Source organism: Burkholderia sp. AU45251, from assembly GCF_030482905.1.
Lineage (GTDB): Bacteria > Pseudomonadota > Gammaproteobacteria > Burkholderiales > Burkholderiaceae > Burkholderia > Burkholderia aenigmatica.
On record NZ_JAUJQH010000008.1, the window covers coordinates 1 to 55793 of the forward strand.

General features: G+C 68.3%; 53 protein-coding genes and 2 pseudogenes (1 of these 55 running past the window's edge). 36 read left to right on the forward strand and 19 right to left on the reverse strand.

Features of this window, described 5'->3' with window-relative positions; all coding sequences use genetic code 11:
• The 4 genes and pseudogenes from QZM67_RS17720 to QZM67_RS17735 form a co-directional block, all read left to right on the forward strand.
• Window positions 1-155 (forward strand): annotated as a pseudogene (locus QZM67_RS17720) (acetyl-CoA C-acetyltransferase); the annotation flags it as partial.
• A gap of 79 nt (window positions 156-234) precedes the next feature.
• Window positions 235-369, forward strand: a complete 135-nt coding sequence (locus QZM67_RS17725; protein ID WP_301805380.1) for a hypothetical protein — start codon at window positions 235-237, stop codon at window positions 367-369.
• Between the two features lies 1 nt (window position 370).
• Window positions 371-1114, forward strand: a complete 744-nt coding sequence (phbB, locus tag QZM67_RS17730) for an acetoacetyl-CoA reductase (RefSeq protein ID WP_301805383.1) — start codon at window positions 371-373, stop codon at window positions 1112-1114.
• Window positions 1115-1238: 124 nt separating this feature from the next.
• Window positions 1239-1445 (forward strand): hypothetical protein, encoded by a 207-nt coding sequence (locus QZM67_RS17735; RefSeq protein ID WP_175025461.1) that lies wholly within the window; start codon window positions 1239-1241, stop codon window positions 1443-1445.
• Between the two features lie 87 nt (window positions 1446-1532).
• Here QZM67_RS17735 and QZM67_RS17740 read toward each other — a convergent pair whose 3' ends face one another.
• The 10 genes from QZM67_RS17740 to QZM67_RS17785 all read right to left on the reverse strand — a co-directional run bounded on the left by QZM67_RS17740 (window position 1533) and on the right by QZM67_RS17785 (window position 11925).
• Window positions 1533-1880, reverse strand: a complete 348-nt coding sequence (locus tag QZM67_RS17740) for a hypothetical protein (RefSeq protein ID WP_301805386.1) — start codon at window positions 1878-1880, stop codon at window positions 1533-1535.
• Window positions 1864-2367, reverse strand: a complete 504-nt coding sequence (locus tag QZM67_RS17745; RefSeq protein ID WP_301805388.1) for a hotdog family protein — start codon at window positions 2365-2367, stop codon at window positions 1864-1866. The genes QZM67_RS17740 and QZM67_RS17745 overlap by 17 nt, the downstream gene beginning before the upstream one ends.
• Window positions 2367-3182, reverse strand: coding sequence for a beta-ketoacyl synthase chain length factor (locus QZM67_RS17750; RefSeq protein WP_301805390.1), 816 nt, complete (start codon window positions 3180-3182; stop codon window positions 2367-2369). Before QZM67_RS17750 ends, QZM67_RS17745 begins: the two co-directional genes overlap by 1 nt.
• A gap of 8 nt (window positions 3183-3190) precedes the next feature.
• A complete protein-coding gene (locus QZM67_RS17755; protein WP_301805393.1) occupies window positions 3191-4402 on the reverse strand; it encodes a beta-ketoacyl-[acyl-carrier-protein] synthase family protein in 1212 nt (403 codons plus the stop codon).
• A gap of 63 nt (window positions 4403-4465) precedes the next feature.
• Window positions 4466-5359 carry a polysaccharide deacetylase family protein gene (locus QZM67_RS17760; RefSeq protein WP_175025466.1) on the reverse strand — a complete coding sequence of 298 codons (894 nt, stop codon included), beginning with the start codon at window positions 5357-5359 and terminating at the stop codon, window positions 4466-4468.
• Window positions 5356-7833: an MMPL family transporter gene (locus QZM67_RS17765; protein ID WP_301805397.1), complete on the reverse strand. Its 2478-nt coding sequence runs from the start codon at window positions 7831-7833 to the stop codon at window positions 5356-5358. The genes QZM67_RS17760 and QZM67_RS17765 overlap by 4 nt, the downstream gene beginning before the upstream one ends.
• Entirely contained in the window at window positions 7833-8489 is a 657-nt protein-coding gene (locus QZM67_RS17770) for an outer membrane lipoprotein carrier protein LolA (protein WP_175025468.1), read from the reverse strand. Before QZM67_RS17770 ends, QZM67_RS17765 begins: the two co-directional genes overlap by 1 nt.
• A complete protein-coding gene (locus QZM67_RS17775; RefSeq protein WP_175025469.1) occupies window positions 8486-9463 on the reverse strand; it encodes an acyl-CoA synthetase in 978 nt (325 codons plus the stop codon). Before QZM67_RS17775 ends, QZM67_RS17770 begins: the two co-directional genes overlap by 4 nt.
• The gene (locus QZM67_RS17780) at window positions 9460-11208 is read right to left on the reverse strand and encodes an AMP-binding protein (RefSeq protein ID WP_301805402.1); all 1749 of its coding nucleotides are present in this window, start codon (window positions 11206-11208) and stop codon (window positions 9460-9462) included. The genes QZM67_RS17775 and QZM67_RS17780 overlap by 4 nt, the downstream gene beginning before the upstream one ends.
• Before the next feature lie 63 nt (window positions 11209-11271).
• Window positions 11272-11925 (reverse strand): hypothetical protein, encoded by a 654-nt coding sequence (locus tag QZM67_RS17785; protein ID WP_301805410.1) that lies wholly within the window; start codon window positions 11923-11925, stop codon window positions 11272-11274.
• Between the two features lie 572 nt (window positions 11926-12497).
• On the opposite strand from QZM67_RS17785, the gene QZM67_RS17790 reads away from it, so the two are divergent.
• The 5 genes from QZM67_RS17790 (at window position 12498) to QZM67_RS17810 (ending at window position 16865) form a co-directional block, all read left to right on the forward strand.
• Window positions 12498-12758 (forward strand): phosphopantetheine-binding protein, encoded by a 261-nt coding sequence (locus tag QZM67_RS17790; protein WP_175025258.1) that lies wholly within the window; start codon window positions 12498-12500, stop codon window positions 12756-12758.
• 110 nt (window positions 12759-12868) lie between these two features.
• Entirely contained in the window at window positions 12869-13585 is a 717-nt protein-coding gene (gene fabG / locus QZM67_RS17795; RefSeq protein WP_301805768.1) for a 3-oxoacyl-ACP reductase FabG, read from the forward strand.
• Between the two features lie 86 nt (window positions 13586-13671).
• Entirely contained in the window at window positions 13672-15000 is a 1329-nt protein-coding gene (locus QZM67_RS17800) for an endoribonuclease L-PSP (protein WP_301805418.1), read from the forward strand.
• Between the two features lie 125 nt (window positions 15001-15125).
• Window positions 15126-15908: a glycosyltransferase family 2 protein gene (locus QZM67_RS17805; RefSeq protein WP_175025255.1), complete on the forward strand. Its 783-nt coding sequence runs from the start codon at window positions 15126-15128 to the stop codon at window positions 15906-15908.
• 195 nt (window positions 15909-16103) lie between these two features.
• A complete protein-coding gene (locus QZM67_RS17810) occupies window positions 16104-16865 on the forward strand; it encodes a M48 family metallopeptidase (protein ID WP_175025254.1) in 762 nt (253 codons plus the stop codon).
• A gap of 99 nt (window positions 16866-16964) precedes the next feature.
• On the opposite strand, the gene QZM67_RS17815 is transcribed toward QZM67_RS17810, so the two are convergent.
• From QZM67_RS17815 to QZM67_RS17830, 4 genes are read right to left on the reverse strand one after another with little or no spacing between them, the layout of a single operon-like run.
• Window positions 16965-18683, reverse strand: a complete 1719-nt coding sequence (locus QZM67_RS17815) for a lactate permease LctP family transporter (RefSeq protein WP_301805427.1) — start codon at window positions 18681-18683, stop codon at window positions 16965-16967.
• 58 nt (window positions 18684-18741) lie between these two features.
• Window positions 18742-20187, reverse strand: a complete 1446-nt coding sequence (locus QZM67_RS17820) for a LutB/LldF family L-lactate oxidation iron-sulfur protein (protein WP_175025252.1) — start codon at window positions 20185-20187, stop codon at window positions 18742-18744.
• A complete protein-coding gene (locus QZM67_RS17825) occupies window positions 20184-20915 on the reverse strand; it encodes a lactate utilization protein C (RefSeq protein ID WP_175025251.1) in 732 nt (243 codons plus the stop codon). The genes QZM67_RS17820 and QZM67_RS17825 overlap by 4 nt, the downstream gene beginning before the upstream one ends.
• Window positions 20912-21712, reverse strand: a complete 801-nt coding sequence (locus QZM67_RS17830) for a (Fe-S)-binding protein (protein ID WP_301805431.1) — start codon at window positions 21710-21712, stop codon at window positions 20912-20914. Before QZM67_RS17830 ends, QZM67_RS17825 begins: the two co-directional genes overlap by 4 nt.
• Before the next feature lie 134 nt (window positions 21713-21846).
• On the opposite strand from QZM67_RS17830, the gene QZM67_RS17835 reads away from it, so the two are divergent.
• The 6 genes and pseudogenes from QZM67_RS17835 (at window position 21847) to QZM67_RS17860 (ending at window position 27545) form a co-directional block, all read left to right on the forward strand.
• Window positions 21847-22563 (forward strand): FadR/GntR family transcriptional regulator, encoded by a 717-nt coding sequence (locus QZM67_RS17835; protein WP_043190542.1) that lies wholly within the window; start codon window positions 21847-21849, stop codon window positions 22561-22563.
• Window positions 22564-22818: 255 nt separating this feature from the next.
• A complete protein-coding gene (locus QZM67_RS17840) occupies window positions 22819-24441 on the forward strand; it encodes a phospholipase D family protein (RefSeq protein WP_301768890.1) in 1623 nt (540 codons plus the stop codon).
• Between the two features lie 234 nt (window positions 24442-24675).
• Complete coding sequence (locus tag QZM67_RS17845; protein WP_089451259.1) at window positions 24676-25449, forward strand: class II aldolase/adducin family protein; 774 nt, start codon at window positions 24676-24678, stop codon at window positions 25447-25449.
• Between the two features lie 364 nt (window positions 25450-25813).
• The gene (locus QZM67_RS17850; protein WP_043190550.1) at window positions 25814-26248 is read left to right on the forward strand and encodes a CHRD domain-containing protein; all 435 of its coding nucleotides are present in this window, start codon (window positions 25814-25816) and stop codon (window positions 26246-26248) included.
• 17 nt (window positions 26249-26265) lie between these two features.
• Window positions 26266-26445 (forward strand): annotated as a pseudogene (locus QZM67_RS17855) (cytosine methyltransferase); the annotation flags it as partial.
• Window positions 26446-26582: 137 nt separating this feature from the next.
• The gene (locus QZM67_RS17860; protein WP_175025246.1) at window positions 26583-27545 is read left to right on the forward strand and encodes an alpha/beta hydrolase; all 963 of its coding nucleotides are present in this window, start codon (window positions 26583-26585) and stop codon (window positions 27543-27545) included.
• Here QZM67_RS17860 and QZM67_RS17865 read toward each other — a convergent pair.
• Window positions 27515-28357, reverse strand: a complete 843-nt coding sequence (locus QZM67_RS17865; protein WP_043190554.1) for an EcsC family protein — start codon at window positions 28355-28357, stop codon at window positions 27515-27517. The genes QZM67_RS17860 and QZM67_RS17865 overlap by 31 nt on opposite strands.
• Before the next feature lie 107 nt (window positions 28358-28464).
• On the opposite strand from QZM67_RS17865, the gene QZM67_RS17870 reads away from it, so the two are divergent.
• Together QZM67_RS17870 and QZM67_RS17875 are read left to right on the forward strand one after the other, a co-directional pair.
• Complete coding sequence (locus QZM67_RS17870) at window positions 28465-30060, forward strand: MDR family MFS transporter (RefSeq protein WP_175025245.1); 1596 nt, start codon at window positions 28465-28467, stop codon at window positions 30058-30060.
• A gap of 26 nt (window positions 30061-30086) precedes the next feature.
• Window positions 30087-30533 carry a MarR family winged helix-turn-helix transcriptional regulator gene (locus QZM67_RS17875; RefSeq protein WP_043190558.1) on the forward strand — a complete coding sequence of 149 codons (447 nt, stop codon included), beginning with the start codon at window positions 30087-30089 and terminating at the stop codon, window positions 30531-30533.
• A gap of 70 nt (window positions 30534-30603) precedes the next feature.
• Here QZM67_RS17875 and QZM67_RS17880 read toward each other — a convergent pair whose 3' ends face one another.
• The gene (locus QZM67_RS17880) at window positions 30604-31185 is read right to left on the reverse strand and encodes a DJ-1/PfpI family protein (protein WP_301805436.1); all 582 of its coding nucleotides are present in this window, start codon (window positions 31183-31185) and stop codon (window positions 30604-30606) included.
• Between the two features lie 156 nt (window positions 31186-31341).
• Window positions 31342-32622, reverse strand: coding sequence for an amino acid deaminase (locus QZM67_RS17885; RefSeq protein WP_043190560.1), 1281 nt, complete (start codon window positions 32620-32622; stop codon window positions 31342-31344).
• Between the two features lie 119 nt (window positions 32623-32741).
• Here QZM67_RS17885 and QZM67_RS17890 point away from each other — a divergent pair, with 119 nt between their 5' ends.
• From QZM67_RS17890 to QZM67_RS17905, 4 genes are all read left to right on the forward strand, one after another.
• Window positions 32742-33680: a MurR/RpiR family transcriptional regulator gene (locus tag QZM67_RS17890; protein ID WP_043190562.1), complete on the forward strand. Its 939-nt coding sequence runs from the start codon at window positions 32742-32744 to the stop codon at window positions 33678-33680.
• A 2-nt stretch (window positions 33681-33682) separates the two neighbouring features.
• On the forward strand, window positions 33683-35164 hold the full coding sequence (locus QZM67_RS17895; protein WP_301805439.1) for an amidohydrolase family protein: 1482 nt from the start codon (window positions 33683-33685) through the stop codon (window positions 35162-35164).
• Between the two features lie 124 nt (window positions 35165-35288).
• Window positions 35289-35675, forward strand: a complete 387-nt coding sequence (locus QZM67_RS17900) for a RidA family protein (protein WP_011353171.1) — start codon at window positions 35289-35291, stop codon at window positions 35673-35675.
• A gap of 174 nt (window positions 35676-35849) precedes the next feature.
• On the forward strand, window positions 35850-36269 hold the full coding sequence (locus tag QZM67_RS17905) for a VOC family protein (protein ID WP_301805440.1): 420 nt from the start codon (window positions 35850-35852) through the stop codon (window positions 36267-36269).
• A gap of 124 nt (window positions 36270-36393) precedes the next feature.
• Here QZM67_RS17905 and queF read toward each other — a convergent pair whose 3' ends face one another.
• Both queF and ilvA read right to left on the reverse strand, forming a co-directional pair.
• Window positions 36394-37218 (reverse strand): NADPH-dependent 7-cyano-7-deazaguanine reductase QueF, encoded by an 825-nt coding sequence (queF, locus tag QZM67_RS17910; protein ID WP_301805442.1) that lies wholly within the window; start codon window positions 37216-37218, stop codon window positions 36394-36396.
• A gap of 11 nt (window positions 37219-37229) precedes the next feature.
• Complete coding sequence (gene ilvA, locus QZM67_RS17915) at window positions 37230-38753, reverse strand: threonine ammonia-lyase, biosynthetic (RefSeq protein WP_301805445.1); 1524 nt, start codon at window positions 38751-38753, stop codon at window positions 37230-37232.
• A 573-nt stretch (window positions 38754-39326) separates the two neighbouring features.
• Here ilvA and QZM67_RS17920 point away from each other — a divergent pair.
• The 15 genes from QZM67_RS17920 to QZM67_RS17990 all read left to right on the forward strand — a co-directional run.
• A complete protein-coding gene (locus QZM67_RS17920; protein WP_301805447.1) occupies window positions 39327-43352 on the forward strand; it encodes a DUF3683 domain-containing protein in 4026 nt (1341 codons plus the stop codon).
• Between the two features lie 85 nt (window positions 43353-43437).
• Window positions 43438-43881: an HIT family protein gene (locus QZM67_RS17925; RefSeq protein WP_043190772.1), complete on the forward strand. Its 444-nt coding sequence runs from the start codon at window positions 43438-43440 to the stop codon at window positions 43879-43881.
• Entirely contained in the window at window positions 43878-44291 is a 414-nt protein-coding gene (locus tag QZM67_RS17930) for a gamma-butyrobetaine hydroxylase-like domain-containing protein (RefSeq protein WP_175025239.1), read from the forward strand. The genes QZM67_RS17925 and QZM67_RS17930 overlap by 4 nt, the downstream gene beginning before the upstream one ends.
• A gap of 53 nt (window positions 44292-44344) precedes the next feature.
• On the forward strand, window positions 44345-45076 hold the full coding sequence (gene ubiE / locus QZM67_RS17935) for a bifunctional demethylmenaquinone methyltransferase/2-methoxy-6-polyprenyl-1,4-benzoquinol methylase UbiE (protein ID WP_043190578.1): 732 nt from the start codon (window positions 44345-44347) through the stop codon (window positions 45074-45076).
• 41 nt (window positions 45077-45117) lie between these two features.
• Window positions 45118-46152 (forward strand): Tim44 domain-containing protein, encoded by a 1035-nt coding sequence (locus QZM67_RS17940; RefSeq protein ID WP_043190581.1) that lies wholly within the window; start codon window positions 45118-45120, stop codon window positions 46150-46152.
• Between the two features lie 164 nt (window positions 46153-46316).
• Window positions 46317-46943 (forward strand): SCP2 domain-containing protein, encoded by a 627-nt coding sequence (locus QZM67_RS17945; protein ID WP_006487883.1) that lies wholly within the window; start codon window positions 46317-46319, stop codon window positions 46941-46943.
• A 13-nt stretch (window positions 46944-46956) separates the two neighbouring features.
• Window positions 46957-48534 (forward strand): ubiquinone biosynthesis regulatory protein kinase UbiB, encoded by a 1578-nt coding sequence (gene ubiB / locus QZM67_RS17950; protein ID WP_043190583.1) that lies wholly within the window; start codon window positions 46957-46959, stop codon window positions 48532-48534.
• 17 nt (window positions 48535-48551) lie between these two features.
• Window positions 48552-49178, forward strand: a complete 627-nt coding sequence (locus QZM67_RS17955) for an SAM-dependent methyltransferase (RefSeq protein WP_301805454.1) — start codon at window positions 48552-48554, stop codon at window positions 49176-49178.
• A 95-nt stretch (window positions 49179-49273) separates the two neighbouring features.
• Complete coding sequence (locus tag QZM67_RS17960; protein ID WP_175025236.1) at window positions 49274-49621, forward strand: FmdB family zinc ribbon protein; 348 nt, start codon at window positions 49274-49276, stop codon at window positions 49619-49621.
• 61 nt (window positions 49622-49682) lie between these two features.
• Window positions 49683-50333, forward strand: a complete 651-nt coding sequence (locus tag QZM67_RS17965; RefSeq protein WP_011353157.1) for a DUF502 domain-containing protein — start codon at window positions 49683-49685, stop codon at window positions 50331-50333.
• Between the two features lie 67 nt (window positions 50334-50400).
• A complete protein-coding gene (gene aspS, locus QZM67_RS17970; RefSeq protein ID WP_175025235.1) occupies window positions 50401-52203 on the forward strand; it encodes an aspartate--tRNA ligase in 1803 nt (600 codons plus the stop codon).
• Window positions 52204-52362: 159 nt separating this feature from the next.
• A complete protein-coding gene (gene nudB, locus QZM67_RS17975; protein ID WP_089451252.1) occupies window positions 52363-52857 on the forward strand; it encodes a dihydroneopterin triphosphate diphosphatase in 495 nt (164 codons plus the stop codon).
• Window positions 52854-54128 (forward strand): cardiolipin synthase ClsB, encoded by a 1275-nt coding sequence (clsB, locus tag QZM67_RS17980; protein WP_175025233.1) that lies wholly within the window; start codon window positions 52854-52856, stop codon window positions 54126-54128. Before nudB ends, clsB begins: the two co-directional genes overlap by 4 nt.
• Window positions 54129-54328: 200 nt before the next feature.
• On the forward strand, window positions 54329-54928 hold the full coding sequence (locus tag QZM67_RS17985) for a TetR/AcrR family transcriptional regulator (protein ID WP_006751498.1): 600 nt from the start codon (window positions 54329-54331) through the stop codon (window positions 54926-54928).
• A gap of 58 nt (window positions 54929-54986) precedes the next feature.
• Window positions 54987-55793, forward strand: the 5' portion of a protein-coding gene (locus QZM67_RS17990; RefSeq protein ID WP_043190599.1) for an acyl-CoA dehydrogenase C-terminal domain-containing protein. Its footprint extends 981 nt past the window's final position; the window shows 807 of its 1788 coding nt (coding positions 1-807); its start codon is at window positions 54987-54989; its stop codon lies beyond the right edge, outside the window.

Consider the following 55793-nt stretch of genomic DNA (forward strand, 5'->3'; position numbering starts at 1 on the left):
GGGCGATCGCGATCGGGCACCCGATCGGCGCGTCGGGCTGCCGGATCCTGGTGACGCTGCTGCACGAGATGGCCAAGCGCGACGCGAAGCGCGGGCTGGCGTCGCTGTGCATCGGCGGCGGGATGGGCGTCGCGCTCGCGGTCGAGCGCGCGTGAGCAGGGCCTGACACACGTCCCGCGTGTGGCGCCTGCCGGCGCCGCATGCGGGCGAAGCGGTTTTCGCGCACGACAAGCCGTGAACAACAAGCGCGAGGTGCCGGTGCGTGCCGCGCCCGCGATGCGGGCGGCTCGCATCGAAGCGGCGGGGCGGCAGCAGGTGCGATGCCGTCGCCCCGCCTTCATCGATTACTTTTCTGTCGGTAATTTATAGGATGACTAAGCGAATTGCAGTTGTGACTGGTGGAATGGGCGGCCTCGGCGAAGCGGTCAGCATCAGGTTGAACGACGCGGGCCACCGGGTAGTCGTCACGTATTCGCCGAACAACACCGGCGCGGACCGCTGGCTGACCGAGATGCATGCGGCCGGCCGCGAGTTCCACGCGTACCCGGTGGACGTGGCCGATCACGATTCGTGCCAGCAATGCATCGAGAAGATCGTGCGGGACGTCGGCCCGGTCGACATTCTCGTGAACAACGCGGGCATCACGCGCGACATGACGCTGCGCAAGCTCGACAAGGTCAACTGGGATGCGGTGATCCGCACCAACCTCGATTCCGTGTTCAACATGACGAAGCCGGTCTGCGAAAGCATGGTCGAGCGCGGCTGGGGCCGCATCGTCAACGTCTCGTCGGTGAACGGCTCGAAAGGCTCGGTCGGCCAGACCAACTATGCGGCCGCGAAGGCGGGCATGCACGGCTTCACGAAATCGCTCGCACTCGAAATCGCGCGCAAGGGCGTGACGGTGAACACGGTGTCGCCGGGCTACCTCGCGACGAAGATGGTCACGGCGATCCCGCAGGACATCCTCGACTCGAAGATCCTCCCGCAGATTCCGGCGGGCCGGCTCGGCAAGCCCGAGGAAGTTGCGGCGCTGGTCGCTTACCTGTGCTCGGAGGAGGCCGGCTTCGTGACGGGCTCCAACATCGCGATCAACGGCGGGCAGCACATGCACTGACGCGCAGTGGCGCGGCGGTCCGGCGCTCCGGCGGCGTGCGCGCACGTGCCGGGCCGCGTTCCGCACTATCCAGTGCCAGGGCGGCGGCAGGTGCGCCGCTTCGGCTTTGCATTCCGGAGAAGGCATGGGCGACACCTGGATGGGACTCGCGATCGGCGGCACGGCACTGGCCGTCGCGCTGACGATGGCGATCTCGCTCTACTGGCTCGAGCGGCGCCGTGCGCGGCTGCTGCGGAACTTCGATCATCGCGATTGCTGGCTCGTCGCGTACGGCAGGTGCTTCGCGCGCGTGCGGGCCTGGCCGGCACGCCGCCTGCGCGGCGCGCGTTGACGACCGCATTGCGGTAGTGACGCGTCACGATTGACGAGCGGTCACGCATCGCGCGCATGCCACAGGCGAGGCGCGCGATGCCCTTGATCAATCGCTCTTTTCGCTCTTTCCACCCGACTCGCCCGAGTCGTTCTTGTGGAAGATCCGCTTCGTCGTGCGCTTGGTGGCATCCCAGCCTTCGCGCGACGCGTGTGCGACCCCGTGCCCGACCGCCTTCGCGGCGCTCGCGGTCGCGTGGCCGAAGCTGCGGGCCGCCTCGCCGGTCTTGTGCGCAGCTTCCTTCGAATCGCGCTTGATGTCCTGCTTCACTTCCGACATGTCCGCGTGCGCGATCGGGCTGATTAGCGCCAGAACGAGCGCGGTCCCAATGAACTGACGAATTTTCACGACCAGGTTTCCTTCTCTTGAGTAAGCGGCTTCATCGAGGATGCGCATTGCCGGCTGGGGCCGGGCGAAACGTGCCGGCTGCCGACGCGTCGAGCATCACTGCCGCGCGGCCGGACAGCAGCACGCGCTCGCCGCAGCGCAGCGCGAAGCCGTACAGCACCGAGCGGGCGTCGCCGCTCACGCGCTCCGCTTCGACGACGAGCGGCTGCGCGAACGTGTCGAGCCGGTCGACGAACGCATCGACGTTGCGCACGCTCGCGAGATAGCCGACACGCGGGCGCGCGTCGTGCGTAACGAGCAGCGCGCCGTGCACGGCCATCGCTTGCGCCGCGTATTCGATGCCGCAGACCGATGCGAGCCGGCCGTGCGTGCGCAGCGGGTTGTGCGGATCGCGGTGGCTCGTCGCGGTGCAGCGGATGCGGTCGGCATCCCACGCATCGACCGTCTCGAGCAGGCACATCGCGCCGTCGTGCGGAATGTGCGCGGCGATCCACGCGTGGTCGAGCGGCGGCGCGAGCGGGATCGTCGCGGTCATCACGCACGCTCCGTGAACGTATCCGGCATCGCGACATCGACCTGCACGCGTGTGTCGGCGAGGTAGTCGAGCACGACGCGTGTCGAACGCTGCGCGGCGAGTGCATCGAGCAGCGGCAGCACGCGCGCGGCCGGATTGCCGGCGCGCAGTGCGTCGAGTTCGGCATGCGCGAGCGTCGTGGCGGGCGCGTCGGTGAGTTGCACGTCGATGCGGGCGAGCGCGCGTTCGCTTGCGTCGGGCGCGAGCACGAGCGCCACGCCGAATGCGTCGCCGATCGGCCGCACCGCGCGCAGCGGTTCCGGATAGTCGGTGTCGTACGCGATCAGCAGCGTCGGCACGCGATCGACCGCGACCTGGCACAGGCTTTCGAGCAGGCCCGCGGCAAAGCTGCCGTCGTGCGCGCACAGCACGTTCGACGTCGCCATCGCGCGGGTCGCGATGCTCCAGTAGCCGGCCGGCGCGTTGTGCACGGAGTTGTGGAAGCGCGTCGGCGACAGCTGGCGATCGTCGCCGGCAAGGGTCTCGCAGATCGCGTGGCAATTCTGGCCGTCGCCGCCCGACGCGCTGAACACGGTCGCGAGCGTCGCGGCGTCGCGTCCGCTCGCGGCTACGGCTTCGTGGCCGGCCGCGAGCGCCACGCGCACGACGGGGCCCGTGCGGCGCCGTTCGGCCGACGGCAGGCCGGCCGGCGGCGGCAGTTCGGTGCGGGCCGGCGCATACGGCGTGCGGCCCGCGAGCACGTCGGCCGCGTGCGGCCAGTGGGGCAGTCCCGGCCCGACGAGGCCGATGCTTTCGATGAAGGCGGTGAGTGTCATGGCGGGCCTCAACGGCGGGCGTGGTCGGCGCGGCCGAGGATCAGGCTGCAATTCGTGCCGCCGAAGCCGAACGAATTGGAAAGGACGGCGCGTACGCGCGCATCGCGGCTCGCGAGCACGTAGTCGGCGGCGAGGGCCGGGTCGGGTTGCGTCGTGCTGACGCCGGCCGGCATGAACTGCGCGCGCAGCGCGAGCGCGGCGACGACCGCCTCGAGCGCACCCGCCGCGCCGAGCGTATGGCCGGTCGCCCCCTTCGTCGAACTGCACGGCGTGCTGGCGAACAGCGCGCCGATCGCGCGGCTTTCGGCCGCGTCGTTGCTCGGCGTCGCGGTGCCGTGCAGGTTCACGTAGTCGATGTCGGTCGCGCCGAGGCCGGCGGACGCGAGCGCCTGCTCGATCGCGACGCGCGCGCCGAGCCCATCCGGATGCGGCGACGACATGTGATGTGCGTCGCTCGATTCGCCGATGCCGAGCAGCAGGATCGCGTCGGCGTCGAGTGCGGCGGGCCGGTCGGGCACGCGTTCGACGAGCGCGAACGCGGCGGCCTCGCCGATCGAGATGCCGTCGCGCGCGACGTCGAACGGCCGGCACGGCTGGCGTGACAGCAGTTCGAGCGAATTGAAGCCGTACAGCGTCGTCAGGCACAGCGAATCGACGCCGCCGACGACGGCCGCGTCGATCAAGCCTGCCTCGATCATGCGGCGCGCGGAGCCGAACACCTTCGCGCCGGACGAGCACGCGGACGAGATCGCTATCGCCGGCCCGCGCAGCGCGAAAAACGCGCGCACGAATGCGGCCGGCGAATACGGGTTGTGCGTGTGTGCGTAGCGGAAGTCGGCGGGCAGCGCTCCGCTCGCCGGATCGCGGCGCTGGTACGCGTGCTCGGTCTCGAGGATGCCGGCCGTGCTCGTGCCGATGAACACGCCGACGCGCGCCGCGCCGTAGCGCGCGACGGCCGTCGCGACGCTTGCGTCGAAGCCGTCCTGCGTGAGGCCGAGCTGCGCGAGGCGGTTGTTGCGGCACTCGAAGTCGGCGAGGTCGGCACGCACGGGCTGCGCGTCGACGCCGTCCACTGCGCCGATCCACGTGTCGAGATCCGCACGCTCGAAGTCGCAGCGCGTGAGCCCGCCGCGCGCGTGGCGCAGCGCATCGAGGGTCGCATCGAGGCCGCGGCCGATGCAGCTGGTGGCGGTGAAGTGCGAGAGCAGGAGAGGTTTCACGAGGGTCGCATCCGGTGGCCGGAACGGGCGCCGCAGCAGGGCTGGCAGGCGCGCCGTTCGAGGTCAGATTTTATCAAACGGGGGTGCCGAACCGGCCGGCTCGCCCGGCCTGCCGGGCAGTTCCGGCGCGAGCGCCGCGCGCAGCGTGGTCCAGTGCAACTGCGCGTCGGCGGCCGCGCGCAGCACCGCTTGCAGCACGTCGAGCACGACCGGTTCGCCGCGTGCGTCGCGCGCCGCGTGGCCGTCGTGCACGAGCAGGATGTCGCGCGCTTCAAGACCGTGCAGCAGGCGGCGCGTGACGGTCGCGGCATCGCGCGCGCGCGTGTCGAAGCCGCGCCGCGTCCAGCTCGCGAGTTGCAGGCCGAGTTCGCACAGCACCGGCTCGAGAAATGGATTGCGCAGGCCGGCCGGCGCGCGGAAGAACAGCGGGCGCGTACCGGCGAGCTCGGTCAGCGTCTGCTGCGCGGCCGCGATTTCGCGCCGCAGCGCGGCGGGCCCCGACAGCGAGAACGTGTGCCGGTGTCGCTGGCTATGGTTCTCGATCACGTGACCGCGCGCGACGATCGCCTCGATCCAGCGCGGATGACGGCGCGCGAGATCGCCGATGCAGAAGAACGTCGCGCGCGCGTCGTAACGGTCGAGCAGGTCGAGCACGCGCGGCGTGACGTCCGGGTCCGGGCCGTCGTCGATCGTCAGTGCGATCCGGCGGCCGGCACCGGGCGGCAGGCGCGTCCAGTTCGGCCCGAGCAGCGTGCTGCGCGGCCACAGGCCGGCGGCGGTCAGCGCGAGATGCGACGCGACCACGCCGCCGACGGCCCACGGCCACGTGGCCGGTTGCGCAACGACGGCGGCGGCCGCGCCTGCATGCAGCGCGGCCGTGCCCGCGATCAGCGGCGTGGGTTTCCAGCGGCGCGTGTCGCCGGGCGGTCGCGATGGAACGGACGACGGCGCGTTCATGCGCGGCTTCCTCGATGATGGTTGACGGTCGCGACCTCAGCCGCGCGCGGCGCGAGAATCGCCGCGAACGCAAGCGCGAGCATCGCGCCTGGGCCGACGGTCAGCCCGAAGGTTTCGAGCAGCGGCACGCGCGACAGCGCGAGCAGCCCGAAGCCGGCGACCGTCGCGAGGTTCGCGATCAGCAGCGACACGAGCGTGTAGGGCGTGACGGGCTGCGCGTCGTCGCGCTTGCAGAAGAACAGCGCGTAGTTCGAGCCGACCGCGACGATCAGCAGCATCCCGACGAGATGCAGGATCGTCAGTTGCACGCCGGCGAGCGCGAATCCGGCCGTCACGACCAGCACGGCCGCGACGAGCGGCGCGAGCGCGCGCACGACGCGGCGCGGCGAGCGCAGTGCGATCAGCAACAGCACGGCGATCGCGGCAAAACCCGCGAGCGACAGCCGGATGTCCTCGTGCACGTAGCTCACGTACAGGCGATCGGCTTCGGCTTTCATGTCGACGAACAGCGCATCGGGCACGCCCGCCCGTGCGACGGCCGCGCGAATCGGCGTGGCATCGAGACTCGATGCCGGTTGCGCGGTGCGGGCGGCGTCCGGCGCGCGCAGCGGCAGCATCGCGCTCCAGCGGCCGTCACGTTCGGTCAGCAGCGCATCGACGGCGAGCGCCATCGACGTGCCGTGCAAATCCGCGCGCGCGAGCAGCGGTGCGTGGCGCGCGGCCTCGACATCGGCGATGAACGGCGCGAACAGGTCGGGCTTGACCGCGATCGGCTGGTTCGCGACGGCATCGCGCATCCGCCCGGTGAGCACGCCGGCATCCGGCAGGCTGGCCAGGCGCGCGCGCTGCGCGGCGTCGCTCGGCAGGTAGCGCGCGGGGCTTTCGAAGCCGGCGAGCGCGCCCCGGTCGACGAGCGGCTGCAATTGCGCGGCCACTTTTTCGGCGCCTTCGAGCGCGGCCTGTTCGGTCGCGGCGGAAATCACGACGAGGTAGCGCACGTCGGGTGCGCCGACATCGGCGCGCAACCGCGCGTCGAGTGCCTGCGCTGGCGCCGGCACGGGGCTCAGCGCGGCGAGTTCGCGGCTCCACAGGCCGTCGCGATGCAGCACGAGCGTCGCGCCCGCGGCGATCACCAGCACGGCGAGCGGCCAGCGCAGCCGCGGTGCGGCGTCGGCCGCGCGCGCGAGTACGGCGCCGACCCGCGACACGTCGCGGATCGCGACATGTTCGCCGCGCAGGTGCGGCAGCACGAAGCGCGTGACGAGCGCGGCGGCCGTCAGCCCGACGATCGAATACAGCCCGAGCTGCACGAGGCCCGGGAAGCCGGAGAACAGCATCGACGCGAACCCGCACACGGAGGTCAGCACGCCGAGCCGGATCGTCGGCCAGTACGCGGCGACCCATGCGCGCGTCGCGTCGGCCGGGCGCGCCGTGCCGCGCGTGCCGGCCTGCGCCGATTGCACGAACAGGTAGATCGAATAGTCGACGGCTTCGCCGATCAGCGTCGTGCCGAAGCCGAGCGTCAGCCCGTGGACCGTGCCGAACGCGAGGCTGACCGCCGCGATTCCCGCCGCGACGCCCGTCAGCACCGGCAGCAAGCCGAGCGCGAGCGTGCGCGGCGAACGGTACAGCGTCAGCAGCAGCGCGACGATCAGCACGACGCTCGCCGTCGACAGCCGTTCGACGTCGTGCCGGATCGTGTCGCGCGTGTCGACCGAGAACACGCCGGGGCCCGTCATCGCGAGCGTAGTCGCGGCGGCGTTCGGCACGGCCTGCGTCGCGGCGGCGAACGCGCGGCGCACCGTGTCGATCGCATGGGCCTGCGCGTCGGTATCGGAACCGGCGGCGGCCGTCTGCACGACGAGCACGGCACGCGTGCCGTCGCGCGACGCCCACACGCCGTCGCGGCTCGCCGGTTCGGCCGCGCTGTCGAGCTGGTCGACGAGCGTGGCGACTTCGCCGGTCGGGTCGCGCGGCAGCATCGCCTTGGCCACGAGGCCGGCCGACGAGCTCAGCAGGTCGAGGCTGTCGCCGAGCGCCTGATGCAGGCCGGCGGCGCTGAAGCGCTGCGGCGTGACGGCGGGGCTGAGCAAGTAGCGGTGATCGAAGATGAACTGGCGGTCGCGCGCGTCGTTCGCGGCTTCGCCGTTGTGAACGGCCGCGAACTGCGGATCGGTGCGCAGCGCGCCGGCGACGCGTCGCGACAGCGTGGCGCGCGTGGCGGCATCGCCGCCGTCGATCGCGACGAGGATCAGCCGCGACACGATGCCGTCGCGCAACTGATCGACGAGCACGCGCTGCCCGGCGCTCGGCGCGCTCGGCAGGAAGGCGGACAGGTCGGCCGTGAAGTGGGCGCGCCCGATCGCGACGCCGCACGCGAGAAGCGCGAGCAGCCACACGAGCACCGCGCGCTGCCGCAGCGTGTGCAGGCGGCGCGCGACCGGTGACGACGAGGGCCGGGTGCGTTCGTCCATCAGTTCGGGTTCGCGGGAACGGGTTGCAGGCGCATCACCGAACGGTCGCCGTCGGCCTGCCGGATCGCGACGCTGCGCAACACGTCGCGCGTGCCGTCGAGCGTGATCGTGCTGACGACCTTCAGCATCCGCGAGTCGAGCGGCGTGAGCGTCAGCGTCCAGTCGTCGCCGCGTCCGGCGAGCGCAACCTTGTACACCTGTTCGAGCGCGAAGCGGTTGCCGGCGAGCGTCGCGCGGATGCTGTCGATGAACGCGCCGAGTTCCGGGTAGCGCGCGAGCGCGAGCGTGTACTTGCGGTTGTTGCGTTCGACGGTGAGCATGTCGCCGTCGACGACGAGGTGTTCGGGCTTCGGGCTCAGCGTGTGCTTCTCGAGATGGTCGGGCGCGACGAACACGAGCTCGCCGGACGATTCGACCGGCTGCGTCGCGATCGACAGGTATTTGGTCTCGGTGAACGTCGCACGCCCCGACTTGTGCTGCGCGAGCGTCGACATCAGCCGGTCGAGGCTCCATGGCGCCCCCGCGTCGGCCGCCTGCGCGGGCGTGGCCGTCAGCGCGATCGCAGCGGCGGTTGCCGCGACGGCGACGGCCAGCGTGCGGACGGCACGATGCAGCACGGACGGGAGCGTGGGCAGGCGGCGGCGAACGGCGGTCATGCGTCGGAATCCCTCGTGGCGGACAGGCCGGCACCGGCGCGCGCCGCGTCGCTGCGCGCAGCCGCGGCATCGCCGCCTTGCCAGAAATCGAAATAGTTGAACCAGTTGTACGGTGCCGCGCGGCAGTATTGGTCGAGCAGCGCGACGTAGCGCGCGAGTGCCGCGTCGACGGCCGCCGCGCGCGCGTCGCGCCGCACGTCGGAGAAGTCGGCGAGCGTCTCGAAGTGCACATCGTAGCGGTTGCCGTCGCGATAGAGGCCCGTCATGAAGATCACCGGCCGCTTCAACATCGCGGCCATGTAGAGCGGCCCGAGCGGAAACGCGGCCGGCGCGCCGAGTAGCGGCAGCCGCCGCAGCGACGCGGCAGACTCGTCGAGCAGCGTGCGGTCGGCGAGCATGCCGACCATGCAGTTTGCGTCGAGGCGCTCGCGCACCTTCAGCATCGAGTCGACCTGCCCGAGCGGAATCACTTCCGGCTGCGCGGCGGGGTTCACCGCGGCGAGCGTCGCGTTGATCTTGCGCGCGTTCTTCTCGTACATCGTCACGACGACGCGCAGGTCCGGGTGCGTGCGGCCGATCGCGCGCACGACCTCGAAGCTGCCGAGATGCGCGCCCATCAGGAACGCGCCGCGTCCGCCCGCGAGCGCGTCATCGACAAGCGTCTCGCCGTGCAGCCGGATGTCGAACAGGTCGAAGCGCCCGTTCATCAGGTAGATGCGGTCGTGGATCGTCGCCGCGAACGTGAACACGTGCCGGTACACGTCGCGCCAGCGCGCGGGGCGGCCGAGCACGCGGCGCAGGTAGTCGCGCGACGCCGCGCACGCGACCGGCGAGAACAGCACGAAATACGTCGCGATCAGGTGCAGCACGACACGCGCGCGCTGCCGGCCGAAGCGCAGCGAGATCCACGTCATCGCGCGCAGCAAGCCCGCATTGCTGCGCTCCTGGCGTTCGGCCCACGCGGTGCGCTTCATGGCTGCGCGCCATCCTGCACGGCCGGCGGCGCGGACAGCACGCCGCTCGCGACCTCGCGGGCCCCGGTGCGCAGCGTGAAGCGGATCGCGCCGCTGGCGGCCGGGTCGAACGTGAGCTCGAGCGGTTCGCCGGGGGCGACCGGGCTCAGGAATTTAGCGGAACCGAGCCGCCACGTGTGCAGCGGGCGGTTAAGCGCTGTGCCGATCGCATGGATCGCGTGATCGAGCAGCACGACGCCCGGCACGACCGGGTGGCCGGGGAAGTGGCCGGGCAGTGCCGGGTGATCGGCGGGGATCGTGAACTCGAGCGCGGGCGCGGGCGTGCCGGCCGGGTCGCGCACGGGCGTCGGCGCGGCCGCGGCGCGCGCATGTTGCGCAACGAGCGCGGCGAGCACGTCGCGCGGCAGCTTGCCCGTTTCGTTGCGCGGCAGCGCGTCGACGAACACGAGCGGGCGCGGCATGAACGCGGGATCGATCCGCTCGCGCAGCGCGCGCTGCAGCTCGGCGGCCGCGAGCGTCGGCGCGACGACCAGCGCGACGAGGCGCGTGACCGGTTCGAGGCTCGCGTCGGCGTGCGCCGGTGCGACTTCGTCGGGCATGAAGAACACGCCGTCGATCACGTCCGGAATCGCATTGAGCTGATGGTTCAGGTACGCGAGCGACGTGCGCTTGCCGGCGATGTTGACGAGGTCGGCCTTGCGGCCGTGCAGCAGGAACCGGCCGTCGCCGAGCAGTTCGAGCGCATCGCCCATCGGCACGGGTGCTTCGACGTGCCCGCCCGACACCCAGATCGTCGGCTCGCCGTCGTCGCTCTCCGGTGCGTCGCGCGGGTCGAGCCGGATGCCCGGGAACAACGCCCACGTCGCGCCTTGCGACGTGCGGCGGGTGGCGATCTGGCCGGTTTCGGTGCTGCCGTAGATCTCGACGAGCGGCGCGTCGAGCGCGGCCTCGGCTTCGCATGCGAGCTTTTCCGACAGCGGCGCGGTGGCCGACAGCACGAGCGCCGCGGGCGGCAGCGCATGGCCGGCTGCCAGCAGCGCACGCAGGTGAATCGGCGACGTGACGAGCACACGCGGCTGCGGGATCGCGTCGAGTTCGTCGCGGATGTCGACCGGGTAGAACGGCTGGCGGTTGCTGAACGCGAGGCCGCCGATCAGCGCGAGCAGCACCGTCGACTCGAAGCCGTACATGTGCTGCGCGGGCACCGTGCCGATCAGCGTGGCCGCGCGGCCGTCGAGCAGCCCGAGGCGGTCGGCCGCCGCGCGCACGCAGCCGACCAGGAAGCCCCAGGTCTTGCGGTGCGGCACCGGCGCGCCGGTCGAGCCGGATGTGAACACGTAAGCCATGATCCGCGCCGCATCGATCTGCGGCACGGCGAACGGCGCATCGCTCGCGAGTTCGCCGGGGGCGGCGTCGGGGTACGCGAAGCGCGGCAGGTCGATCGCGCAGTCGGGCGCGTCGTGCAGGCAGAACGCGTCGGGCGCGAACGACGCCAACTGGCGGACCATTTCCGGCGTGTGCGTCGATGGCAGCAGGCTGATCTTGCCGGCAACGAGCGCGGCGCACAGGCTGACCGCGAAGCGGTAGCGGTCGCGGCACACGTTGAACACGTGGCCGCCGGCGGGCAGCGCGGCGGCCACGCGCGCGACGTCGGCGACGAACGCGCGCACGGTGACGGGCGCGCCGTCGCGCCAGGCGATCGTCTGGTCCGGCGATGAATGGAAAACCAGCGGGTGAGTCGGCATAAATCGGTCAAAACGGGAGCGAAAGCCGGCGCGCCGCGTGGCGGCACCGCACCGGCCGTGAATTCATCGTGACGCCTGCGATGTGTGCGTCGTCGCGCGATACGCGCGCACCGCATCGATCATGCGCGGCCGCGGTTCGTGCGGCAGTGCGAAGCGCCGGCACGCATGCTCGGCGGCGAACATCACGGCGACGAGCGGCAGCGACAGGTAGTTCGCGAACGTCGACCACGTGACGATCGGCGCGGTCGCGAACAGCAGCGTCGACACGGCGGCGATCGCGACGAAGAACAGCGTCCACGCGAGCGTGATCTGCCGCGTGTAGCGTGCGACGGCCGGCGTGATCGCGCCGTGGATCATCGTCGCGAAGCGCGTGCACAGCGGCACCTGGCCGGCCGCGAGCGTGCGGCCGAACAGCAGCGCCATCGCGAGGTTGAAGCTCGCGTGTTCCAGATACAGGCCCCATTCGAAATGCCGGGCGAGCGGCACGTGCGCGGCCCACAGCACGGTGGCGGCAAGCAGCCATGCCGGCACGAGCCACGCGCGATGCGAAGAGCGCAGTGCCGCGCCGAGCGCGAGCAGCAGCGGCGGCACGAGCGCCATCGCGAGGCCGAAGCCGTGCGCGCCGGGCGTCGCGGCCGCGTAGTGCGCGCCGGCCTGGTAGGCCGCGACGGCGCCGACTGCGGCGAGGCCGCGCGCGACGGGCAGCAGCCGGCTCATCGGCGGTCTCCGCGCACACGGCGCGGGTACCCGTCACCGGCGGCCAGGCGGCAGCGGACGGACGGGCGAACCGGAACGGAGCGGAAGGACGGGCGCGGCATGACTGGCGACATCGGGAAGATCGTGGCCGGACGTCGTGGTCGGGCCGTCAAACATCATATGAATGGCGGCCGGGACGCGGGTCCGGGCCGGTGGTCGGGCACGCTCATTTTAGGGCCGCGGCACCGCGTGTTCGGGGCGGGCGCGAACGGGTTTTGTAACCGATTGTATGGCGCAGGACGAACGGTTTCGCGGGGTCGGTCCATTTCCATCCAAAGCGGCTCAAGCGTCTGGTGCATTCGGGTCCCGAGACGGGCCGCGGCGCCGGCTCGCCAGTCTGTAACCATTGGCGGTATACGGCCCGATACCCGTTCGTCTAGAATCCGCGTAACTTTTACAAACGATCCCCAAATAAAGCAGGCGGGGAAGCCGGCAGACGCCGGAGGGACGGAGATTCGCACGCGCCGGGCGTGCATGGCGATTGCCGTTTCCGGGCACCTTCCGCTGCCACGGGCCGCCTGCCCGCACGCATGATGAACGCACTGGAACAAGAGCTCGCCACGCTGATCATCGGCGAACTGAATCTCGAAGACGTCCCGCTCGAAACAGTGACGGCCGAGACCCCGCTGTATGGCGAGGGTTTCGGGCTCGACTCCATCGACATCCTGGAAATCGCACTGCTGATCTCGAAGAAATACGGCTTCGAGCTGCGTTCGGACAATCCGGACAACCAGAAGATCTTTGCGGCGCTCGGTGCACTGGCTGCGTACGTCGCCGCGCACCGCACGAAGTGACGGCGTCGCGCACGGGCGCGACGCGCAGATGATGACGGCACGCGGCAGCAATCGGCAGACGATACGCGGCCGTGTCGATCGAGGTGGAACGCGATGAACGGAGCAATTCGATGCGGGCGCTCGTGACGGGCGGCAGCGGCGCGCTCGGGCAGGCAATCTGCACGGCGCTCGCGCAGGCCGGCCATGAAGTGTGGGTGCATGCGAACCGCCATCTCGCGCAGGCGGAGGCGGTCGCGCAGCAGATCGTCGCGGCCGGCGGCACCGCGCACGCAATTGCGTTCGACGTGACCGACGCCGATGCAACGCTCGCCGCGCTGAAGCCGTTCATCGACGATGCGCCGGTGCAGATCCTCGTCAACAACGCGGGCATTCACGACGATGCGCCGATGGCCGGCATGTCGCACCGGCAGTGGCACAGCGTGATCGACGTGACGCTCAACGGCTTCTTCAACGTCACGCAGCCGCTGCTGTTGCCGATGATCCGCACGCGGCGCGGCCGGATCGTCAACATCGCGTCGGTGGCCGGCGTGACCGGCAATCGCGGGCAGGTCAATTACGCGGCCGCGAAGGCGGGGCTGATCGGCGCGACGAAGTCGCTGTCGCTGGAGCTCGCGTCGCGCGGCATCACCGTGAACGCGGTGGCGCCCGGCATCATCGAATCGCCGATGGCCGAACAGGCGTTTCCCGCCGAACGCATCAAACAGCTCGTACCCGCGCAGCGCGCGGGGCGGCCCGACGAAGTCGCGGCGATGGTCGCGTACCTGGTGTCCGACGCCGCGGCCTATGTGACGGGGCAGGTGCTGTCCGTCAACGGCGGGCTGGCCTGACGAAGCGCGCAGCGTCGGCGTGACGTAACGCAACGCGGCGCAGCCGCGAGGTTGCGCGGCTTGCGCCGCCTAGTGAGGAAATCGAAGTGTCCGTGCATCCAGTCGACGCCGAACGGCGTCCGTGTTCCCTGTCGTCCGCCGCCGCGCCCGTTGCGCGCGGGCAGACGGCGGCCGGGCCGGCCGCATCGCGATCGGGCGCGCCGCTCGCGCACGACGGCGACCGCGCGCTGCGGCTCGTCCGGTTGAGCCATGCGCGGCTCGCCGTGTTGCTGCACGATGCGCGCAGCCATGGCGACGGATTCGAGCGCGCGTTTCCTGGCGCATTGGGTGCGGTGTGTATTGGTGCGGCCGGCCTGCAGGACGAATCGAACGCGGACGCGGCGGCACGGATGCTGGCCGATGCCGTGCCCGACCTGCCCGTCGCGCCGGTGCCGATGGCGCTGCTCGGCGCAGGCATCGCGCCGGACGACGCCGTTTGCGAAATCTGGCAATGCGATGCGCGCGACCTGCGCAGCGAACGGCGCGGCGCGCTGCACTATCGGTACAGCGAAACGGCGGGCCTCGTGTTCGGCAGCATCGTCGTGCACGAGACGAGCGGAACGCACGAAACGCACGAAACGCACGAAACGCACGAAACGCACGAAACGCACGAAGGCGGCACGCCGCTCGAACGCGCGACGCATGCTGCGTACCGTGCGCTGTTCGACGTGCTCGATTCGCTCGGCATGCCGCATCCGCTGCGCATCTGGAATACCGTGCCGGCGATCAACGCGGTGCAGTTCGGGATCGAGCGCTATCGTCAGTTCAATATCGGCCGCCAGCACGCGTTCGACGCGTGCCGCCGCGCGCTGACGGGCGGCGTGCCGGCCGCATGTGCGCTCGGTTCGGTCGTGCCGGTCGCGGGTGACGCATCGCCAGCCGCGCCGCTCGCGATCCATTTCCTCGCGAGCCGCACGCCGGCCGATCCGGTCGAGAACCCGCGCCAGGTCAGCGCATATCACTATCCGGCGCAGTACGGCCCGCGTGCGCCGACGTTCGCGCGCGCCGCCGCATGGACGGAAGGCGACGCCGCGCCGGTGCTGTTCGTGTCGGGCACCGCGAGCATCGTCGGGCACCGCACCGTGCATCACGGCGATGTCGTCGCGCAAACGCGCGAGACGGTCGCGAACCTCGCAGCCGTGCTCGAGCAGGCCGCGCGCCAGGGGCACGGCCCGTTCTCGCTCGCCGACCTGAGCTATCGCGTCTACGTGCGCGATGCCGGCGATGCCGCGGCGCTGGCCGCGATCGAGCGCGTGCTGCGCGAGGCGGCCGGCCCCGGTGTACGGCCGCTGATTGTCCATGCGGACGTGTGCCGCGACGACCTGCTGGTCGAGATCGAGGCCAGCGCGGGTCATGAGGAGGCGTGGCTGTCATGAAGCGAGAAAACCTCACGATCGAGCAACCGGCCCCGCACGCGGGCGACGTCGACGAAGCCTGCCGACGGTCGCCGGCAAGTCATAAACTTTTGTCAGGATCCCTGTCTTCGCAATCGGCCGTTTCCATGTCCAAGCTGCACGCCTCGTCCACTCATCTCGTCCTGATTCCGAGCTACAACCCGGGCGCCAAGGTCGACACGACCGTGCGCAATGCCCGCGCGCAGTGGAATCCGGTGTGGGTCGTCGTCGACGGCAGCACCGACGGCAGCGCCGAACGGCTGCAGGCCATGGCCGAGCGCGACCCGGGGCTGCGCGTGATCGTGCTGCCCGAGAACCGCGGCAAGGGCGCCGCGGTGCTGGCCGGGCTCGACGCGGCGGCCGCGAGCGGCTTCACGCATGTGTTGACGATGGATTCCGACGGCCAGCATCCGGCCGACCTGATTCCCGCGTTCATGACCGCGTCGCAGGCCGCGCCCGACGCGATGGTGCTGGGCGTGCCGAAGTTCGACGCGAGCGCGCCGCAGTTGCGTGTGCAGGGGCGCCGGCTGTCGAACGCATGGGCCGACCTCGAGACGCTGTGGGCCGGGATCGGCGATTCGCTGTACGGGTTTCGCGTGTATCCGGTCGCGCCGCTTGCCGCGATCATGCGCCGCCAGCCGTGGATGCGCGGCTTCGACTTCGATCCCGAGGCGGCCGTGCGGCTGTGCTGGGCCGGCGTGCGGCCGATTCGCATCGACGCGCCGGTGCGCTATTTCGGCCGGCACGAGGGCGGCGTCTCGCATTTCCATTACGGCCGCGACAACGCGCTGCTCGCATGGATGCACCTGCGCCTGTTCACCGGCTTCGTGGTGCGGCTGCCGATGCTGGTGGCGCGGCGGCTGATGCGTCGCCGCGACCAGACGGCCTGAAAAGCCCCGGTTTCCATGCCGATCGTCGCCCGGGCGCGGCGATTGCACCGTTTTTCGTTGTCAATTCCGCGCCGGAACGCTGCTTCGTTCCAGTCCGATGAGTAATGAACGTGTCATCGGATGTAAACATCTGGTAATTTTCTGCCGGATTATGCAAAATCGCCGCTCCCAAATACAACTATCGAGGGATCCGGGATGCAACTCAAGAAAGCGGTGGCAGCATGTGGCGTGGCGTTTCTGTTGAGCGCGTGTGGCGGGATTCAGAGCCTTGACGCGAACAGCCTGACGTCGGCGGGGACGAGCCTGTACAAGGCAGCGACGCTGTCGGATGCCGACATCGCCGCACTGTCGAACGACTCGTGCAAGGCGAGCGATGCCGAATCGAAGGTCGCGCCGGCGAACAGCGCGTACTCGAAGCGCCTGACGAATGTGATGAAGGGCTTCGGCAACATGACGCTGAACAACCAGAAGATCAACTACAAGGTCTACATGACCAAGGACATCAACGCGTGGGCGATGGGCAACGGCTGCGTGCGCGTGTACAGCGGCCTGATGGACTTGATGACCGACGACGAGCTGCGTGGCGTGATCGGCCATGAAATGGGCCACGTCGCCCTCGGCCACTCGAAGAAGGCGATGCAGACGGCCTACGCGGTCAGCGCGGCGCGCACCGCGGCCGGCGCGGCTTCGCCGGGCGTGGCGGCGCTGACGAGCTCGCAGCTCGGCGACATCACCGAGAAGTTCATCAACGCGCAGTTCTCGCAGTCGCAGGAAAGCGCGGCCGACGACTACTCGTTCGACCTGCTCAAGCAGAAGGGCATGAACCAGAAGGGCCTGGTCACGTCGTTCCAGAAGCTCGCGAAGCTGGACGGCGGCAAGAGCTCGATGATGGATTCGCACCCGTCGTCGGCGAGCCGCGCGCAGCACATCGAGGATCGCATCGCGAAGGGCAGCTGATCGCGCAACGGGTCGCCTGCCGAAGCGGGCGATCCAGCGGCGAAATGAAAAACCCCACGCTTTTCCCGGCGTGGGGTTTTGTTTTGGGGCGTGCGCCGCTTACGGCACCATGCCCGGCAGCAGGTACGCCTGCGTGAGCGTGATCAACCCGACGATCACCGCGAACAGCAGGCTGTGCCGCACTGTGAAGCGGAACAGCTCCGACTCCTTGCCGACGAGGCCCGTCGCCGCGCAGGCGACCGCGATCGACTGCGGCGAGATCATCTTCGCGGTCACGCCGCCCGTCGTGTTCGCGGCCACCGCGAGCGTCTCGGGTACGCCGAGCTGATGGGCCGTGGCCTGCTGCAGCGAGCAGAACAGCGCATTCGACGACGTGTCCGAGCCCGTCAGGAACACGCCGAGCCAGCCGAGGAACGGCGAGAAGAACGGGAACGCGGCGCCGGTCGCGGTCAGCATCAGCGCGAGCGTCGACGACATCCCCGAATAGTTCGCGACGAATGCGAATGCGAGCACGAGGCCGATCGACAGGATCGGGCGCGTCAGCTCCTTCAGCGTCTCGCCGAACGTGACGAGCGCGTCGCGCGGCTTCATCCGCAGCAGCGCCATCGAGATCAGCGCGGTCACGAGGATCGCGCTGCCCACCGCCGACACGAGATCGATCTTCAGCACCGCCTCGAGCGCCTTCGGCGTCGCCGCGATCGGCGCGGTCTTCACGACGAGCTGGTCGAGCCCTGCGACATGGAATTTCAGCACGGTCGACGCGAGCGCGCCGTGCGCGGCGAACAGCGCCTTGAACGGCGCGATGCTCCATACGGTGACGACGGCCGTCAGGATCAGGAACGGCGACCACGCGCGCACGGTCTGCGCGAGCGTGTACGGGGAGGTCTGCCGGCTCGTGCCGAAGCCGTTGCCATTGCCGTTGCGCGCGCCCGCGCCGCCGAAGCCCGCGAGCGCGGCGCCGCCACCCGACGCGACGAGGCCGCCGGCCGGCTGCTTCGCGGTGCGCGGCTGCCAGACCTTCAGGAACGCGGCGAGCGCGACGAGGCTGACGAGCGACGACGTGATGTCCGGCAGCTCGGGCCCGATGTGGTTCGACGTGAAGTATTGCGTCACCGCGAAGCTGCCGCCTGCGACGAGCGCGGCCGGCCACGTCTGCCGCACGCCGCGCAGCCCGTCCATCATGAACACGAGCCAGAACGGCACCGCAAGCGACAGCAGCGGCAGCTGGCGGCCGGCCATTGCGCCGATATGGAGCGGATCGATACCCGTCACCTGCCCGGCGACGATGATCGGGATGCCCATCGCGCCGAACGCGACCGGCGCAGTGTTTGCAATGAGACACAGTCCTGCCGCGTGCAGCGGCTTGAAGCCGAGGCCGACGAGCAGCGCGGCCGTGATCGCGACGGGCGCACCGAAACCGGCCGCGCCTTCGAGGAATGCGCCGAATGAGAAGCCGATCAGCAGCATCTGCAGGCGCTGGTCGTCGGTGATCGACAGCACGGATGCGCGAATGATGTCGAACTGGCCGGTCTTCACGACGATCTTGTACAGGAAGACGGCCGCGACGATGATCCACGCGATCGGCCACAGGCCGTACGCGAAGCCGAAGCCGGCCGCCGCGAGCGCCTGTGGCACGGGCATGCCGTACGCGAGGATCGCGACGCCGAGCGACAGCAGCAGCGTGATCGCCGCGGCGATGTGGCCCTTGAGCCGCAGCGCGGCCAGCGCGACGAAAAAGAAGATGATCGGGATTGCGGCGACGAACGCCGACAGCCCGAGGCTGCCGAGCGGCGTATAGATCTGGTGCCAAACCTGCATGGGTGTCTCCTCCATTTGTATCTGTATCTCTATGGGTACGGGCGGGTAAAGCGGGGCGCTATTCGGGCTGTCCGCGTGCGCGCAGCAGGTCGGACAGGCTGCGCGGTGCCGGTTCGAGCGGCGTGCGGTGCTGCGTCCAGCCCATCTGTTTCGCGGGCGTCAGCGCGCGCAGGCGCGTCGCGGTCCAGCGGAACGCGCGGTACGCGCGCGGATGCGCGAACGCGCCCGACCAGAAGCGCCACACGAGGTCTTCCGCGCGGTTGTAGTTCGCGCCCTGGCCGCGCAGCGGATGCGCGACGGGTTCGTCGGGCTTGCGGTTTGCCTCGGTACGCAGCCGCACGAGCAGTTGCGGGATCGGGATCCGCACCGGGCACACTTCGCCGCATGCGCCGCACAGCGTCGACGCGGTCGGCAGGTCGGCCGTTGCGTCGAGGCCGAGCAGGTGCGGCGAGATGATCTTGCCGATCGGGCCGGGATAGGTCGTCCCGTAGGCGTGGCCGCCGATGCGCGTGTAGACGGGGCAGTGGTTCATGCACGCGCCGCAGCGGATGCACTGCAGCGTCGCGCGCAGCTGCTCGTCCGCGTAGGCCTGCGTGCGGCCGTTGTCGAGCAGCACGAGATGCAACTCGCGCGGACCATCGCGTTCGCCGTCGCGGCGTGGGCCCGAGATCAGGTTGAAGTAGGTCGTGATCGCCTGGCCGGTGGCCGAGCGCGTGAGCAGGCTCGACAGCGGCACGATGTGCTCGAGTTTCTCGACGACCTTCTCGATCCCCATGATCGCGACGTGCGTGTCGGGTACCGTCGTCGACAGGCGGCCGTTGCCTTCGTTTTCGACGAGCCATAGCGTGCCGGTGTCGGCCGCCGCGAAGTTCACGCCCGACAGACCGATGTCGGCATCGGCGAACGCGCGGCGCAGCGCGCGCCGGCCGGTCTGGATCAACTCGTCGACGTCCTCCGTGTAGCGCGTGCCGGGGATGTGTGCCTCGAACAGCTCGGCGATGTCGCTGCGCGTCTTGTGGATCGCCGGCATCACGATATGCGACGGCTTCTCGCCCGCGAGCTGCACGATGAATTCGCCCATGTCGGATTCGATGCAGTCGACGCCGTGCTCCGCGAGGTAATGGTTCAGCTCGATTTCCTCGCTCGCCATCGACTTGCCCTTGATCACGCGGCGCGCCTTCTTCGCCTGCGCGATGCCGAGCACGATCGCGTTCGCGTCGGCGGCCGTCTCGGCCCAGTGCACGTGCACGCCGGCTTCGGTGAGCTTCGTCTCCAGCCGTTCGAGCAGCGCGGGCAGTTGCGCGAGCGCATGCTGCCGCACCGCTTCGCCGAGGTCGCGCAGCTGCTGCAGCTCGGCGTCGTCGGGGAACTGGGTCGCGCGCTTGCCTTGGAGGAAGTCCATCGCGCCGCGGAAGCTCTTGCGCAGCGCGGGGTCGTCGAGCGCGGCGCGCGCGCGGGCCTTGAAGTCGCCGGGGGCGACGAATTGCAGCGTGTGGTCGCTCATTGCGGGAGGTCCTCGCGGGCGGTGGCGGCGGGCGGGGCGGCAGAATCGGTGACGATCACGACCCACAGGCGGCGCGGGCCGTGCGCGCCATAGGCCAGCGTCTGCTGGATGTCGGACGTCTTCGACGGGCCCGACACCAGCACGAGGTTGGTCGGCATGCCGGCGTGCCAGCGCTCCGCGTGCACGGCCGCGTGCAGGTCGGGATGCAGCGTGCTCGCGTGGACGAGCGCGACATGCAGCGGCGGCACCAGCGACACGGTGCGCGGCGTGCCGGTGTCGGGCGCGAGCACGACGGTGCCGGTGGCCGCGATGCCCGAGCGCGCCACGGTGAAGCCAGCATCGATCGTGTCGAACAGTTCGGTTTTCCACGCGTCGATCGGCCGGTCGAACGGCACGGGCGCGACCGTGCCGGGCAGCGCGCGGGCGAGCGCCGCGGATTCGGCGCGGGCCGGATCGAGCAGCAGGCGGTGTACGCCGGCTTCAGCGAGGCGCGCTGCGAGTTGCGCGGGCCATTCGTCTGCGGTTGCGCACCAGACGTCCGCGTGCGACGCGGCGAGCGCGGCCTGCATCGTGTGGGCCAGTGTGTGCGGATCGAGAGCGGTCTCGGTCTGCGCGCGGCACGTGTCGTAGTGCGTGTCGATGCGCGCGTCGAGCGCGGGGGCGGCCTCGGCGGCGACACCCGGGGCGGCGGCGCGCAGCCGCCTGAGGATTGCGTCGCGCGCGCTCATCGCTTGTCTCCGCGCAGCGACGCGGCGCCGGCCGTGCGGCGCCACAGGAAACTGGCGAGGTGCTCGACCGGCAGCGGCGCGCCGGACTGGTCGGCCGCGTGGCCGATGTTCAGCAGGCAGCCGCAGTCGGCGGACACGAGCCGGTCGCAGCCCGTCGCGCAGGCCGACGCGACCTTGTCGCGCACCATCGCGCCGGAGATGTCGGGATGCTTCAGCGAGAACGTGCCGCCGAAGCCGCAGCATTCGGATTCGCGTTCGTGTTCGATGCGCGTCACGCCCGGCAGCGCGTCGACGAGCGCGACGCCGTGCACGCGTGTGCCCATCTCGCGGCGGGCTGCGCACGACGTATGCAGCACCACGCGCTCGTCGGCGCCGGCCGGCGCGGCGAGGGCATCGAGCCGCACGTCGAGCATATGGACGAGGAATTCGGCGAGTTCGTAGGTCCGTTCCGCGATCGCGCGGGCCTTCGGGCCGTGGACGGGATCGTCGGCGAACAGCGCCGGCCAATGGTGCCGGATCATCCCGCCGCACGAGCCGGACGGCACGATCACGGGCCACGGTTCGGCGAACAGGTCGAGCTGCGCAGCCGCGACGCGGCGCGCTTCGTCGGGATTGCCGCTGCTGTAGGCCGGCTGCCCGCAGCAGCTCTGGCCGCGGGGATAGTGGACGGTCAGGCCTTCGCGTTCCAGCAGGCGGACCGCGTCGAGCCCGGCTTCGGGGACGAACAGGTCGACCAGACAGGTCGCGAACAGATAGACGTGCGCGGGGGCGGCGGCGGGGTACTGCCTTTCGTTCATGTCTCGCTCCAGAGGCGACGGCCCGGCATGCGGATGCGGGACGACGATTTCGCTGCATAATTCCCGCGACGGCGCCGTAGCTCAAATTGGTTGGGCCAATCGGCGTGGCAGGCATTCCGCAGGGGGACACGACGATGGCAGCGATGACGGCACGGGGCCGGACCGAAGTGGTGATGCGCAAGATCGAGACGGCGCTGCTCGACGGCACCTGGCCGGCCGGCGCACGCCTGCCGGCCGAGCGCGTGCTCGCGCAGCAGTACGGGGTGGCGCGCAATACGGTGCGCGAGGCGACCCAGCGGCTCGTCGCGCGCGGGCTGCTGCAGAGCCGGCGCGGCGCGGGCGTCTACGTGACGGACCAGTTGCGGGCCGGTATCGCGTCGCCGTGGGGCCAACTGGTCGCCGATCACCCCGCGCTGCGCGACGACATCCTCGAATTCCGCCGCGTGCTCGAAGGCGCGACCGCGTATTTCGCCGCGCTGCGCGCCGACGCGAACGACCGGCGCCGGATCCGTGCGCTGCTGCGCGAGCTCGAAACCGCGCACGCGCACAACGACCGGGCCGTGGAGGCCGCGACCGATTCGAAGCTGCACGAGGCGATCGCGCTCGCGTCGCACAACACGATGTTCCTGCACCTGCATACGAGCGTGCTCGGGATGCTGCGCGAACACATCTCGATCAACGTGTCGGGGATGACCGAGCAGGACGAATATGCGTCGGATCTGCTGCTGCGGCAGCACCGCGTCGTGTGCGACGCGATCTGCGCGCAGCGGCCCGAGGAGGCGCGCACCGCGATGCAGACGCATATCGACTACGTGCGCAGCCACTTCGAACAAAGCGGCGATACGCGCTGAAATTGGTTGGACCACTTCGCGGCGCAGGCCGCCGGGCGGGCGCGGGCGAACCGTGCGGGGCGGCGCGTGACGGCCGCGGCGAACGCGCGGCCGGTTGCCCCGGTGGTGCGACGCCACGCGGCGGCCGCAAGCCTGTCCGGCCGCCGCCGCGCGATTGACCGTGTCGTCGGCCGCCCACTAGAATCGGCCGGAACGCCCGTCAGCCGCGCGCCGCGGCGAATGCGGACCCGTTGATCCGCCTGTCGAGGAAGCCCCGTGCTCATGTCTTTCATCCGGCACGCGCCGGCCGCCCGGTCGTGGCGTGCCGCGTGCCGCCCGGCCCGCGCGCTCGCCGCCTGCGCACTGCTGTCGCTCGTCGCGGCCTGTGCGACCCATCCGCCCGCCACCGCGCTCGATCGCCCCGTGTCCCGTGCGCTGTCGCCCGACACCGCGACGCCGCTGCGCGACGCGCTCGCCGCACCCGAAGCCGCCCATCCGGGCCAGTCGGGCTTCCGGCTGCTGGCCGACGGCGCGTCGGCGCTGCAGATGCGCATCGCACTCGCGCGGGCGGCGACGAAGACGCTCGACATGCAGTACTACATCGCGACCGAGGATACGACCGGCAAGCTGCTGCTCGGTGCGGCGCTGTACGCGGCCGATCGCGGCGTGCGCGTGCGGATGCTGGTCGACGATCTGAACTTCCGCGATATCGATCGCGTGATGGCCGCGCTGAACACGCACCCGAACATCGAGATCCGCGTGTTCAACCCGTTCGGCGCATCGCAGCAGGGGATGGTCGAGCGCACGACCAACTTCTTCACGCGGATCGACAGCTTCACGCGCCGGATGCACAACAAGGCGATGATCGCGGACAACCAGATCGCGATCGTCGGCGGGCGCAATCTCGGCGACGAATACTTCAGCGCGAGCCCGACGCTGCAGTTCCGCGATCTCGACGTGCTCGCCGCGGGCCCCGTGACGAACGACGTCTCGGGAAGCTTCGACACCTACTGGGCGAGTGGCAGCAGCTATCCGCTGCGCGAGCTGAACCACCAGTCGTTCGACGCGAAGGACCTCGACGCGATGCGCGACGAGCTGCGCGCCCACTGGCGCAAGAACGCCGAGCCGTACAACGCGAAGCCGCTGAACGCGACGCCGCTCGCGCAGCAGATTGCACGCGACGAGCTCGGGCTCGTGTGGGCGCCGGCCGAATTCAAGGTCGACGCGCCGGACAAGGTCGCGCAGCCGACCGGCTACGTGAGCCCGCCGATGCAGCGGCTCGTCGAGCTGACGCGCCACGCGCAGCAGGAATTCCTCGCGTTCTCGCCGTACTTCGTGCCGCACGACGCGGGCGTGAAGATCCTCGGCGAGACGACCGCGCGCGGCGTGCGGGTCGCGATCCTGACGAATTCGCTCGCCGCGACCGATGCGGTGGCCGTGCAGGCCGGCTACGGGCCGTACCGCGTGCCGCTGCTGCAGCACGGCGTCGAGCTGTACGAGTTCAAGGCGGAGCCGGGCCGGCGGCGGGCGCGGCTGTTCGGCTCGCGTTCGCGCGCGAGCCTGCACGCGAAGGCGTACGTGATCGACCGGAAGATCCTCGTGATCGGCTCGATGAACCTCGATCCGCGCTCGGCGAACCTGAATACCGAGCTTGCGCTGGTGATCCACAGCCCGGCGCTCGCGCAGCAGGTCGCGACGATCTTCGCGCGCGTGACGCAGCCCGACGACAGCTACCGCGTGAGCCTCGTGACGCCGCCGGGCGGCGGCACGCCCGAACTGGAATGGACCGGCGTCGACGACGGCGTGCCGAGCACGTACCACGTCGATCCGCATGCGGGGCTGCTGCGCAACCTGATGACCGGCGTGTTCATGCTGTTGCCGGTCGACGACCAGCTGTAAAAGGGGGCGGAAGCGGGCAGGGCGCTCCGGCAAAACCCGCGATACCGATGCGCGGGGAAAGGTGATATGGTTGTGCGCGCAACTATCGTTGCATCGTGAAGGTGCCGCCGGCAGCCGCATTCAAGGGGCAAGGCGGCCAGACGAACCGGGCCGCGATTTGATCCTGCGCGGCGCCAGGAGACGGGGCGCACGGCCGTACAGCCGCGCCATGCGCCCGCAACCGGAGCCTCCCCCATGCAACGTGTCCCGAACCAGCCGTTCACGCGTCCCGCGCGTTTCTCCGAAGCCGAATGGCAGGCGCGCGTGCAGCTCGCGGCGGCCTACCGCATCTTCGACCATCTCGGCTGGACCGAGCTGATCTACAACCATATCTCGCTGCGCGTGCCGGGCGAGGATGGACATTTCCTGATCAACCCGTTCGGGCTCCATTACCGCGAGGTGTGCGCGTCGAACCTCGTAAAGATCGACATCGACGGCAACGTGATCGGTCATTCCGACTGGCCGATCAACCCGGCCGGCTTCACGTTCCACAGCGCGATCCATGCGGCGCTGCCCGACGCGCACTGCGTGATGCACGTGCACACGACGCCGACGATGGCCGTGTGCTGTTCGCGCGACGGGCTGTCGTTCTCGAATTTCTATTCGGCGCAGCTGTACGGGAAGATCGCGTATCACGACTTCGAGGGCATCACCGTGCATCTCGAAGAGGGGCGGCGCATCGTCGAGAGCGCCGGCGGCCGGCCCGTGCTGCTGTTGCGCAATCATGGGCCCGTGACGATCGGCGCGACGCTCGCGCAGACGTTCTCGCTGATGTGGCTGCTCAATCGCGCGTGCGAGGTGCAGGTCGCCACGCATGCGATCGGCGATGCGCTGTCGATCGCGCCGCCCGTGCTCGAAGGGTGCGTGCGCGATTCGCTGAATTTCGATCCGAAGCATGGCGCGGGGCAGGACGCGTTCGATGCGCTGCAGCGTATCGTCGATCGCATCGATCCCGGCTATCGCGCGTGACGCGAAGCGGCGAGATCGCTTCGTCGTGCTTGATACGGCGTGAACCGGATCCGGCGGCGCGCGCAAAAAAAACGCGGCCGGGCGGCCGCGTGAATACTCGCAGACTCCTTCGGACGAAGGAAACAAGCAACTGTGAGACGAAGTGTAGCGAAAGGCCGCGCGCCGATTCAGTCATCTGGCTGCAAAGGTCCATTCCAGGTTGACGCAGACTGACGCGTCGTGCGCCGCGCGAGATGGCCGGCCGTGCGCGCTGTGGCGATTCGCAGCATGGCCGTTCGGTGGATGCCCGGATCAGCGGCGATCGACTACCATCTTGTCTGACGCCCCCGCTCGGGCGGCGTACCACGTCGTACAAGGAGAGTCCATGCTCAAGCTGCGTTTGCTCCAGGTTGCGTTACTCGCGGGCGTGCTGGCCGCCGGCAGCGCCGCCGCCGAAACGGTGCGCCTGTCCGCCAATCTCCAGCCGTCGAGCGAAGTGCCGCCGACGGCGACCAAGGGCTCGGGCGACGTCGAGGCCACCTACGACACGGCCACGCACATGCTGCAGTGGAAGGTCACTTACGAACACCTCACGGGGCCGGCCACCGCCGCGCACTTCCACGGGCCCGCACCGGTCGGCCAGAACGCGGGCGTGCAGGTGCCGATTCCGAAGGACGAGCTGGCGAGCCCGATCAAGGGTTCGAAGGAACTCACCGACGCGCAGGTCACCGACCTGATGGGCGGCAAGTGGTACTTCAACGTCCATACGAAGGACCACCCGGCCGGCGAGATCCGCGGCCAGGTGATGCCGGCGAACTGAGTGCCGGCGTTTGAGCCGTGAGCGCCGAAAACCGGCAGACGCAGGCGGCATTCCGCTGTGTCGCTTGCGGTCATGAGGGCCATGCCGATGTGGTCGGTGCGATCGACAGACTGGCGCGGGGGCACCGCGTTGCAGCCTGTGGAGAGCCGGTGCAGTCGGGCCGCTCCGTGAAGCAGGAACCCGCCGAGGCGGTCTGAGACAAGCATCATCGTTTCAAACGCGGTAGGAATCCCGAGCCTTCAGGCGCGGGAGGATGTCAAATAGAGGCACCTGTCGAGTGGTGCGGGAACGATCGCACGTACCATCGTCACACTGCGATTACGGAGTGCGTCCGATGAGTTGGCAAAGCAAGTTCGCCTGCTGGCTGCTGCGCTGGCAGTTCCGTCCCGAGACTACGCGCGAGGTGCTCGATCCTGCCCGCGCACGGCGCTTTACCGACCTGCGAATGGTCGTGCCGCGCCGTGCGCCATCGGGCTACCGGTTGCGCCAGTGCTATGGCCCGGGCGACGCGCCGCTGCGCGGCGAATGGCTCGAACGCACTGACTCGGTTGCAGGCCGCGGGTCCGGCCGAACGCTGCTGTACATCCACGGCGGCGGCTATTACTTCTGTTCGACGAAGACCCACCGGCCGCTCGTGTTCGGCCTGACGAAGCGTGCGGGCGTGCGCTCGTTCTCGCTCGACTACCGGCTGGCGCCGGAAAACCGCTTCCCGGCCGCGCTCGACGACGCATTGGCCGCGTACCGGCAACTGCTGGCGCTCGGCATCCCGCCCGAGTCGATCGTGCTCGGCGGCGATTCGGCGGGCGGCGGCCTCGCGCTCGCGACGCTCGTCGCGCTGCGCGACCGCGGCGAGCCGCTGCCGGCCGGCGCGATCCTGTTCTCGCCGTGGACCGACCTGGCCGCCACCGGCGCCACGCTGCGCACGAACGATGGCGCCGATCCGATGTTCGCGGGTGCGGCGTTGTCGAAGGCCGCGAAGCTGTACCTGGGCGACGAGCCGGGGACGAATCCGTACGCGTCGCCGCTCTACGCGGATTTCACGGGCCTGCCGCCGCTGTATATCCAGGTCGGCAGCACCGAGGTACTGCTCGACGATTCGCGCCGCGTCGCCGAGAAGGCGAAGGCGGCCGGCGTGGCGGTGGAGATCGAGGTGTGGCCGGACATGCCGCACGTGTGGCAGCTGTACACGCCGATGGTGCCGGAAGCGCGCGACGCGCTCGACCGCGCGGCGGCGTTCCTGCGCCGCGTCGCGGTCGAGCGTGCGGTTCAGCGCGCCGGAGAGGCGTCGATTGCCTGATAGGCGGCCTTGACGGCCACCGAGCCGTACTTGCGCTCGAGCCGGCGGACGGTGAAGTGGCCGTGCGCCATCTGCTGGAAATGGTCGATGAACAGCGTATTGACGGTCGCGCCGAGCACGGCGCCGATCGCCGGAATCGACTTCGCGGCCATCTGCTCGGTCACCTGCACCGAGAAGCGCGACGCCACCGTCTGCACGAGCTTGAACACGGCCGCCGAACTGTGCGCGGCGATGCCCTTCGTCGTGATGTCGGACGACGCCTTCGAGATCGCCTGCGCGAGTGCGCCACGCAGCACGAAGTAGCCGAGATCGGCGTCCTCTTCCTGCTTGTCCGGGTTGCCGCCCATGCCGAGCACGGCCAGGCATTGCAGCTGCGTATCGACCGAGCTCAGGTCTTCGCCCTCGCTGCGCGCGATGTCGCACACCGAACGGAAGATCAGCGTGGTCGTGACCGGCAGCTCGACCGGCAGCGCGAGAAAGCCGAACGCCCCGCCCGCCGCGCCGGTCGTCGCGACCGCGAGCTTGTGCAGCAGGTTGCTCGGCTTGTCGGGCTCGGCGTCCGGCGCGGGCGGCTTGCCGAGCGTGCGCAGCGCGATGTTCAGGCACTTGCGCAGCGCGAGCTGCGTCGCATCGTTGATCTTGCCGGTCGCGAAATCCGGCAGCCGGGCGATCATTTTCTCGACCGGCGCGCCCAGCATGCCCGTCAGCTTCATCGTCAGCGACGGGCTTTCGAGCACCTGCTTCGCGCGCCACAGCGCGTCCCGATCCTCCTGCGACAGCGTGGTCGCGGGGGTAATTGAAATCGGTTCCATCATTCTCCTTGGCGGTCTGAGCCAGTTTGACCGTCGCCAGCCTAGATTACTCCGGCGTGCTAGAATTTTAAGATTGTTTGACTCGTCAAAAGTTGCGCCAACAAAAAATGGCCGTCCATACTGCCGCCCATCATTCGAGTGGGCAAGTCCTGCCGTTCCGCGAATCGCTGCTGGCGATGATCGGGATCTCATTTGTCACCATGCTCGTCGCGCTCGACCAGACCGTCGTCGGCACCGCGCTGCCGACCATCGTCGCCGAGCTCCGCGGGTTCGACCTGTACGCGTGGGTCGCGACCTCGTACCTGCTCAGTTCCGTGATCACGGTGCCGATCTTCGGCCGGCTCGGCGATTATTACGGCCGCAAGCCGTTCGTCATCGTGTCGATCGTCGTGTTCACCGGCGCGTCCGTGCTGTGCGGGATGGCGAACGACATGCTGATGCTCGTCCTCGCGCGCGGGCTGCAGGGGATCGGCGGCGGGATGCTGGTCGGCACCGCGTTCGCGTGCATTCCCGACCTGTTCCCCGATTCCGTCGTGCGGCTGCGCTGGCAGGTGCTGATGAGCTCCGCGTTCGGCATCGCGAACGCAGTCGGCCCGTCGCTCGGCGGCGTGCTGACCCAGTCGTTCGGCTGGCGCTCGGTGTTCTACGTGAACCTGCCGGTCGGCCTGCTGTCGCTGCTGTTCGTGTGGCGCTACCTGCCGCACCTGCGCCAGGTCGAGCACGATCGCAAGATGCGGCTCGACTGGCCGGGTGCGCTGCTGATCGCGCTGTCGCTCGGCGCGCTGCAACTGTTCGTCGAATGGCTGCCGAAGTACGGCGTCGCGAGCTGGGCGTCGCTGCTGCTCGTCGTCGCGATTGCGGCCGGCTTCGGCCTGTGGCACTGGGAGCGGCGCTGCGCGCAGCCGATTTTGCCGTTCGACATGTTCGGCAACCGCGCGCTGTCGGCGCTCTTCGTGCTGGCGATCCTCGCCGGCTTCTCGATGTTCTCGCTGCTGTTCTACGCGCCGCTGCTGTTCCAGGGCGGGTTCGGGATGTCGCCGAAGGAGGCGGGGCTCGTGATCACGCCGCTCGTCGTGTTCATCACGATCGGCAGCATCATGAACGGCCGGGTCGTCACGCGCATCCGCAATCCGAACGCGATGCTGCACGTCGGCTTCGTGCTGTTCGCGATCACCTGCGCGGGCATCGTCGTGTCGACCCACACGACGCCGAAGTGGGTGCTGATGGCGCTGATGGTCGCGGGCGGCATCGGGCTCGGCTTCGTGCTGCCGAACCTCACCGTCTTCGCGCAGCAGACGGCCGGCCGCGAGCATCTCGGCATCGCGACCGCGCTGCTGCAGTCGCTGCGGATGGTCGGCGGGATGATCGGCACCGCGCTGACCGGCACGCTCGTCAACCAGATGTATTCGGGCGGCGTGCGCAATGCGCTGTCGGCCGACCATGCGATGCAGTGGCATGCGCAGCTTGCCGATCCGCAGATCCTGATCGATCGCGCCGCGCAGGGCGGCCTGGTCGCCGAGCTGACGCGTGCCGGGCATAATGGCGCGCTGCTGCTGGAAGCGGCCCGCGAGTCGCTCGTCAGCGCGATTCACCTGGGCGTCGCGATGGCGGCCGTCGTCGCCGTCGTGTCGGTGTGGCAATGCCGCCGCGTGCCGCCCATCGCGCTGCGGCGCAAGATCGAACCGCATGTCGCGGCCGACTGAACGATTGAACGAGTAGAACTGAGCGCATGGAAGAACAGGACCGCGTCGCGATCTTGCAGCAATTCGGACGCACGTATCGCGCGTTCATGACCGCGTTCGAGGCGCAGGTCGGGCAGCCGATGCCGCGCTGGCGCATCATGGTCGCGTTGCACACGATGGGCGGGCATTCGTCGCAGAAGAAGCTCGTCGAAGTGCTGCGCGTCGATCCGGGCGCGCTCACGCGCCAGTTGAAGTCGCTCGACGCGCTCGGCTGGATCCAGCGTGAATCCGACGCACGCGACAATCGCGTGACCAACGTGACGCTGACGGACGAAGGCCGCGCCGCATTCGACGCGTGCCTGCCGCGCCGCAAGGCGTTTCTCGAGCAGACGATGGCGCAATTGCCGGACGACGTGCTGAATGCGCTGTCGGGCGCGCTGGCGATGCTGGAGTCGCGGATCGCGGACGTCGGCTCGACGCCGGCCGCGCGCTGAAGCGCGGGGCAGGGCGGCGCGAATACGCCGCCGGCCCGGCACTTCTATCTCATCTCAATTCCCTTCAGGTTCAAAGCTCGATGCGCGTGCCCAGCAGCGCGAGGAACTGCGCGAGCCAGGCCGGATGCGCGGGCCAGGCGGGCGCGGTGACGAACGGTGCGTCGGTCACGGCCGCGTCGACCGGGATGTCCGCGTATTCGCCGCCCGCGAGCTTCACCTCGGGCGCGCACGCCGGGTAGGCCGAGATGCGCTTGCCGCGGATCACGTCGGCCGCCGCGAGCAGTTGCGCCGCGTGGCAGATCGCGGCGATCGGCTTGCCGGCTTCGGCGAACTCGCGCACGAGCGAGATCACCTTCGGATCGAGTCGCAGGTATTCGGGAGCACGGCCGCCCGCGATCGCGAGCGCGTCGTAGCGCGATGCGTCGACGTCCTCGAACGCCGCGTTCAGCGTGAACTGGTGGCCGGGCTTCTCGGTGTAGGTCTGGTCGCCCTCGAAATCGTGGATCGCGGTCTTGATCTTGTCGCCCGCGCGCTTGCCCGGGCAGACTGCATCGACGTGGTGGCCGACGGCCTGCAGCGCCTGGAACGGCACCATCGTTTCGTAGTCTTCGGCGAAATCGCCGGTCAGGAACAGGATCTTCTTCGCGGCCATGGCTTTCTCCAGTGGAGCTGCGTTGAGGGCCCGCGCGGCAGGCGAATGCAACGCCCGCCTGGGGCCCCGAGGACGAAAGCGCAGTGTACTCCGGCCGCTTGAAGCGCGCGTGACGGCCGCCCCGCGCGAGCGGCGGGGCGGTGCGCGCGAGGTGCGTCAGAAGAAGGTTTCGACGACTTCCGTCACGCTGAACTGCGGATCGAGCACGAGCACCTGGCGCCACTTGTCGAACGTCAGGCACGGGTGCGAGATGTCGAACGCGACCATGTCGCCGACCTTCACGTCCGCACCCGGCGGAATCTGCAGGTACGCGTGCTGGTCCATCATCCCGGTGACGGCCCAGCCTTCGGCGGCGGCGACGTCGCGCGGTGCCGTGTCGCGGCCCGGGCGGAAGTGGCGCGCCGGCTCCGGCAGCCCCGCGTCGAACGCTGCGTCGCGCTTGCCGAGCGCGACGATCGCGCGATCGGCCTCCGGCACCGACTGCACGTACGCCCACAGCTGCAGCGCGGGCAGCAGCCCTTCGCCCATCGTGCGTGCGATCGGGTTGCGCGCGAATACGTCGGTCTGCGCCTTCTTGTAGATCCCGACATCGTGCGTCAGGTAGCAGCCCGGACGCAGCACGACTTCCGCGAAGCCGGCGTTGGACGCCTTCGCGAATTCTTCCGCAACCACGTCGTACCAGGCCGAACCGGCGCCGGACAGGATCGCCGGCGTACGCGCGAAGCGGCCTGCTTCGGCGAGCTCGCGCGTGAGCGCGACCGCTTCCTGCAGGAACGTGCGGATCTCGCCTTCCTCCTTCAGCACACCTTCGTAGAGTTCGATACCGGCCAGCTTCAGCGTGTCCGGATAGCGCGCGATCGCGGCGAGCACGGCCTCGCGCTGCGCGGCATCGCGCACGCCCGCGCGGCCGCCCGGCACGCCGAGCTCGAGCAGCACGTTCAGCGGCTTCTTCAATGCGCCGAAGAAGCGGCCGAGCTGGTCGACGCTCTCCGCCGAATCGACGAGACAGAAGAATTCGAAATCCGGATCGGACAGCAGCCCGGCGATGATCGTCATGTTCTGGCGGCCGACCAGCTGGTTCGCGAGCAGCACGCGCCGCACGCCGCCGTGATACGCGGCCTGCGTCTGGTGCGCGGTCGCGAGCGTGATGCCCCACGCGCCGGCGTCGAGCTGGCGGCGGAACAGTTGCGGCGCCATCGTCGTCTTGCCGTGCGGCGCAAACTTGACGCCGTACTTCTGGACAAATGCCTGCATCCAGTTCAGGTTGTGTTCGATGCGATCCTCGTAAAGCACGGCGGCCGGCAGGCTGACGTCTTCCGCGAGCAGGTTCCACTCGAGTCGGCCTGCGTCGCCGAGCGGCACGCTCGCGCTCGGCAGATTGCCGAGACCCTTGCCGAACGGATCGATCGTCGCTTCCTGATAGTTTGTAACTTTCATGTCATCCCGCTCCATCATCACTATGCATTGCACTGAAGTTGACACGCCGATGGTACAGAAAGTAGCATCGGCGCGGTGATGTTATTTAGTAACATCGAGCTTCGCACCCTTTTCCGCAGATGAATACGCCCGCTCCCCCGTCCGCTCCGCTCGCCGCCGAGCGCCATCCGGCTCCGGCTGCTCCGCCGGTCCTCGACATCGTCGCGCGGATCGCCGAATGCGCGCCCGAGCTGCGCGAAGCCGAGCGCAAGGTCGCCGCGTTCATCCTCGCCGATCTCGCGCGCGCCGCGCATGCGAGCATCGGCGCGCTCGCGCGCGATGCGGAGGTCAGCGTCGCGACGGTCACGCGTTTCGCGAAGGCCGTCGGCTGCCGCGACGTGCGCGAACTGAAGGTGCTGGTCGCGCAGGCGGCGGCCGTCGGCCAGCGCTTTCTGGTGCCGTCCGACGAGACGCCGGCCGACGACACGAGCCCCGCGTCGATGGTCTACGACGAGATCCGCGTGGCGCTCGCGCACAACCATCAGTTGCTGCGCAATACGTCGTTCGAGGAAGCGGCCGACCTGCTCGCCAGCGCGAAGATGACCTACGTGTACGGACAGGGCGGCGGCTCGACCGCGCTCGCCGACGAGCTGCGCTTCCGGCTCGTGCGCTTCGGCCGGCCGGTCGCGAGCTATCAGGACAGCGTGCTGCAGCGGATGGTGGCCGCGACGCTGTCGCGCGATACCGTCGTGGTCGCGCTGTCGGTGAGCGGGCGCGTGCCCGAGCTGCTCGAGAGCTGCCGGCTCGCGAAGCGCTACGGCGCGAAGCTGATCGCGATCACCGCGCCGGCGTCGCCGCTCGCGAAGCTGGCCGACCACCTGATCCCGGTCGTCGCGTTCGAAACCGATTTCATTTACAAGCCGTCGACATCGCGCTACGCGATGATGATGGCGATCGACGTGCTCGTCACCGGAGTCGCATTGCGGCTCGGCGATGCGGGCCGAGAATCGCTGCGTCGCATCAAGCACGCGCTCGATGCGCATCGCGGCGGCGGAGACCGTCAACCGGTAGGAGACTGACCATGCATTCGCATCCCGAAGCCGCCGATACGCTGATCGTCGGCGCGCAGCTTTACGACGGTACCGGCGCGCCGCCCGTCACGCGCGACGTCGCGATCCGCAACGGCGTGATCGCGGCGATCGGCAACCTGTCGAACTGGCTGGCCGAGAACGTCGTCGATGCGAACGGCCGCGCGCTCGCGCCGGGTTTCGTCGACGTGCACACGCACGATGACACGCACGTGATCCGCGCGCCGCAGATGATCCCGAAGATCTCGCAGGGCGTGACGACCGTGATCGTCGGCAACTGCGGGATCAGCGCGTCGCCAGTGACGCTCGCGGGCGATCCGCCCGATCCGATGAACCTGCTCGGCGAGCGCGGTGCGTTCCTGTACCCGACCTTCGCCGACTACGTCGCGGCCGTGAACGACGCGCGTCCGGCCGTGAACGTCGCGGCGCTCGTCGGCCACACGGCGCTGCGCAACAACCAGATGGACCGCCTCGACCGCGCGGCGACCGACGGCGAGATCGCCGGCATGCGCGTGCAGCTCGAGGAGGCGCTCGCGAACGGCGCGCTCGGCCTGTCGTCGGGCCTCGCGTACGGCTCCGCGTTCGCGGCGCCGACCGAGGAGGTGATGGCGCTCGCCGAGCCGCTCGCGAACGCGGGCGCGCTGTACACCACGCACATGCGCACCGAGTTCGACGCGATCCTCGACGCGATGGAAGAGGCGTACCAGGTCGGCCGCCATGCGCGCGTGCCGGTCGTGATCTCGCACCTGAAGTGCGCGGGCCCGTCGAACTGGGGGCGCAGCACCGAAGTGCTCGCGTCGCTCGAAGGCGCGCGCCGCTACCAGCCGGTCGGTTGCGACTGCTATCCGTACAGCCGCAGCTCGTCGACGCTCGACATGAAGCAGGTGACGGGCGACATCGACATCACGATCACGTGGTCGGAGCCGCACCCGGAAGTGGCCGGCAAGCTGCTGAAGGCGATCGCGGCCGAGTGGGGCGTGACCGAGCAGGAAGCCGCGCAGCGCATCCGCCCGGCAGGCGCCGTGTACCACAACATGTCCGAGGACGACGTGCGCCGGATCCTGTCGCATCCCGCGACGATGGTCGGCTCCGACGGCCTGCCGAACGATCCGCTGCCGCATCCGCGGCTGTGGGGCGCATTCCCGCGCGTGCTCGGCCATTACGTGCGCGACACGAACCTGCTGCCGCTCGAGGAGGCGATTCGCAAGATGACGTCGCTGTCCGCGCGCCGCTACGGAATCGCGCGGCGCGGCGAGGTGCATGTGGGCTACCACGCGGATCTCGTGCTGTTCGACCCGGCGATCGTGATCGACGCCGCGACGTTCGAGAAGCCGCAGCAGCCCGCGCACGGGATCGACGCCGTGTGGGTGAACGGCGTGCTGACCTACGAGAATGGCCAGCCGACCGGCGAGCGCGCCGGCGGCTTCGTCGCGCGCGGCGAGCGCGTGCCGGCGAGTGCCGACGCCGCGTTCTGAGTGCGGTTTTGATTCGATCTGCCGCGTGCGCCATGGTCGGCGCGCGCATCCGCAACCGTGCGTTGCATGGGGCCGGAGCAGGCGCTGAAGCGCCGGCTCCGGCCGACAAACAAGGAGTGAAACGATGAAGCGATATGGCGTAGGCGAAGCGAAGGGGACCGGCGGCCAGGTGATGCCGTTCGCACGCGCGGTCGAGGCTGACGGCTGGCTGTACGTGTCGGGCCAGACGCCGATGGTGAACGGCGAGGTCGTCGAAGGCGGCATCGTCACGCAGTCGAAGCAGACGATCGAGAACGTGATCGCGATCCTGAAGGAAGCCGGCTACGGCCTCGAGCACGTCGTGCGCTGCGGCGTGTGGCTCGACGACGCGCGCGATTTCGCGTCGTTCAACAAGGTGTTCATCTCGTACTTCGGCGAGCATCCGCCGGCACGCGCGTGCGTGCAGTCGAGCATGGTCATCGACTGCAAGGTCGAGGTCGACTGCATCGCGTACAAGGCGCCGGCAAAGTAACGTCGCCACGGCGAGCCGCTACGCAACGGGCCCGGCGCATGCATGTGCGCCGGGCCCGTTTTTTATGTGCCGGCCGCGGGTCGACCGGCGGGCGTTATGCCCGAGGCGGCAACCGCCGCAACGCATCCCGTCCGTTCAGGTAATGTGCCGCATGATCATACGGAGATGACATGCATGGAATGGGCTGCGCTGGTGCCGGAGCTGATCTGCTCGGACCTTGCCGGAAGCATTCGCTTCTATCGTGACGTACTCGGATTCCGGATTCGCTTCGAGCGTCCGGAAGACGGCTTCGTCTATCTTGAATTCGGGCGGGCCCAGCTGATGCTCGAGCAGTACAGCCCGGAGGGCTGGCTGACCGGCCCGCTGGAGCCGCCGTTCGGGCGCGGGATCAATCTGCAGATCGAGGTCGATGCGCTCGACCCCATCCTCGACCGGATTCGCGCCGCGGGCGTGACGCTGTTCGTCGAACCGCGCACGTCCTGGTATCGGGAGGACGAGATCGAACATGGCCAGGTCGAGATGCTGGTGCAGGATCCCGACGGCTACCTGTTGCGCCTGGTTGAGATTCTCCCGGAGCGGCCGGTGAGCGGGTGAGGGCCGTTCGTGCGTTTCCGCGCAATGAAAAACAGCCCGGCCGGTTGATTCCGGTCGGGCTGTTTTTGTCCGGGGTGGCGACCGCGCGTTGCCCACTGCAACCCGCGGCGGCCGCCCGCCGCCGTCACTGCCGTGCGTTGCGCGCGTTGTCCGGCATCGGCTGGTTGTAGTTGGTGCGGAACGGGTTGATGTCGAGCCCGCCGCGGCGCGTATAGCGTGCATACACCGCGAGCTTCACCGGTTTGCACGCATGCAGGATGTCGAGGAAGATCCGCTCGACGCACTGCTCGTGAAAGCCCGTGTGATTGCGGAACGAGATGATGTAGCGCAACAGGCCCGCGTGGTCGATCTGCGGCCCGATGTAGTGGATCTGCACGCTGCCCCAGTCGGGCTGGCCGGTGACCGGGCAGTTCGAGCGCAGCAGGTCGGACACGAGCGTCTCCTCGACCGGCGCTTCGTCTTCGGCGGCCGACAGCAGCGACGGGTCGGGTTCGTACACGTCGGTGTCGAGGTCGAGCCGGTCGAGCGACAACCCGTCGAGTTCGTCCATTTCGAGCTTGCCGAAATCGTGCGGCGACACCAGCTGCACGGAGACGGTCGCGCCGCATGCGGCCGACACGTCGCGCTTCAGCGTGTCGCGCACCGCGTCGATCGAGTCGAATTTCGTTTGCGCGAACGAGCCGAGATACAGCTTGAACGACTTCGATTCGACGATGTTCGGCGATTCGGCCGGCACGTAGAAGGTCGCCACCGCGATCTGCGGCTTGCCGCGCGCGTTGAGCCACGACAGCTCGTAGGCGTTCCAGATGTCGGTGCCGAAGAACGGCAGCGCCGACGTGATGCCGAGCTGCTCGCGCGCGCCGGCGCGCGGGATCGGGAACAGCAGCGACGCGTCGTACTGGGCGGCGTAGACGGTGGCCTTGCCGAGCGGGGAATGTTCGGGATTCATGCGTGACGCCTTTACGACAGGAAGAGGCGGTAAGCCGGGTTGGCGCTTTCCTCGACATACGGATAGCCGAGTGCCGCGAGGAAGCGTTCGAATTCGGCGCGATCGGCCTGCGGCACCTGCAGCCCGACGAGGATCGAGCTGTAGTCCGCGCCCTGGTTGCGGTAATGGAACAGGCTGATGTTCCAGTCCGGCGCCATCGACGACAGGAACTTCATCAGCGCGCCCGGCCGTTCCGGGAATTCGAAACGGAACAGGCGTTCGTCGAGCGCGAGCGGCGAACGGCCGCCCACCATGTAGCGGATGTGTTCCTTCGACAGTTCGTCGTGCGTCAGGTCGACGGACTTGAAGCCATGCGATTCGAAATTCGCGGCGATCTCGGCCGATTCGCCGCGGCGCTTGATCTGCACGCCGACGAAGATGTGCGCGGCCTGCGCATCGGCGATCCGGTAGTTGAACTCGGTGACGTTGCGGTCGCCGACCAGCGAGCAGAAGCGCTTGAAGCTGCCGCGCTCCTCGGGGATCGTGACCGCGAACACGGCTTCGCGCGCTTCACCCACTTCCGCGCGCTCGGCGACGAAGCGCATCCGGTCGAAGTTCATGTTCGCGCCGGACGTGACCGCGACGAGCGTCTGGTTCTCGATGCCTTCGCGTTCCGCATAGAGCTTCGCGCCGGCGACCGCGAGCGCGCCGGACGGCTCGAGCACGCTGCGGGTATCCTGGAAGACGTCCTTGATCGCCGCGCACAGTGCGTCGGTGTTGACCGTCACGACGCCGTCGAGGTATTCGCTGCAGAGCCGGAAGGTTTCTTCGCCGACCAGCTTCACGGCGGTGCCGTCCGCGAACAGGCCGACCTCGCTCAGCTCGACGCGCTTGCCCGCGCTGAGCGACTGCGCCATCGCGCACGAATCCTCGGCCTGCACGCCGATCACCTTGATCTCCGGGCGCACCGCCTTCACGTAGGCCGCAACGCCGGACGCGAGCCCGCCGCCGCCGATCGGCACGAAGATCGCGTGGATCGGGCCCTGGTGTTGGCGCAGGATTTCCATCGCGATCGTGCCCTGGCCGGCGATCACGTACGGATCGTCGAACGGGTGGACGAACGTGAGACTGCGCTCTTCCTGTACCTTGACCGCATGCGCATATGCGTCGCTGTACGACTCGCCGGCCTGGATCACCTCGACGCTCGGGCCGCCGTGCGTGCGCACCGCATCGACCTTCACCTGCGGCGTCGTGACGGGCACGACGATCACGGCCTTGACGCCCATCCGCGCTGCCGAGAACGCGACACCCTGTGCGTGATTGCCGGCCGACGCCGTAATTACGCCGCGTGCGAGCGCGTCCGCCGGAATGTGCGCCATCTTGTTGTACGCGCCGCGCAGCTTGAACGAGAACACCGGCTGGTTGTCCTCGCGCTTCAGGTAGACGGCGTTGCGCAGCCGGGCCGACAGGTTGCGGGCGGATTCGAGTTCCGTCTCGATCGCGACGTCGTAGACGCGCGCAGTGAGGATTTTCTTCAGGTAATCGTGGGATGCCATGGGCGCTCGCGTGCAGTGCGGAAGCAGACGGTAAAAGATCAATGATAGCGCCAAGGGTCCGCCCGCATGCAAGCGGCATGCCGAGCGTGCGCTTGGCGGGCCGTACGGGCGGTGCGTCGGCGAGCTTGCGCGGCTTTTTTACCGGTTTAACTGCACGGTTACCGACCGGACGGACGGCGAATGATCGCACGAAATCGCGCCGAGCCCCGCCTGGCGCGGCTCGCGGCGATAGCCCCACGACCTGTCCGACGTGTCACGCGTGGCCCGATCATGGGTTAGAATTCCGTTTTGAATCAAGGATCGGAAGATGCAGAGGCACCCTCGGATCGCCCCGTTGAAGCCGACGCCGCGTGCAGCCACCCCCGCGGCGGAGCGGCATGCGCGCCGCGCGCGATCGTGCTGATGGTTCCGAGTGCCGCCAGGCCCTGTCGCCGGCCAGGAGGGGCGAGTCGCCCGCTCCGGCCCCATGAAGGACAGCCGCGCGCCTGGTAACAGAACAGATTTCCCCAAGATTGCGCCCACGCGCTTGCCGACGCCCGTGCACGGTGTATCGGCCCTCCGAGTCGTCCGAACATGAACGCACCACAAGTTTTCGATCCGCATGGCGCGGCTGCTGCCGTCGCCGCCGACCCCGCGCCCCGCTTGCGCGAGATTCCCTACAACTACACGTCCTTCTCGGATCGCGAGATCGTGATCCGCCTGCTCGGCGAAGAGGCGTGGTCGGTGCTCGACGAGTTGCGCGCCGAGCGCCGCACGGGCCGCTCCGCACGGATGCTGTATGAAGTGCTCGGCGACATCTGGGTCGTGCGCCGCAACCCGTACCTGCAGGACGACCTGCTCGACAACCCGAAGCGCCGCGCGTTGCTGATCGAGGCGCTGAACCACCGCCTGACCGAAATCGGCAAGCGCCGCAGCGCGGACCTCACCGCGCACCGCGACGACGCGGGCCGCGAACGCGCGGTGCGCGTCGAGATGCTCGAAACCGCCGCGCAGCGCGCGGTCAACGAGTTCGCCGACGAATTCGAGAAGATGGCCGACCTGCGCCGCCGCGCGACCAAGGCACTCGGCCGCTGCACGCAGAAGGACAACATCCGCTTCGACGGGCTGTCGCGCGTGTCGCATGTGACCGACGCGACCGACTGGCGCGTCGAATACCCGTTCGTCGTGCTGACCCCCGATACCGAAGCCGAGATCGCGGGGCTGATCAAGGCCTGCTTCGAGCTCGGGCTGACCGTGATCCCGCGTGGCGGCGGTACCGGCTACACGGGCGGCGCGGTGCCGCTCACGCCGTTCTCCGCGGTGATCAACACCGAAAAGCTGGAACAACTCGGCGCGGTCGAGCTGACCGAGCTGCCGGGCGTCGCGCACAAGGTGCCGACGATCTTCTCCGGCGCGGGCGTCGTCACGCGCCGCGTGACCGAGGCGGCGGAAGCGGCCGGCTATGTGTTCGCGGTCGATCCGACCTCGCTCGACGCATCGTGCATCGGCGGCAACGTCGCGATGAACGCGGGCGGCAAGAAGGCCGTGCTGTGGGGCACCGCGCTCGACAACCTGGCCTGGTGGCGGATGGTCGACCCGGACGGCAACTGGCTCGAAGTCACGCGCCACGAGCACAACCAGGGCAAGATCCACGACATCGCGGTCGCGCGTTTCGAGCTGAAGTGGTTCGACGGCGCGTACGCGCCGGGCGAGAAGCTGCTGAAGAGCGAGATGCTCGAGATCGAAGGCCGCCGGTTCCGCAAGGAAGGTCTCGGCAAGGACGTGACCGACAAGTTCCTCGCGGGCCTGCCGGGCGTGCAGAAGGAAGGCTGCGACGGGCTCATCACGTCTGCGCGCTGGGTGCTGCACAAGATGCCCGCGCACACGCGCACCGTCTGTCTCGAGTTCTTCGGCCAGGCGCGCGAAGCAATCCCGAGCATCGTCGAGATCAAGGACTACCTGTTCGAAACGTCGAAGCAGGGCGGCGCGATCCTCGCGGGCCTCGAGCACCTCGACGAGCGCTATCTGCGCGCGGTCGGCTACGCGACCAAGAGCAAGCGCAACGCATTCCCCAAGATGGTGCTGATCGGCGACATCGTCGGCGACGATGCCGATGCGGTCGCGCACGCGACGTCCGAAGTGATCCGGATGGCGAACGGCAAGAGCGGCGAAGGCTTCGTCGCGGTCAGCGCGGAGGCGCGCAAGCGCTTCTGGCTCGACCGCAGCCGCACGGCCGCGATCGCGAAGCACACGAACGCGTTCAAGATCAACGAAGACGTCGTGATCCCGCTGAACCGGATGGGCGAGTACACCGACGGCATCGAGCGGATCAACATCGAGCTGTCGCTGAAGAACAAGTTGCAGCTCGTCGGCGCGCTGGAAGCGTTTTTCCGCGCCGGCAACCTGCCGCTCGGCAAGACCGACGACGCGAACGAGATCCCGAGCGCCGAACTGCTCGAAGACCGTGTCCAGCAGGCGCTGGAACTGCTCAGCCGCGTGCGCGCCCGCTGGGAATTCGTGCGCGACCGGCTCGACCAGCCGTTGCGCGAGGCGCAGCACTACCTCGTGCAGCTCGGTTACGAGGCGCTCGCCGAGAAGTTCGCGGACCGCGCCGACGAGCAGCCGGGTGCGACCGTGTTCCACATCACGCAGGACCGCACGGTGCGGATCTCGTGGAAGCAGGAGATCCGCGCGGAACTGCGCGCGATCTTCAATGGCGGCGCGTTCAAGCAGATCCTCGACGAGGCGCAGGCGATCCACAAGCAGGTGCTGCGCGGCCGCGTGTTCGTCGCGCTGCACATGCACGCGGGCGACGGTAACGTCCACACCAACCTGCCGGTCAACTCCGACAACTACGAGATGCTGCAGGACGCCCACGCGGCGGTCGCACGCATCATGACGCTCGCGCGCTCGCTCGACGGTGTGATTTCCGGCGAGCACGGCATCGGCATCACGAAGCTCGAGTTCCTGACCGACGACGAGATCGCCGAATTCCGCGCGTACAAGCAGCGGGTCGACCCGAACGGCCGCTTCAACAAGGGCAAGCTGCTCGAAGGCGCTGATCTCCGCAACGCGTATACGCCGAGCTTCGGGCTGATGGGGTACGAGTCGCTGATCATGAAGCAGTCCGACATCGGCGCGATCGCCGATTCGGTGAAGGACTGCTTGCGCTGCGGCAAGTGCAAGCCGGTGTGCGCGACGCACGTGCCGCGCGCGAACCTGCTGTACAGCCCGCGCAACAAGATCCTCGCGACGTCGCTGCTGGTCGAGGCGTTCCTGTACGAAGAACAGACGCGCCGCGGCGTGTCGATCAAGCACTGGGACGAGTTCAACGACGTGGCCGACCACTGCACGGTGTGCCACAAGTGCGCGACGCCGTGCCCGGTGAAGATCGACTTCGGCGACGTCACGATGAACATGCGCAACCTGTTGCGCAAGATGGGCAAGAAGAAGTTCAACGCCGGCAATGCGGCGGGCATGTTCTTCCTGAACGCGACCAACCCGCAGACGATCAACGTCGCGCGCAGCGTGATGATGGGCGCCGGCTACAAGGTGCAGCGCTTCGCGAACGACATGCTGAAGAAGGTCGTGACGAAGCAGACGCAGCACCCGCCGGCCACGGTCGGCAAGCCGCCGGTGGTCGAGCAGGTGATCCACTTCGTCAACAAGAAGATGCCGGGCAACCTGCCGAAGAAGACGGCGCGCGCGCTGCTCGACATCGAGGACAACAAGATCGTGCCGATCATCCGCAACCCGAAGTCGACCACCGTCGATTCGGAAGCGGTGTTCTACTTCCCGGGCTGCGGCTCCGAGCGCCTGTTCTCGCAGGTCGGCCTCGCGACGCAGGCGATGCTGTGGGAAGCCGGCGTGCAGACCGTGCTGCCGCCGGGCTACCTGTGCTGCGGCTATCCGCAGCGCGGCTCGGGCCAGTACGACAAGGCCGAGAAGATCGTCACCGACAACCGCGTGCTGTTCCACCGGGTCGCGAACACGCTGAACTACCTCGACATCAAGACGGTGGTCGTGTCGTGCGGTACCTGCTACGACCAGCTCGCGGGCTATGAATTCGACAAGATCTTCCCGGGCTGCCGGATCATCGACATCCACGAGTTCCTGCTCGAGAAGGGGATGAAGCTGGATGGCGTGTCGGGCACGCGCTACATGTATCACGACCCGTGCCACACGCCGATCAAGACGATGGACCCGGTGAAGCTCGTCAACGAGCTGATGGGCTCGGAGAAGGACGGCTACAAGATCGAGAAGAACGAGCGTTGCTGCGGTGAATCGGGCACGCTCGCGGTCACGCGCCCGGACGTGTCGACGCAGGTTCGCTTCCGTAAGGAAGAGGAGATCCGCAAGGGTGCCGCGAAGCTGCGCAGCATCCCGGTCGTGGCCGGCAGTGCGCCGGCGCCGGCCGCCGCGGCCGCGAACGGCCCGGACGTGAAGATTCTGACCAGCTGCCCGTCGTGCCTGCAGGGCCTGTCGCGCTACAGCGAGGATGCGAACCTCGAAGCCGACTACATCGTGGTCGAAATCGCGCGTCAGGTACTCGGCGAGAACTGGATGGCCGATTATGTCGCACGTGCGAACAATGGCGGGATCGAGCGCGTGCTGGTCTAATGCGGGCATGACGACCGCCCGACCGGGCCGGGAATGAGCGGGCGCCGGTGCAGCAATGCCGGCGCCCGTCCACATGGGAGCGACGATGGAATGCGTGTTTTGCCGTGAAGACGGCGGCGAGGTGCTCTGGCGGGACGATGCGGTGCGTGTCGTCCTCGCGACGGGCGAGCACGAGTATCCGGGCTTCTGCCGGGTGATCTGGGGTGCGCACGTGGCCGAGTTCTCCGATCTCGGCGAGCCCGAGCGGGCACATTTGATGCGCGTGGTCTACGCGGTCGAGCGGGCCGTGCGCCGCGTGATGCAGCCGAACAAGGTGAATCTCGCGAGCCTCGGCAACATGGTGCCGCATGTGCACTGGCACGTGATTCCGCGCTTTTCCAACGACGCCCATTTCCCGCAGCCCGTATGGGCGCCGCGCCAGCGCAGCGTGTCCGAGGCGCTGCTGCGCACGCGCGCCGCGCAGGCCTCGCTGCTGCACAATGCGGTGCGCGAGGAAATTCAACGCATGACCGATTCGAGGCAGCCATGAGCGGTTTGACTTCCACGACGCCGATTCCGTCCGGCGTCGTCGTGCACGCGGTGTCGCGCGTGCTCGAATTGCAGTACCCGAACGGCGACAGTTTCCGGATTCCGTTCGAGCTGATGCGCGTGTATTCGCCGTCGGCCGAGGTGCGCGGCCACGGGCCCGGCCAGGAAACGCTGCAGACGGGCAAGCGCGAGGTGACGATCACCGCGCTCGAGGGCGTCGGCAACTATGCGCTGCAGCCGACCTTCTCCGACGGCCATTCGACCGGCATCTACTCGTGGGATCTGCTGTACGAGCTGGCCACGCAGCAGGACACGCTGTGGCGCGACTATTTCGACAAACTGAAGGCGGCGGGCGTCGAGCGCGATGCCCCGATGCCGGCGGCGGGTGCGTCGCACGGCCACTGCCACTGAAATTCGACGGCGCCCGCTTGGCGCCGTCTTGCCATTTACTGAGGATCAACGCGATGAGCAAAACCCACTTCGGCTTCGAAAGCGTCGAGGAAAACGAAAAAGCGAAGAAAGTGGCGGGTGTGTTCCATTCGGTTGCGAGCAACTACGATCTGATGAACGACCTGATGTCGGCGGGCATGCACCGTGCGTGGAAGGCGTTCACGATCGCGCAGGCGAACGTGCGCCCCGGCTTCAAGGTGCTCGACATCGCGGCCGGCACCGGCGACCTGACCAAGTCGTTCAAGAAAGCGGCCGGGCCGACGGGCGAGGTCTGGCACACGGACATCAACGAATCGATGCTGCGCGTCGGCCGTGACCGGCTGCTCGACAAGGGCATCGTGACGCCGTCGCTGCTGTGCGACGCGGAGAAAATTCCCTTTCCGGACAACTACTTCGATGTGGTCACGGTCGCATTCGGGCTGCGCAACATGACGCACAAGGATGCCGCGTTGGCCGAGATGCGCCGCGTGACGAAGCCCGGCGGCCGCGTGATGGTGCTGGAATTCTCGAAAGTCTGGGATCCGCTGAAAAAAGCGTACGATCTGTATTCTTTCAAAGTATTACCGTGGCTTGGCGACAAGTTCGCGAAAGATGCTGAAAGTTACCGGTATCTTGCTGAATCTATCCGGATGCACCCCGACCAGGACACGCTGAAGACGATGATGGAACAAGCGGGCCTCGATGCCGTCAAATATTACAATTTGTCAGGTGGCGTGGTAGCTTTACACATGGGAGCCAAGTACTAAGGGGCTCTTCCCATACATTTGTCTTACATCTGGAGAAATTGATGTTCGAATCGCGTTCGTTGTTCAACCGTAGCAAGCCGTCGAAGCCGTGGGCTCGACGGGTCGGCACGCTGCTGATGGTCGGCCTGCTCACGGCCGGCACGTTCGCATCGCTCGACGCCGAAGCCAAGCGCATGGGCGGCGGGCGCAGCATCGGCCGCCAGAACTCCACCGTCACGCAGCGCCAGGCCACGCCGCCCGCGCAGCAGCCGATGCAGCAGGCCGCGCCGTCGCAGGCGCAGCGTGCGAACCCGGCCGCTCCGGCGCCGGCCGCGCAGCCCAACCGCTCGCGCTGGCTCGGGCCGATCGCCGGCCTCGCGGCTGGTCTCGGCATCGCGGCGCTGCTGTCGCACTTCGGCATGGGCGGCGCGTTCGCAAGCATGATGGCGAACGTCATCGTGATCGCGCTGCTCGCGGCGGTCGGTATCTGGCTGATCCGCAAGTTCATGAACCGCCGTCGTCCGCAGGAGCCGGCATACTCGGTCGGCGGTTCGGCGTCGTCGTCGGGTGGCTACTCGCAAAGCCCGTCGTTCCAGCAGGGCAACACCGGCAGCAACTACGCGGGCAGCGGCAGCAACTACGCGAACGAAGCGCAAGGCGTGTTCGGCGGCGGTGCCGCGGCCGCCGGCGCGGCGGCCGCGGGTGCGGCAGCACCGCTCCAGGTGCCGGCCGGCTTCGACACCGAAGCGTTCCTGCGCAGCTCGAAGGTCTATTTCGTGCGCCTGCAGGCCGCGTGGGACCAGGGCAACCTGGCCGACATCCGCGAATTCACGACGCCCGAAATGTTCGCCGAGATCAAGATCGACCTCGATTCGCGTGGCAACGAGTCGAACCAGACCGACGTCGTGCAGCTCGACGCGGAACTGGTCGCGATCGAAGATCGCGGCATCGAGCAGTCGGCGAGCGTGCGCTTCCACGGCCTGATCCGAGAATCGGCGAGTGCGTCGGCCGCGCCGTTCGACGAGGTGTGGAACCTGTCGAAGTCGGGCAGTCAGGGCTGGCTGCTCGCGGGCATCCAGCAGATCAACACGCACTGAGCGTGACCGGCGGCCCACGCCGCCGGACACCCGGGCAACGGCCGCCGTACTGCGACCGCTTGCCGCCCGGGTGTGCGGTCAGCCACGGTCTGCCGACGATCCGACGTTACAATAGAAACCCGCGTGGGCGCCCGGCCTGCGCGGGTTTTTTCTTTCCCAGTCCGATGACCTTTGCCGCCAAGCCTTTTGCTGCTGCCGTCAATCACCTGCTCGCCCGCGAATCGTGGGCGCGCGACCGCCTGATTCCGTATGCGGGCAAGACAGCCCGGATCGACGTGCCTCCCGTTACGCTCACGCTGCTGGTGCAGCCCGACGGCTATCTGTCGGCCGTCGACGCGCACGATGCGCAACAGGTCGACGTGTCGATCGCGCTCGCCGGCGACACGGTCGCCGCGTTCCTGCAGGGCGGCCAGGCGGCCGTGATGAAGCACGTGAAGATCGAGGGCGACGCGGAGTTCGCGACGCAGATCGCGAAGCTGGCCGAGCACCTGCGCTGGGAACCTGAAGAAGATCTCGCGAAGCTGGTCGGCGACGCGGCGGCATACCGGATCGCGACGGTCGTGCGCGACGCCGGTGCGCGCGCGCGACGCACCGGCCGCAACGTGCTCGATTCCGTCGCCGAATACTGGCTCGACGAGAACCCGCAAGTCGTCCGGCGCGCGTCGCTCGGCGGCTTCGATGCCGAACTGGCGCGCGCACGCGATGCGCTCGCACGGGTCGAAAAGCGGGTCGAGCGACTCGAACAAAAAATCGGCGCGCGCACGGGTTCCGGCCCGCGCGGCGCGCACTGAGGGGCCGCAGGGCATGCGCATTTTCCGTTTCATCAAGATTGTCTACACCGTCATCCGCTTTGGTCTCGACGAAGTGATGCTGTCCCGGATCGACGACCGGCGCGTGAAGCTGCTGCTGCGGATCACGACGATCGGCCGCCGTTATTCCGATCCGCCTGCCGTGCGGCTGCGCCACGCGCTCGAAAGCCTCGGCCCGATCTTCGTGAAGTTCGGCCAGGTGCTATCGACGCGCCGCGACCTGCTGTCGGTCGATTTCGCGAACGAACTCGCGAAGCTGCAGGACCAGGTGCCGCCGTTCGATTCCGCGGTCGCGATCGGGATCATCGAGAAGTCGCTCGGTGCGCCGGTCGACGAGCTGTTCGACGAATTCGAGCGCGAGCCGATCGCGAGCGCGTCGATCGCGCAGGTGCATTTCGCGAAGCTCAAGCAGGGCCAGCATGCGGGCAAGGCCGTGGCCGTCAAGGTGCTGCGCCCGAACATGCTGTCCGTGATCGATTCCGACCTCGCGCTGATGCGCGACATCGCGATCTGGACCGAGCGCATGTGGGCAGACGGCCGGCGCCTGAAGCCGCGCGAAGTCGTCGCCGAATTCGACAAGTACCTGCACGACGAGCTCGACCTGATGCGCGAGGCCGCCAATGGCAGCCAGCTGCGCCGCAATTTCGCGGGCCTCGACCTGCTGCTCGTGCCCGAGATGTTCTGGGATTTCTCGACGTCGCAGGTGCTCGTGATGGAGCGCATGACCGGCGTGCCGATCAGCCAGGTCGAGACGCTGCGTTCCGCCGGCGTCGACATCAAGAAGCTCGCGCGCGAAGGCGTCGAGATCTTCTTCACGCAGGTGTTCCGCGACGGCTTCTTCCACGCGGACATGCACCCGGGCAACATCCAGGTGAGCCTCGATCCGAACACGTTCGGCCGCTACGTCGCGCTCGATTTCGGGATCGTCGGCGCGCTGTCCGATTTCGACAAGAACTACCTCGCGCAGAACTTCCTCGCGTTCTTCAAGCGCGATTACCACCGCGTCGCGACGCTCCACCTCGAATCGGGCTGGGTGCCGCCCGAAACGCGCGTCGAGGAGCTCGAAAGCGCGATCCGCGCGGTGTGCGAGCCGTATTTCGACCGTGCGCTGAAGGACATCTCGCTCGGCCAGGTGCTGATGCGCCTGTTCTCGACGTCGCGCCGCTTCAACGTCGAGATCCAGCCGCAGCTCGTGCTGTTGCAGAAGACGATGCTGAACGTCGAGGGGCTCGGCCGCTCGCTCGACCCCGAGCTCGACCTGTGGAAAACCGCGAAGCCGTACCTCGAGCGCTGGATGACCGAGCAGATCGGCCTGCGCGGCTGGTACGAGCGCTTCAAGGTCGAAGCGCCGCAGTGGAGCAAGACGCTGCCGCAACTGCCGCGCCTGATCCATCACGCGATGGCGGCGCGCCATGACGCGCCGCGCGCGGCGAGCGAGGACCTGATGCGGCAGATCCTTGTCGAGCAGAAGCGGACGAACCGGCTGATGCAGGCGCTGCTGATCTTCGGCCTCGCCGTCGGCGTCGGGGCGCTCGTTGCGCGCGTGCTGCTCGCGCTCGCGTACGGCACATGATCGAAAGGAGCAGGGCGATGTCCGATCCGAAGCAATCCGTCACACCGGCAGCCGCCGATTTCACGACGCGCGATCCCGGCGACGCATCGTTCTGGGACGAGCGTTTCGAGCGTGGCATGACGCCGTGGGAATTCGGTGGCGTGCCGGATGGTTTCCGTGTGTTCGCGCACCGGCTCGAGCCGTGCGCGGTGCTGATTCCCGGCTGCGGCAGTGCGCAGGAGGCCGGGTGGCTCGCGCAGGCCGGCTGGCCCGTGCGTGCGATCGATTTCGCCGCGCAGGCGGTGGTTGCCGCGAAGGCGCAGCTCGGCGCGCATGCGGCCGTCGTCGAGCAGGCCGATTTCTTTGCGTACCGGCCGCCGTTCGACGTGCAGTGGGTGTACGAGCGCGCGTTCCTGTGCGCGCTGCCGCCGGCCATGCGCGCCGACTATGCGGCGCGCATGGCCGAGTTGCTGCCAACGGACGGTTTGCTGGCCGGCTATTTCTTCCTGACGGCGAAACCGAAGGGGCCGCCGTTCGGAATCGAGCGTGCCGAACTCGATGCGCTGCTCGCGCCGCACTTCGAGCTGATCGAGGATTTGCCCGTGACCGATTCGCTGCCCGTGTTCGAAGGGCACGAGCGCTGGCTCACGTGGCGCCGCCGCTGACGCACGCGTGTCGCGGCCATTGCCGGAGCGCGCCAGGGTTTCGGCTATAATTCAAGGTTTTGCAAGCCGTTTCCAGTTTCCGCGGGAAAAATATCATGCCGATCTACGCCTATCGATGCGAAGCGTGTGGTTTCGCGAAGGACGTGCTCCAGAAGATGAGCGACGCGCCGCTGTCGCAGTGTCCGGAATGCGGGAAGGATACATTTCGCAAGCAAGTCACTGCCGCGGGCTTCCAGCTGAAGGGCTCGGGGTGGTATGTCACCGATTTCCGTGGCGGTTCGGGCGGCACCAGCGCGCCGGCGACGGCGTCGGGCGACGCAGCCCCGGCCGCACCGGCGGAAGCCGCGCCCGCAGCAGCCGCACCGGCTGCAGCAAGCCCTTCCGCCAGCACGACGACGAGCGCCGCGCCTGCCCCGGCTGCAGCGCCCGCCGCCAGCAGTTGACCGTCGCGGCCCGGCCGGGCTGCGACCAACCCGCGCCACCGGCGCGGTTCATTGACGGCAGATGATGAAAAAGACGACCCTGAAATCGGTGTTTCTGACCGGCCTGCTGGTTCTCGTCCCGCTCGCGATCACGCTGTGGGTGCTCGGTCTCATCATCGGCACGATGGACCAGACGCTGCTCCTGCTGCCCGAATCGTGGCAGCCCGAGCGGATGCTCGGCTTCCATCTGCCGGGGATCGGCGCGGTGCTGACGCTCGCGTTCATCTTCGTCGTCGGGCTGGCCACGCGGAACTTCATCGGCCAGAAGCTCGTCACGTGGTGGAACGCCGTGGTGCGTCACATCCCGGTCGTCGGGCCGATCTACACGAGCGTCAAGCAGGTGTCGGACACGCTGCTGTCGAGCAGCGGCAACGCGTTCCGCAAGGCGCTGCTGATCGAATACCCGCGTCGCGGCTCGTATACGATCGCGTTTCTGACCGGCACGCCGGGCGGCGACGTGCTCAATCATCTGACGGAAGAATACGTGAGCGTCTATATCCCGACGACGCCGAACCCGACGTCGGGCTTCTTCCTGATGCTGCCGAAGAGCGAAGTCATCGAACTCGACATGTCGGTCGATGCCGCGCTCAAGTACATCGTCTCGATGGGCGTGGTGGCGCCCCCGGCGCCGGCTCCGGCGCCTGCACGCCGCCCCGTCGAGCCGCCGCTGTAAGTAAAGAATCATCGCCCGGGCCGCGCGTTGCGGCGCCCGTTGATCAAACCGAACGAAAGCAAACATCATGTCGATGCGTACTGAATACTGCGGTCTCGTGACCGAACACCTGCTGGGCCAAACCGTGTCGCTGTGCGGCTGGGTGCAGCGCCGCCGCGATCACGGCGGTGTGATCTTCATCGACCTGCGCGATCGTGAAGGCCTCGTGCAGGTGGTGTGCGACCCGGATCGCGCGGAAATGTTCGCGACCGCCGAAGGCGTGCGCAACGAGTTCTGCGTGCAGATCAAGGGCCTCGTGCGCAACCGTCCGGAAGGCACGGTCAACGCCGGCCTGAAGAGCGGCAAGATCGAAGTGCTGTGCCACGAACTGAACGTGCTGAACGCATCGGTCACGCCGCCGTTCCAGCTCGACGACGACAACCTGTCGGAAACGACGCGCCTCACGCACCGCGTGCTCGACCTGCGCCGTCCGCAGATGCAGCACAACCTGCGCCTGCGCTACCGCGTCGCGATCGAAGCGCGCAAGTACCTCGACGAGCAGGGCTTCATCGACATCGAAACGCCGATGCTGACGAAGAGCACGCCGGAAGGCGCGCGCGACTACCTCGTGCCGTCGCGCACGAACGCGGGCCAGTTCTTCGCGCTGCCGCAGTCGCCGCAGCTGTTCAAGCAGCTGCTGATGGTCGCGAACTTCGACCGTTACTACCAGATCACCAAGTGCTTCCGCGACGAAGACCTCCGTGCCGACCGTCAGCCGGAATTCACGCAGATCGACTGCGAAACGTCGTTCCTCGGCGAGCAGGAAATCCGTGACCTGTTCGAAGACATGATCCGTCACATCTTCAAGTCGACGATCGACGTCGAACTCGACGCGACCTTCCCGGTGATGCCGTACTCGGAAGCGATGGCGCGTTTCGGTTCGGACAAGCCGGATCTGCGCGTGCAGCTCGAATTCACCGAGCTGACCGACGCGATGAAGGACGTCGACTTCAAGGTGTTCAGCACGCCGGCCAACGCGAAGGACGGCCGTGTCGCGGCACTGCGCGTGCCGAAGGGCAGCGAGCTGTCGCGTGGCGACATCGACGGCTACACCGAATTCGTGCGCATCTACGGCGCGAAGGGTCTCGCCTGGATCAAGGTCAACGAGAAGGCGAAGGGCCGTGACGGCCTGCAGAGCCCGATCGTCAAGAACCTGCACGATGCATCGATCGCGGCGATCCTCGAGCGCACCGGCGCGGAAGACGGCGACATCATCTTCTTCGCGGCCGACCGCGCGAAGGTCGTCAACGACAGCCTCGGCGCACTGCGCCTTAAGATCGGCCATTCGGAATTCGGCAAGGCGAACGGCCTCGTCCATGCCGGCTGGAAGCCGCTGTGGGTCGTCGACTTCCCGATGTTCGAATACGACGACGAAGATGCGCGCTACGTCGCTGCGCACCACCCGTTCACGAGCCCGAAGGACGAGCACCTCGAGTACCTCGAGACCGATCCGGGCCGTTGCCTCGCGAAGGCGTACGACATGGTGCTGAACGGCTGGGAAATCGGCGGCGGCTCGGTGCGTATCCACCGCGAGGAAGTGCAGAGCAAGGTGTTCCGCGCGCTGAAGATCGGCGCGGAAGAAGCGCAGCTGAAGTTCGGCTTCCTGCTGGACGCACTGCAGTACGGCGCGCCGCCGCACGGTGGTATCGCTTTCGGTCTCGACCGCATCGTCACGATGATGGCCGGCGCCGATTCGATCCGCGACGTGATCGCGTTCCCGAAGACGCAGCGCGCGCAGGATCTGCTCACGCAAGCACCGAGCCCGGTCGACGAGCGTCAGCTGCGCGAACTGCACATCCGTCTGCGTCAGCCGGAGCAACCGAAGGCGTAACGCGCTTCGTACCCGGTCGTGTGTGCGTTCACGCGCACACGACGCACATGAAAAAGGCGCAGCGATGCGCCTTTTTCGTTTTTTGCGGTACAGTCGCAGCACTTGCCGCCCGTTCGGAGCATTTGCCCGGCGCGCGGCCCCGTGCCGCATGAAATAAAGATGACGAAGCCGCCGAAAATCCCCGAATCTGTTCTTGTCGTGATCTACACGCCCGACCTCGATGTGCTCGTGATCAAGCGTGCCGACCAGCCTGATTTCTGGCAATCGGTGACGGGCTCGAAGGACGCGCTCGACGAGCCGCTCGCGGTCACCGCCGCGCGCGAAGTGGCCGAGGAAACCGGCATCACGATCGGCACGCCGGACGTGCCGCCCGGCGCGCTCGTCGACTGGCGCCACCGGATCGAATACACGATTTATCCGCAATACCTGCACCGCTATGCGCCGGGCGTCACGCGCAACACCGAGCACTGGTTCGGCCTGTGCGTGCCGCATCGCGTCGACGTGACGCTGTCGCCGCGCGAGCATGTCGACCATGCGTGGCTGCCGTTCCGCGAGGCGGCCGCGCGCTGCTTCTCGCCGTCGAACGCCGAGGCGATCCTGCAATTGCCCGCGCGCGTGGCACTGTCGCGCGCGCCGCACGGCTCGTCCGCATGACGGCGGAAGCCCGCAAGCGCTTCGCGCAATTGCGGCAGATGTTCCTGCAGGAACGCGGTTCCGCGTCGCGGCTCGCCTTCACGTCGGGCAACACCGTGCGGTTGTGCGAGGGCGGCGGCGCATTCTTCCAGGCGCTGATCGAGCGGATCGATGCCGCCCGTGAGCAGGTGATGCTCGAAACCTACATCTTCTGCGACGACGCGGCCGGCCGGCCGGTGTCGGACGCGTTGATCCGCGCGGCGCAGCGTGGCGTGCGCGTACGCGTGATCACCGACGGCATCGGCACTGCCCGCCTGCCGTTGTTCGACACGTGGGGCGAGGCCGGCGTCGAGCACTGCATCTACAACCGTTTCCTGTTCGGCCGCTTCGGCTTCTCGCGCACGCATCGCAAGCTCGCGGTGATCGATTACGCGGTCGCGTTCTGCGGCGGCATCAACATCATCGACGACTACGCGCAGGGCGGCACGACGCTGCCGTTTCCACGCTGGGATTTCGCGGTCGAGATGGCAGGGCCCGCGGTGTCCGACGTGCGCGCCGCGTTCGAACTGCAGTGGCACCGGATCATGTTCGGTCACAAGCCGTATGCGCAATACGCGGCCGGGCTGTATGGCGGCGAAGCGTTCCCCGAGATGTTCCGGCGTTGGATGCGCAGCCACCGCTGGATCAAGGCCGGCGCGCTGCGGGTCGTGACGGAGCCGAGCGTCGCGTTCGTCGCGCGCGACAACGTCGTGAACCGCCGCGCGATCGAGAAGGCGTATCTCGCGGCGATCGGCCAGGCGCGGCAGCGGATCCTGCTCGCCAATCCGTACTTCATGCCCGGCCGCAAGCTGCGCCGTGCGCTGACGGGCGCCGCGCGACGCGGCGTCGACGTGCGGATCCTGATCGGCCGCAAGGAATTCGCGGCACTCGATACGGCCGTGCCGTTCCTCTATCACGCGCTGCTGCGTGCGGGCGTGCGCGTGGCCGAATACGACAAGACGATGCTGCACGGCAAGGTGGCCGTGATCGACGACAATTGGGCGACGGTCGGCTCGTCGAACCTGGACGCCCTGAGCCTGATGTTGAACAATGAGGCGAATGTCGTGCTGGTGCGCTACGATGCTGTCACGAACGAACTGCGCGACGCGATCGCGGCCGCGTTCGCCGACGGTCGGGAAATCGACCCCGCACGATTCGCCGCGCGCCCGCGCATCGAGCGCATGCTGAACTGGCTCGCCTATACGGCGTATCGCGTCGTGATGAAGGCGCTGACGGTCGGTGGTTACGACTGACGAAGACTAAGCGTTCGCTTCAAAAAATCTGTCCGCACGTTCGTGCGGAAAAGCCGCTCCGGTCCCGCCGGAATCGCGCAAAATAGCGGCTCGGTTAGACACCGGTTTCTAATAATTTCCTTGTTTCGCGAGCGGCCGCACTCAATAATAGTACGGCCGTTCGATTTTATTCGAACCCCCGAACGGTTACAGAAATAGCTATGCGAAAAGGCGAACAGACGCGTGCCGCGATACTTGAAGCTGCTTTGGACCTCGCCAGCCGTGATGGGCTGGAGGGGCTGACGATCGGCCTGCTGGCCGAGCGCATGCAGATGAGCAAGAGCGGTGTGTTCGCGCACTTCGGATCGCGTGAGGACCTGCAGGTCGAGGTCGTCCGCGAGTATCACCATCGTTTCGAAAACGAGGTGTTCTTTCCGAGCCTGCGCGAGCCGCGAGGCTTGCCGCGCCTTCGGGCGATGCTGGCCCGCTGGACGGAGAAGCGCATCCAGGAGGTGACGACCGGATGCATCTACATCAGCGGTGCCGTCGAGTACGACGACCGGCCTGACAGCCCCGTGCGCGAGCAGTTGATCGCAAGCGTGACGGCCTGGCGTGCCGCGATGCTGCGTGCCATTTCGCAGGCGAAGGAAGAAGGCCATCTGCGTGCGGATACGGATCCGGACCTGATGCTCTTCGAGTTGTACAGCTTCACGCTCGGCCTGCATCACGACGCACGCTTCCTGCATTCGCCGGACGCCGTGCGCCTCACGTGGGCCGCGCTGGAAAAGACGATTGTTTCGTATCAGAGCGAGAGCCGTTAGCGGCGCGTGATCCGCCCGCCAGGAGCTCGAGCCGTTTTGCCCACCTTTGGAGAGAGTCATGGGACAGTACGCCGCGCCGCTGCGCGACATGCAATTCGTGTTGCACGAGCTTCTGAACGTCGAAGCCGAAGTCAAGCAAATGCCCAAGCATGCGGACCTCGACGCCGACACGATCAACCAGGTCCTCGAGGAAGCGGGCAAGTTCTGCTCCGAGGTACTGTTCCCGCTGAACCAGGTCGGCGACCGCGAAGGCTGCACGTATGAAGGCGACGGCGTCGTGAAGACCCCGACCGGCTTCAAGGAAGCCTACCAGCAATACGTCGAGGCCGGCTGGCCGGCGCTCGGCTGCGATCCGGACTACGGCGGCCAGGGCCTGCCCGCGTTCGTGAACAACGCGCTCTACGAAATGCTGAACTCGGCGAACCAGGCATGGACGATGTATCCGGGCCTGTCGCACGGCGCCTACGAGTGCCTGCACGCACACGGTGCGCCGGAACTGCAGCAGCGCTACCTGCCGAAGCTCGTGACGGGCGAATGGACGGGCACGATGTGCCTGACCGAGCCGCACTGCGGCACCGACCTCGGCATCCTGCGCACCAAGGCCGAACCCAACGGCGACGGCTCGTACTCGATCAGCGGCACGAAGATCTTCATCTCGAGCGGCGAGCACGACATGTCGAAGAATATCGTTCACCTCGTGCTCGCGCGCCTGCCGGAAGCGCCGCAGGGCACCAAGGGGATCTCGCTGTTCATCGTGCCGAAGTTCATCCCCGACGCAGCGGGCGAGCCGGGCGAGCGCAACGGCATCAAGTGCGGCTCGATCGAGCACAAGATGGGCATCCACGGCAACTCGACGTGCGTGATG

What these genes read in the sequence shown, in the direction of transcription:
- phbB (WP_301805383.1), top strand. Translation starts at nt 371, where the DNA reads ATGACTAAGCGAATTGCAGTTGTGACTGGTGGAATGGGCGGCCTCGGC.
- QZM67_RS17735 (WP_175025461.1), top strand. Translation starts at nt 1,239, where the DNA reads ATGGGCGACACCTGGATGGGACTCGCGATCGGCGGCACGGCACTGGCC.
- QZM67_RS17740 (WP_301805386.1), bottom strand. Translation starts at nt 1,880, where the DNA reads ATGCGCATCCTCGATGAAGCCGCTTACTCAAGAGAAGGAAACCTGGTC.
- QZM67_RS17745 (WP_301805388.1), bottom strand. Translation starts at nt 2,367, where the DNA reads ATGACCGCGACGATCCCGCTCGCGCCGCCGCTCGACCACGCGTGGATC.
- QZM67_RS17750 (WP_301805390.1), bottom strand. Translation starts at nt 3,182, where the DNA reads ATGACACTCACCGCCTTCATCGAAAGCATCGGCCTCGTCGGGCCGGGA.
- QZM67_RS17760 (WP_175025466.1), bottom strand. Translation starts at nt 5,359, where the DNA reads ATGAACGCGCCGTCGTCCGTTCCATCGCGACCGCCCGGCGACACGCGC.
- QZM67_RS17765 (WP_301805397.1), bottom strand. Translation starts at nt 7,833, where the DNA reads ATGGACGAACGCACCCGGCCCTCGTCGTCACCGGTCGCGCGCCGCCTG.
- QZM67_RS17770 (WP_175025468.1), bottom strand. Translation starts at nt 8,489, where the DNA reads ATGACCGCCGTTCGCCGCCGCCTGCCCACGCTCCCGTCCGTGCTGCAT.
- QZM67_RS17775 (WP_175025469.1), bottom strand. Translation starts at nt 9,463, where the DNA reads ATGAAGCGCACCGCGTGGGCCGAACGCCAGGAGCGCAGCAATGCGGGC.
- QZM67_RS17780 (WP_301805402.1), bottom strand. Translation starts at nt 11,208, where the DNA reads ATGCCGACTCACCCGCTGGTTTTCCATTCATCGCCGGACCAGACGATC.
- QZM67_RS17785 (WP_301805410.1), bottom strand. Translation starts at nt 11,925, where the DNA reads ATGAGCCGGCTGCTGCCCGTCGCGCGCGGCCTCGCCGCAGTCGGCGCC.
- QZM67_RS17790 (WP_175025258.1), top strand. Translation starts at nt 12,498, where the DNA reads ATGAACGCACTGGAACAAGAGCTCGCCACGCTGATCATCGGCGAACTG.
- fabG (WP_301805768.1), top strand. Translation starts at nt 12,869, where the DNA reads ATGCGGGCGCTCGTGACGGGCGGCAGCGGCGCGCTCGGGCAGGCAATC.
- QZM67_RS17805 (WP_175025255.1), top strand. Translation starts at nt 15,126, where the DNA reads ATGTCCAAGCTGCACGCCTCGTCCACTCATCTCGTCCTGATTCCGAGC.
- QZM67_RS17810 (WP_175025254.1), top strand. Translation starts at nt 16,104, where the DNA reads ATGCAACTCAAGAAAGCGGTGGCAGCATGTGGCGTGGCGTTTCTGTTG.
- QZM67_RS17815 (WP_301805427.1), bottom strand. Translation starts at nt 18,683, where the DNA reads ATGCAGGTTTGGCACCAGATCTATACGCCGCTCGGCAGCCTCGGGCTG.
- QZM67_RS17820 (WP_175025252.1), bottom strand. Translation starts at nt 20,187, where the DNA reads ATGAGCGACCACACGCTGCAATTCGTCGCCCCCGGCGACTTCAAGGCC.
- QZM67_RS17825 (WP_175025251.1), bottom strand. Translation starts at nt 20,915, where the DNA reads ATGAGCGCGCGCGACGCAATCCTCAGGCGGCTGCGCGCCGCCGCCCCG.
- QZM67_RS17830 (WP_301805431.1), bottom strand. Translation starts at nt 21,712, where the DNA reads ATGAACGAAAGGCAGTACCCCGCCGCCGCCCCCGCGCACGTCTATCTG.
- QZM67_RS17835 (WP_043190542.1), top strand. Translation starts at nt 21,847, where the DNA reads ATGGCAGCGATGACGGCACGGGGCCGGACCGAAGTGGTGATGCGCAAG.
- QZM67_RS17845 (WP_089451259.1), top strand. Translation starts at nt 24,676, where the DNA reads ATGCAACGTGTCCCGAACCAGCCGTTCACGCGTCCCGCGCGTTTCTCC.
- QZM67_RS17850 (WP_043190550.1), top strand. Translation starts at nt 25,814, where the DNA reads ATGCTCAAGCTGCGTTTGCTCCAGGTTGCGTTACTCGCGGGCGTGCTG.
- QZM67_RS17860 (WP_175025246.1), top strand. Translation starts at nt 26,583, where the DNA reads ATGAGTTGGCAAAGCAAGTTCGCCTGCTGGCTGCTGCGCTGGCAGTTC.
- QZM67_RS17865 (WP_043190554.1), bottom strand. Translation starts at nt 28,357, where the DNA reads ATGGAACCGATTTCAATTACCCCCGCGACCACGCTGTCGCAGGAGGAT.
- QZM67_RS17870 (WP_175025245.1), top strand. Translation starts at nt 28,465, where the DNA reads ATGGCCGTCCATACTGCCGCCCATCATTCGAGTGGGCAAGTCCTGCCG.
- QZM67_RS17875 (WP_043190558.1), top strand. Translation starts at nt 30,087, where the DNA reads ATGGAAGAACAGGACCGCGTCGCGATCTTGCAGCAATTCGGACGCACG.
- QZM67_RS17880 (WP_301805436.1), bottom strand. Translation starts at nt 31,185, where the DNA reads ATGGCCGCGAAGAAGATCCTGTTCCTGACCGGCGATTTCGCCGAAGAC.
- QZM67_RS17885 (WP_043190560.1), bottom strand. Translation starts at nt 32,622, where the DNA reads ATGAAAGTTACAAACTATCAGGAAGCGACGATCGATCCGTTCGGCAAG.
- QZM67_RS17890 (WP_043190562.1), top strand. Translation starts at nt 32,742, where the DNA reads ATGAATACGCCCGCTCCCCCGTCCGCTCCGCTCGCCGCCGAGCGCCAT.
- QZM67_RS17895 (WP_301805439.1), top strand. Translation starts at nt 33,683, where the DNA reads ATGCATTCGCATCCCGAAGCCGCCGATACGCTGATCGTCGGCGCGCAG.
- QZM67_RS17900 (WP_011353171.1), top strand. Translation starts at nt 35,289, where the DNA reads ATGAAGCGATATGGCGTAGGCGAAGCGAAGGGGACCGGCGGCCAGGTG.
- QZM67_RS17905 (WP_301805440.1), top strand. Translation starts at nt 35,850, where the DNA reads ATGGAATGGGCTGCGCTGGTGCCGGAGCTGATCTGCTCGGACCTTGCC.
- queF (WP_301805442.1), bottom strand. Translation starts at nt 37,218, where the DNA reads ATGAATCCCGAACATTCCCCGCTCGGCAAGGCCACCGTCTACGCCGCC.
- ilvA (WP_301805445.1), bottom strand. Translation starts at nt 38,753, where the DNA reads ATGGCATCCCACGATTACCTGAAGAAAATCCTCACTGCGCGCGTCTAC.
- QZM67_RS17920 (WP_301805447.1), top strand. Translation starts at nt 39,327, where the DNA reads ATGAACGCACCACAAGTTTTCGATCCGCATGGCGCGGCTGCTGCCGTC.
- QZM67_RS17925 (WP_043190772.1), top strand. Translation starts at nt 43,438, where the DNA reads ATGGAATGCGTGTTTTGCCGTGAAGACGGCGGCGAGGTGCTCTGGCGG.
- QZM67_RS17930 (WP_175025239.1), top strand. Translation starts at nt 43,878, where the DNA reads ATGAGCGGTTTGACTTCCACGACGCCGATTCCGTCCGGCGTCGTCGTG.
- ubiE (WP_043190578.1), top strand. Translation starts at nt 44,345, where the DNA reads ATGAGCAAAACCCACTTCGGCTTCGAAAGCGTCGAGGAAAACGAAAAA.
- QZM67_RS17940 (WP_043190581.1), top strand. Translation starts at nt 45,118, where the DNA reads ATGTTCGAATCGCGTTCGTTGTTCAACCGTAGCAAGCCGTCGAAGCCG.
- QZM67_RS17945 (WP_006487883.1), top strand. Translation starts at nt 46,317, where the DNA reads ATGACCTTTGCCGCCAAGCCTTTTGCTGCTGCCGTCAATCACCTGCTC.
- ubiB (WP_043190583.1), top strand. Translation starts at nt 46,957, where the DNA reads ATGCGCATTTTCCGTTTCATCAAGATTGTCTACACCGTCATCCGCTTT.
- QZM67_RS17955 (WP_301805454.1), top strand. Translation starts at nt 48,552, where the DNA reads ATGTCCGATCCGAAGCAATCCGTCACACCGGCAGCCGCCGATTTCACG.
- QZM67_RS17960 (WP_175025236.1), top strand. Translation starts at nt 49,274, where the DNA reads ATGCCGATCTACGCCTATCGATGCGAAGCGTGTGGTTTCGCGAAGGAC.
- QZM67_RS17965 (WP_011353157.1), top strand. Translation starts at nt 49,683, where the DNA reads ATGATGAAAAAGACGACCCTGAAATCGGTGTTTCTGACCGGCCTGCTG.
- aspS (WP_175025235.1), top strand. Translation starts at nt 50,401, where the DNA reads ATGTCGATGCGTACTGAATACTGCGGTCTCGTGACCGAACACCTGCTG.
- nudB (WP_089451252.1), top strand. Translation starts at nt 52,363, where the DNA reads ATGACGAAGCCGCCGAAAATCCCCGAATCTGTTCTTGTCGTGATCTAC.
- clsB (WP_175025233.1), top strand. Translation starts at nt 52,854, where the DNA reads ATGACGGCGGAAGCCCGCAAGCGCTTCGCGCAATTGCGGCAGATGTTC.
- QZM67_RS17985 (WP_006751498.1), top strand. Translation starts at nt 54,329, where the DNA reads ATGCGAAAAGGCGAACAGACGCGTGCCGCGATACTTGAAGCTGCTTTG.